The organism is Novipirellula rosea, from assembly GCF_039541335.1.
Taxonomy (GTDB): domain Bacteria; phylum Planctomycetota; class Planctomycetia; order Pirellulales; family Pirellulaceae; genus Novipirellula; species Novipirellula rosea.
In genome coordinates, this window is record NZ_BAABGA010000010.1 from 1 (window position 1) to 57671 (window position 57671).

The 57671-nt window shown below is 54.7% G+C and carries 43 protein-coding genes and 1 tRNA gene (1 of these 44 running past the window's edge); 26 read left to right on the forward strand and 18 right to left on the reverse strand.

Annotation, left to right across the window (positions count from 1 at the left end):
• Nucleotides 1–13: 13 nt before the first annotated feature.
• From ABD971_RS03420 to ABD971_RS03430, 3 genes are all read right to left on the reverse strand, one after another.
• Nucleotides 14–799: an alpha/beta hydrolase gene (locus ABD971_RS03420; protein ID WP_345319423.1), complete on the reverse strand. Its 786-nt coding sequence runs from the start codon at nt 797–799 to the stop codon at nt 14–16.
• A gap of 293 nt (nt 800–1092) precedes the next feature.
• Nucleotides 1093–1275, reverse strand: coding sequence for a hypothetical protein (locus ABD971_RS03425; RefSeq protein WP_345319425.1), 183 nt, complete (start codon nt 1273–1275; stop codon nt 1093–1095).
• A gap of 828 nt (nt 1276–2103) precedes the next feature.
• Nucleotides 2104–4551 carry a DUF4159 domain-containing protein gene (locus ABD971_RS03430; protein ID WP_339940427.1) on the reverse strand — a complete coding sequence of 816 codons (2448 nt, stop codon included), beginning with the start codon at nt 4549–4551 and terminating at the stop codon, nt 2104–2106.
• A gap of 64 nt (nt 4552–4615) precedes the next feature.
• Here ABD971_RS03430 and ABD971_RS03435 point away from each other — a divergent pair, with 64 nt between their 5' ends.
• Genes ABD971_RS03435 through ABD971_RS03450 form a run of 4 tightly spaced genes read left to right on the forward strand, consistent with a single transcriptional unit; the run spans nt 4616 to nt 11314 of the window.
• On the forward strand, nt 4616–5608 hold the full coding sequence (locus ABD971_RS03435) for an AAA family ATPase (protein WP_339940564.1): 993 nt from the start codon (nt 4616–4618) through the stop codon (nt 5606–5608).
• A gap of 2 nt (nt 5609–5610) precedes the next feature.
• Nucleotides 5611–6498 (forward strand): DUF58 domain-containing protein, encoded by an 888-nt coding sequence (locus ABD971_RS03440; protein WP_345319429.1) that lies wholly within the window; start codon nt 5611–5613, stop codon nt 6496–6498.
• 26 nt (nt 6499–6524) lie between these two features.
• Nucleotides 6525–9044 carry a BatA domain-containing protein gene (locus ABD971_RS03445; protein WP_345319431.1) on the forward strand — a complete coding sequence of 840 codons (2520 nt, stop codon included), beginning with the start codon at nt 6525–6527 and terminating at the stop codon, nt 9042–9044.
• Nucleotides 9041–11314, forward strand: coding sequence for a glutamine amidotransferase (locus tag ABD971_RS03450; protein ID WP_345319433.1), 2274 nt, complete (start codon nt 9041–9043; stop codon nt 11312–11314). Before ABD971_RS03445 ends, ABD971_RS03450 begins: the two co-directional genes overlap by 4 nt.
• Before the next feature lie 653 nt (nt 11315–11967).
• Here the strand turns inward: ABD971_RS03450 and ABD971_RS03455 are convergent.
• On the reverse strand, nt 11968–12705 hold the full coding sequence (locus ABD971_RS03455) for an LON peptidase substrate-binding domain-containing protein (RefSeq protein WP_339940436.1): 738 nt from the start codon (nt 12703–12705) through the stop codon (nt 11968–11970).
• Nucleotides 12706–13115: 410 nt separating this feature from the next.
• Here ABD971_RS03455 and ABD971_RS03460 point away from each other — a divergent pair, with 410 nt between their 5' ends.
• Nucleotides 13116–13694, forward strand: coding sequence for a dCTP deaminase (locus tag ABD971_RS03460; protein ID WP_339940438.1), 579 nt, complete (start codon nt 13116–13118; stop codon nt 13692–13694).
• Here the strand turns inward: ABD971_RS03460 and ABD971_RS03465 are convergent.
• From ABD971_RS03465 to ABD971_RS03495, 7 genes are all read right to left on the reverse strand, one after another.
• Complete coding sequence (locus tag ABD971_RS03465; protein ID WP_339940440.1) at nt 13691–14401, reverse strand: response regulator; 711 nt, start codon at nt 14399–14401, stop codon at nt 13691–13693. The two genes, ABD971_RS03460 and ABD971_RS03465, sit on opposite strands and share 4 nt — an antisense overlap.
• A gap of 12 nt (nt 14402–14413) precedes the next feature.
• On the reverse strand, nt 14414–15088 hold the full coding sequence (phoU, locus tag ABD971_RS03470) for a phosphate signaling complex protein PhoU (protein ID WP_339940442.1): 675 nt from the start codon (nt 15086–15088) through the stop codon (nt 14414–14416).
• Nucleotides 15089–15094: 6 nt separating this feature from the next.
• Nucleotides 15095–15967 (reverse strand): phosphate ABC transporter ATP-binding protein PstB, encoded by an 873-nt coding sequence (gene pstB / locus ABD971_RS03475; RefSeq protein WP_345319437.1) that lies wholly within the window; start codon nt 15965–15967, stop codon nt 15095–15097.
• Between the two features lie 80 nt (nt 15968–16047).
• On the reverse strand, nt 16048–17244 hold the full coding sequence (locus ABD971_RS03480; RefSeq protein ID WP_345319439.1) for a PstA family ABC transporter permease: 1197 nt from the start codon (nt 17242–17244) through the stop codon (nt 16048–16050).
• Nucleotides 17241–18194 (reverse strand): phosphate ABC transporter permease subunit PstC, encoded by a 954-nt coding sequence (gene pstC, locus ABD971_RS03485; RefSeq protein WP_345319441.1) that lies wholly within the window; start codon nt 18192–18194, stop codon nt 17241–17243. Before pstC ends, ABD971_RS03480 begins: the two co-directional genes overlap by 4 nt.
• A gap of 143 nt (nt 18195–18337) precedes the next feature.
• Complete coding sequence (locus ABD971_RS03490) at nt 18338–19450, reverse strand: PstS family phosphate ABC transporter substrate-binding protein (RefSeq protein ID WP_345319443.1); 1113 nt, start codon at nt 19448–19450, stop codon at nt 18338–18340.
• 564 nt (nt 19451–20014) lie between these two features.
• Nucleotides 20015–21766, reverse strand: coding sequence for a sensor histidine kinase (locus ABD971_RS03495; RefSeq protein ID WP_345319445.1), 1752 nt, complete (start codon nt 21764–21766; stop codon nt 20015–20017).
• A 561-nt stretch (nt 21767–22327) separates the two neighbouring features.
• Here ABD971_RS03495 and ABD971_RS03500 point away from each other — a divergent pair.
• The 3 genes from ABD971_RS03500 (at nt 22328) to ABD971_RS03510 (ending at nt 26146) form a co-directional block, all read left to right on the forward strand.
• Nucleotides 22328–23833, forward strand: a complete 1506-nt coding sequence (locus ABD971_RS03500; protein ID WP_345319447.1) for a DUF4332 domain-containing protein — start codon at nt 22328–22330, stop codon at nt 23831–23833.
• Nucleotides 23834–24429: 596 nt separating this feature from the next.
• On the forward strand, nt 24430–25206 hold the full coding sequence (locus ABD971_RS03505) for a DUF6655 family protein (protein WP_345319449.1): 777 nt from the start codon (nt 24430–24432) through the stop codon (nt 25204–25206).
• A gap of 202 nt (nt 25207–25408) precedes the next feature.
• Nucleotides 25409–26146, forward strand: a complete 738-nt coding sequence (locus ABD971_RS03510) for an SDR family oxidoreductase (protein ID WP_339940565.1) — start codon at nt 25409–25411, stop codon at nt 26144–26146.
• Here the strand turns inward: ABD971_RS03510 and ABD971_RS03515 are convergent.
• The gene (locus ABD971_RS03515) at nt 26143–27798 is read right to left on the reverse strand and encodes a BBP7 family outer membrane beta-barrel protein (protein ID WP_345319451.1); all 1656 of its coding nucleotides are present in this window, start codon (nt 27796–27798) and stop codon (nt 26143–26145) included. The two genes, ABD971_RS03510 and ABD971_RS03515, sit on opposite strands and share 4 nt — an antisense overlap.
• Before the next feature lie 327 nt (nt 27799–28125).
• Nucleotides 28126–29343: a cytochrome-c peroxidase gene (locus ABD971_RS03520; protein ID WP_425571245.1), complete on the reverse strand. Its 1218-nt coding sequence runs from the start codon at nt 29341–29343 to the stop codon at nt 28126–28128.
• Nucleotides 29344–29958: 615 nt separating this feature from the next.
• Here ABD971_RS03520 and ABD971_RS03525 point away from each other — a divergent pair.
• Both ABD971_RS03525 and ABD971_RS03530 read left to right on the forward strand, forming a co-directional pair.
• Complete coding sequence (locus ABD971_RS03525; RefSeq protein WP_345319453.1) at nt 29959–30927, forward strand: AAA family ATPase; 969 nt, start codon at nt 29959–29961, stop codon at nt 30925–30927.
• Between the two features lie 48 nt (nt 30928–30975).
• The gene (locus ABD971_RS03530; RefSeq protein ID WP_345319455.1) at nt 30976–32280 is read left to right on the forward strand and encodes a DUF58 domain-containing protein; all 1305 of its coding nucleotides are present in this window, start codon (nt 30976–30978) and stop codon (nt 32278–32280) included.
• 195 nt (nt 32281–32475) lie between these two features.
• Here ABD971_RS03530 and ABD971_RS03535 read toward each other — a convergent pair whose 3' ends face one another.
• On the reverse strand, nt 32476–34068 hold the full coding sequence (locus tag ABD971_RS03535; RefSeq protein WP_345319457.1) for a prenyltransferase/squalene oxidase repeat-containing protein: 1593 nt from the start codon (nt 34066–34068) through the stop codon (nt 32476–32478).
• Nucleotides 34069–34706: 638 nt separating this feature from the next.
• Between ABD971_RS03535 and ABD971_RS03540 the strand changes: the two genes are divergently transcribed.
• Nucleotides 34707–34780, forward strand: a tRNA-Met gene (locus ABD971_RS03540).
• A gap of 405 nt (nt 34781–35185) precedes the next feature.
• Here the strand turns inward: ABD971_RS03540 and ABD971_RS03545 are convergent.
• From ABD971_RS03545 to ABD971_RS03560, 4 genes are all read right to left on the reverse strand, one after another.
• Nucleotides 35186–35560, reverse strand: a complete 375-nt coding sequence (locus ABD971_RS03545; RefSeq protein ID WP_345319459.1) for a DoxX family protein — start codon at nt 35558–35560, stop codon at nt 35186–35188.
• The gene (locus tag ABD971_RS03550; protein WP_345319461.1) at nt 35557–35691 is read right to left on the reverse strand and encodes a hypothetical protein; all 135 of its coding nucleotides are present in this window, start codon (nt 35689–35691) and stop codon (nt 35557–35559) included. The genes ABD971_RS03545 and ABD971_RS03550 overlap by 4 nt, the downstream gene beginning before the upstream one ends.
• Nucleotides 35692–35693: 2 nt before the next feature.
• Nucleotides 35694–37415, reverse strand: a complete 1722-nt coding sequence (locus ABD971_RS03555) for a sigma factor-like helix-turn-helix DNA-binding protein (protein WP_345319463.1) — start codon at nt 37413–37415, stop codon at nt 35694–35696.
• Nucleotides 37416–37517: 102 nt separating this feature from the next.
• Nucleotides 37518–38342, reverse strand: a complete 825-nt coding sequence (locus ABD971_RS03560; protein ID WP_345319465.1) for a hypothetical protein — start codon at nt 38340–38342, stop codon at nt 37518–37520.
• 428 nt (nt 38343–38770) lie between these two features.
• Between ABD971_RS03560 and ABD971_RS03565 the strand changes: the two genes are divergently transcribed.
• The 15 genes from ABD971_RS03565 to ABD971_RS03635 form a co-directional block, all read left to right on the forward strand.
• A complete protein-coding gene (locus ABD971_RS03565; RefSeq protein ID WP_345319468.1) occupies nt 38771–40909 on the forward strand; it encodes a type I restriction-modification system subunit M in 2139 nt (712 codons plus the stop codon).
• Nucleotides 40906–42135, forward strand: a complete 1230-nt coding sequence (locus tag ABD971_RS03570; RefSeq protein WP_345319470.1) for a restriction endonuclease subunit S — start codon at nt 40906–40908, stop codon at nt 42133–42135. The genes ABD971_RS03565 and ABD971_RS03570 overlap by 4 nt, the downstream gene beginning before the upstream one ends.
• The gene (locus tag ABD971_RS03575; RefSeq protein WP_345319472.1) at nt 42132–42968 is read left to right on the forward strand and encodes a hypothetical protein; all 837 of its coding nucleotides are present in this window, start codon (nt 42132–42134) and stop codon (nt 42966–42968) included. Before ABD971_RS03570 ends, ABD971_RS03575 begins: the two co-directional genes overlap by 4 nt.
• The gene (locus ABD971_RS03580; protein WP_345319475.1) at nt 42965–43798 is read left to right on the forward strand and encodes a hypothetical protein; all 834 of its coding nucleotides are present in this window, start codon (nt 42965–42967) and stop codon (nt 43796–43798) included. The genes ABD971_RS03575 and ABD971_RS03580 overlap by 4 nt, the downstream gene beginning before the upstream one ends.
• Nucleotides 43799–43906: 108 nt before the next feature.
• Nucleotides 43907–47353: a type I restriction endonuclease subunit R gene (locus tag ABD971_RS03585; protein WP_345319477.1), complete on the forward strand. Its 3447-nt coding sequence runs from the start codon at nt 43907–43909 to the stop codon at nt 47351–47353.
• Nucleotides 47350–47706: a helix-turn-helix domain-containing protein gene (locus tag ABD971_RS03590; protein ID WP_345319479.1), complete on the forward strand. Its 357-nt coding sequence runs from the start codon at nt 47350–47352 to the stop codon at nt 47704–47706. Before ABD971_RS03585 ends, ABD971_RS03590 begins: the two co-directional genes overlap by 4 nt.
• 67 nt (nt 47707–47773) lie before the next feature.
• Nucleotides 47774–51565, forward strand: coding sequence for a tetratricopeptide repeat protein (locus ABD971_RS03595; protein WP_345319788.1), 3792 nt, complete (start codon nt 47774–47776; stop codon nt 51563–51565).
• A 275-nt stretch (nt 51566–51840) separates the two neighbouring features.
• Nucleotides 51841–52245 (forward strand): helix-turn-helix domain-containing protein, encoded by a 405-nt coding sequence (locus ABD971_RS03600; RefSeq protein ID WP_345319791.1) that lies wholly within the window; start codon nt 51841–51843, stop codon nt 52243–52245.
• A gap of 2 nt (nt 52246–52247) precedes the next feature.
• Nucleotides 52248–52979 (forward strand): ImmA/IrrE family metallo-endopeptidase, encoded by a 732-nt coding sequence (locus tag ABD971_RS03605; protein WP_345319481.1) that lies wholly within the window; start codon nt 52248–52250, stop codon nt 52977–52979.
• A 104-nt stretch (nt 52980–53083) separates the two neighbouring features.
• The gene (locus ABD971_RS03610) at nt 53084–54280 is read left to right on the forward strand and encodes a hypothetical protein (protein ID WP_345319483.1); all 1197 of its coding nucleotides are present in this window, start codon (nt 53084–53086) and stop codon (nt 54278–54280) included.
• A complete protein-coding gene (locus tag ABD971_RS03615) occupies nt 54258–55397 on the forward strand; it encodes a hypothetical protein (RefSeq protein WP_345319485.1) in 1140 nt (379 codons plus the stop codon). The genes ABD971_RS03610 and ABD971_RS03615 overlap by 23 nt, the downstream gene beginning before the upstream one ends.
• 54 nt (nt 55398–55451) lie before the next feature.
• Nucleotides 55452–56147: a GNAT family N-acetyltransferase gene (locus ABD971_RS03620; protein ID WP_345319487.1), complete on the forward strand. Its 696-nt coding sequence runs from the start codon at nt 55452–55454 to the stop codon at nt 56145–56147.
• 192 nt (nt 56148–56339) lie between these two features.
• Nucleotides 56340–56954, forward strand: a complete 615-nt coding sequence (locus tag ABD971_RS03625; RefSeq protein ID WP_345319489.1) for a sigma-70 family RNA polymerase sigma factor — start codon at nt 56340–56342, stop codon at nt 56952–56954.
• 95 nt (nt 56955–57049) lie between these two features.
• Nucleotides 57050–57283, forward strand: coding sequence for a hypothetical protein (locus tag ABD971_RS03630; RefSeq protein WP_345319491.1), 234 nt, complete (start codon nt 57050–57052; stop codon nt 57281–57283).
• 42 nt (nt 57284–57325) lie between these two features.
• Nucleotides 57326–57671 carry the beginning of an ATP-binding protein gene (locus ABD971_RS03635; RefSeq protein WP_345319493.1) on the forward strand. It continues 413 nt past the right edge of the window, so only the first 346 of its 759 coding nucleotides appear in the window; it begins with the start codon at nt 57326–57328; its stop codon lies off the right edge, out of view.

The window sequence follows — 57671 nt, forward strand, 5'->3', positions numbered from 1 at the left end:
TCGAATCAAAAATTTAGTTTTTTGATAAGCGGCTATTGCCGAATTCTAACACGGTCGCTCCTTGTTGTGGTTGATCCGACAGGCGATCCGTATCGGCTTCACCAATCACGACCGCTACCGGCAATTGCACCGCCGTAACCCAGGTTTCCAGTTTGTGATCGATCTCAAACTCCTTGCTCTTGTCTCCCCATTGCAAGGTTCGTTTACGCGGCTTCATTCCCGCGGGCCACCCGGTATCGGGATCGGGCATCGCATAGATAGCAGGAGCACTGAGGACCACCCCGTGCAATCGTTCGGGATGAACCACCAGGTAATGGTTTGCGAACTGCGCTCCCGCGGAATGCCCATACAAATAGAACTTCCCGTCGTACTTGCGATCCAGTGTTTTAAAGCGATCCACAATCATGTGAACGAACTGGTCGGACGTCGTGGTGCGTCCATCGAGCGCACGGTAGCCCCACGCACTACCGCCGGGTGCATCTTCGCCGCTGGCATAGTTTTCAACGTCAAATGCAGGTGCGACAAGGACCACTCCCGTCGATTCCGAAAACCTCAGCCAGCGATTGATAAAGGTATGAGCACTTTGAAGTGCGGTGTTGCCATCGGAGATCGAACCGTGACAGATGACCAAGACGTTGGTCACTCGCGATCGTTTGTTAGGAACGTATTGCAAAAATTCCCCAGCCTCGATTCGCTCTTCTGTGACAACGCCGCGTTGCACCCGTTGGGCCGCGACATCGGAACATGTTAACGCCATAAAAATAAAAATAAGCGTTCCGCTGCAACGTACTTGTTTCATCATTGGGAATCGGAATGGAAGAGAACGAATAAGGATTGGATCGGCTTGTTTTTGCAAACGGATCGATCGCGGATTCATAAGCCGAGAAGATTCTAACCGATCGAGAAGCCTCGGTGCGAACACTTGCATTTTTTTTTCGACACGGTACGGATTGGCGTTTCTTGCTGTCGCTTCGTCTTCATGCTTCCGTGATCCAAGCCGCAGCACTAAGACAACGCCGCGTCAGCCTATCGACCAGCAGCGAAAAAGAACTTGGTAGGAAAATGGAGGTAGGAAAATTTGCTTACACTCAATCAGCCGGTACTTTCAGGGCCATCTTTCTGGCCAGTGAGCCGATTGCCAAGCACGATCAACAAACTGCCGAATCCGAAATAGCATCCCAGTGCAGTCAGAATGCCTGGCAGATCCGCCAGTATGCTTTGAATGGTGATTTCGTGTATATCGATCACGACCACGACGATGGGGATCGCGATCACGATTGCGCCAAAGATCCTAAGCAGCGAACCGAGAGCACGCTTCCAGCGCGGTGCTTCGGCAAAAGCTTTTTGTGCCGAAACTGCAGAGGGTCGGTAAGGGTTTGGGGCAACAGTCACAGTGCGATACGGTTCAGCGAGCGAACGACAGTAAATCATCCACCTTAAGATACCCGGCATTGTCACGCGGATGCAGTAGCGTGTCAGTTATAAGAGAAGTTCGAATCGAACTTCCACACATCGCCATCTTGGTTGTATCGAAGTTCCGCCATTGTCCACCGATCCCCGTTCGAGGCCATCAATAAATACAGTTGCTCAGCAAGCTGGGCAAGACGCGGAGTGATCGAAGCGACTCCTTGCTCTTCTCGATGATTTTTGAGGGAGTAATCGATCCTTTGGCCATCGCACGTAATCGTCAAAACGGCATTAGTCCAGTTCTCGGGGCTACACCCAATCGCTTCCGCCCCAATTTCATCAAGGACGGGTCTTAGCTGTTTTAAGGCCTCCGGCACTCTGTCTGGATTGCGAACGACCTTTGACTCACCACCGAACAGTTTTCTAAAGAAGCTCAAGACTCTTCCTTTGCTAAAACGTGACCATGTACCTGGGCAAGCCGATAGGCAACCAATTGTAAACGCGATGCCGAGTCCCTGGCGTGCATCCGAGGCATCGCCGGTCGATGGAAACCGTGGCAAACGCCTGATGCGGCCGGCGAACGAGAAAAATCCGAAGACGGCTGAAGAGGAATGGCCGCGATTGAAAGAGTGAAATTGATGATTGTAAATTGAAAACTGGATGGGACTCGGACTGACAGGCTGGCAGCCTGTGCTACTATTGGTTGAGCGCGAAGAGGACCAGGTTGGCGACGATCTTGGCGGCGTCTTCGGTGGGGTAACCGGGGCACTGGACCGAGTTCTGACTCTCCAGTGCACAGCTGATGTCCAGTGGCGAAAAGAAGACGCTGGCCATGCCGTCGACCGTGGCAAACTCGATCAACGGTGCGCCGCTGCGACGATTAACAACTTGCCCTTCACCACGGCCACTCGGCGTGCGGATGGTTACCGAGGTGATGTCGAAACCGCCATACGCGCTGGTCATCGCCCGATGCGAACTAGGCATCGTCTCGAGTGACGAACCGGGTAACACCTGTCCCAGTTCGCGGCGAAACGACTTGGCGAACGCCTCGCTGCCGCAGATCGCGGTGCCAATCACAAAGCCGCCGTTTTTGATGTATTCCGCCAACGCCCGCCGTTGATCTGCAGTCAATTCGAACTCGGTGCGACCATGCATCCACAACACCGGAACGCCGCTTAAACCGGCCGATTCGATCTGGACCGGTTGGTCGGCTGCGAGGATGTCGATCGGCACCCGCTGGCGAATCAACTCGGCCGCGTTAGGGATCGCTCGGCGAGCTTCCTCACCGCCCGCTCCTAGTGATAACATGGCGACTTCGATCGATCCACGCATTGGCTGCGGTGCATCTGCAGCGTCGAGCACAACTCGTTTTTCCAACTTGTCTTTCAATTCGCGGCCGGTGGCGTACGCGATCACGTTCTCACCGATCCGCACGGCCACATCCAATTGTTTTCGCACAGGCTCGGACAACTCGCGACGTGAAAACAACATATCGCTCAATTCCCAGCGACATGACAAGGAATTCGGGACGTAAAACACGGCGGTTCGGCAACACGCTTGAACTCCATAGACCCAAAAATCTTTGTCGATCATTGGGATCGCTGCTGGCGACACTTCATGCTGGGCAAACCACACCGGATGACTCGGCGGCAACCGGTCCAGCGGTGCTCCATCGAACCATTTCGCACACAACTCGCGAACACTCGCTTCGAACGCCGACGCGTCTCCACAGCCATCGCCCGCTTCGGCTTCGAACAATATCGTGCCACCTTGCTCCAAATATTCGCCCAGATTTTTGACTAACTCAGGCGAGAAATTCAGTGAGGCCTTGCCACTGATGATCAGCACCGGAGTCTGCAGCAAATCTTCGACCGCTGCCGCCTTGCCCTTGTCATGTTGGCCAATAATGGTTTGCCAAGTCAGATCGCGGCCCCAGTCACGTTCGACGTGACGAACCAATTGCTTGAGCCCTTCGGGGTGCGATTGCCACTGGTTCGCCGGTTGGCTTTCGTATTGCAGTTGCCCGGCGACGACTTGGCGTTTGCCTTTACTGAGAAACAGTAGCGCGAACGACGTGGCAATATCGCGATTGTTTTCCATCATCCCTGTCCCCGACCAAAACCCTTGGAATTGATCGTGCGCGTTGAGCAATTGTTCGGCGCCTTCGCGATACCAATCATGGCCGCCAATGAACCGTCGCCCCGATAAGCGGCCGACACGTTCGAGCGCATACAGATAATAGAAAAACGTCATTGAATCGCCGCCCGGATTGACTTCGGTGGTAAACCGATCGCCCAGCCACTGCAGCCCCGCTTGGACGGGATCTTTTTCCGGGGATTCATTCCCGCAGCACTGAATCGTATCGCCGACGATTTTTGAACTGCCGGCGGAGGTGCCATCGCGGCCAATGATCATCGATGCGATCCCGGCACACGTCATACTGCCAGTCGGCGGTTGGCTGCGTCCGTATCCCCAGCCGCCATTACCACGCTGGATCTTTTCCCAATAGGCGATCGAACGCTCGAAGACGGCGGGTTCAATTTCGATGCCACGATCTTTCGCAGCGCCGAGTGCGAGAATGGCGAACTGGGAATTCGATGGGTCGCCGTTGCCAAGCCCGTTGCCGTAGCTCCAACTTCCTGGATTCCCAGCCCCCCCGGGGTTTCGCTGCGAATCGATCAACCAGCGAACGTTGCGGCGGATACGATCGAGGTCACCGGCGGCCCCGAGTTGACAATAGACTAGTGTTTGCAGAGCAACTGAATACGTTTCTTTGGGTTCATACAACCGCAGGTACCGCATCGCGCGAATCATGTCGGGATCGTCACGCGAGACGCCTGCGTTGAGCAGCGAGAGGGTGCACAGCGAGGTCAAACCGCACGATTGGCTGCCGAATTCGTTCCATCCGCCACGCTCATTTTGCGAACTGCGAAGATAGGCAACCCCGCGATCGATCGCTCGTTGGACGCTGGCCGCGTCAATCTCGGCAGCATACGTAGGACGGACCATCCCGGTAAGCAACAAAAGCGTCGCAAAAACGATCGTTCCGACTTGGCGTCCTCCCGCCATCTTCAATACATGTCTAAGATAACTCGACGAGAAAGTTTCCCGTACCTCGGCAAAGGAATGTACGTTTTTCATCATGACTAGTCCTCCTCCTGCACCTAATTCCCCCCCACCGAATCAACCGGCGCGGAATTTAGGTGACGTGTTACGCGAATTTTCTCAGCATCAGCAAACGATGCGGGCCGAGCTTGCCAAGGTCATTGTGGGCCAATCCGATACGATCGAGCAACTGCTTGCCGCAATCTTTACTCGCGGCCACTGTCTACTCGAGGGAGTTCCGGGACTCGCCAAGACGCTGATGGTCAGCACGCTGGCTGAAATCCTTGACGTTTCCTTCAAGCGTATTCAGTTTACACCGGATTTGATGCCCTCGGATATCACCGGCACCCAGGTGATGGAAGAAAACGAGTCGGGGCGGCGAAGTTTCCGCTTTGTCCAAGGCCCGATCTTTACCAACATCCTGCTGGCTGACGAAATCAACCGGACGCCCCCGAAGACTCAAGCGGCTCTATTAGAAGCGATGCAGGAGCGGCAAATCACTGTGGGAACGGAAACCTATCCGTTGACGCCACCCTTTTTTACGATCGCAACGCAAAATCCGATCGAGCAAGAAGGGACCTACCCACTTCCGGAAGCTCAGCTCGACCGGTTTATGTTCAATATCAAAGTCGGCTACCCGACAGCGGCCGAAGAAGAACAAATTTTGACGGCGACAACCCGCGGCGAAAGCCAAACCGTCAACAAGGTGCTGTCGTCACGCGCGATCTTGAATATTCAAAAGTTGGTTTCCAGTATCGCGGTCAATCCGCTGGTGATCCGTTATGCATCCCAGCTCGTCCGTGCGACTCGCCCCAAAGACGAAACGGCGCCGCAATACATTCGCGACCTTGTCGATTGGGGCGCGGGTCCTCGCGCGGGCCAGAATCTGATCAACGGCGGTAAAGCGATCGCGGCGATGAACGGCCGGTTCAGTGTCGACCCGAGCGACATCCAGCGGATTGCCATTCCAGTGCTGCGTCACCGAATCGCGACCAATTTCCAAGCTCAGGCCGAGGGCATGGACACCGACGCCGTGATCGAGCGACTGCTCAAAGACATCCCTGTTCCCGAACCGGAAAAGATGACGAAGTCCTAATTGTGGCCTCACTGCTTTCCCCCGAATCGATCCAACAAATCAAACGACTCGACCTGCGTGCGAGGATGGTCGTGCGTGGATTTTTGCAGGGGTTGCACTCCAGTCCGTTTCACGGGTTTTCGGTCCAGTTCAGCGAACACCGACGCTACAACCAAGGCGACGATCCAAAACTGATTGATTGGTTGGTCTATGCCAAAACGGACAAGTACTACGTCAAGCGTTTTGAAGCGGAAACAAATTTAACCGGCTACTTGGCGATCGATCTGTCACAGTCGATGGGGTTCACCCAGAGCCAAAGCATGACCAAGTTTGAATACGCCACTTGCTTGGCGGCGTCGCTGACCTATTTGATGACGATGCAGCAAGACCCGGTGGGCTTGTTGACGCTGGGCGAAAAGGTACGTGCGGAGTTGCCGGCCCGCAGCCGACGTGGGCATCTCGGTGACGTGATGGCGCGGTTGACCCAGATGAAACCTGAGGGCAATACCGATTTAGCGGCGTCGTTAACGCAAGTCGCTGCGATGCTGAAACATCATTCGCTGGTGATGCTGTTTTCTGACTTGTTGGACGATCCCGAAACGACGCTATCCGCGCTGGCTCGGCTGCGTCATGGCGGTCACGATGTGATCGTGTTTCATATTCTCGACGAAGCCGAGGTGAATTTCCCCTACGACGGACCGGTTCAATTCGAAGACAGCGAGACCAACGAGACGATCACGGTGGACGCGACGGGGTTTCGCGAAGATTATTTGGCGCAACTGAATGAGTTCCGCGACAACTATCGCGAGCGATGTGCCAATTTGCGAATCGACTATGTGCCGCTGGACACCAGCATGCCGTTTGACAAAGCGTTGACGGAATACTTGATGCAGCGTCAAAAGTCCAAGTAACTTGAAACCAGCGGTAAAATAATCTCGTGACATTCTTAAATGCAACTCTGATGCTTGGTCTCGCGGCAGCCGCCGTACCGATCGTGCTGCATTTTCTGTCGCGGCGCGAGCCTAAGAAGGTCGTATTCCCGTCGCTACGTTTTTTGACTCAGCATTACGAGACGAACCGCAGCCGATTGAAAATCCGTCGTTGGTGGCTGTTGGCACTGCGGATCGCGGCGATTGCGGCGGTGGCATTCGCACTGGCGAGGCCGGTGATTCATCAATCGCTCTCGCTGACGTGGGTGACGATCGGGTTGGTAGCCGCCGCAGGCTTAGGCATGTTGGTATTGGCTGGGATCGCGATCGCACGCGGTTTTTCGCCTCCGCTGCGTTACGCGTTGACCAGCATCGCGGTGTTGACATTATTGTCGGCAATCGTTTGGGGTGGCGTGACGTATGCAACCGGTCCTCGACCGACAACGGATTCCGCATCGCCGGTGGCGATGGCGATCGTGATCGACAATTCGGCAACCGCCAGCTGGCAAACCAATAGCGACGACCGGATGCAGCGAATCGAATCGTTGGCCGAATGGATTGTCGCTCGCGTGCCTCGCAGCAGCCGGATTGCGGTGATTGATCGATCGACGAGCCCCGCATCGTTTGCGCTGGATAGCGCGAGTGCGTTATCGCAAATTGAACAAATCGAACCGTTGTCGGTGACACAGCCGATCACCAGCCGGATCGCGGCGGCGATAGGATTGGTTCAATCGAGTGATCTCGCTGCTCGGGCCGTAATCGTGATCAGCGACCTCAGTGAATCGACTTGGCAGCAGGCGATCGATGACGCAAGCACGCGACAATTGCTGGAAACGGAACCCACCGTGAATCTAACGCTGGTGGATCTCGGGGATTTTGCGGGGACCAATCGCTTCGTCTCGTCGCTGCAAGTGTCCGATCTGACGCCGCCTGCTGCGACGCCCGTGTCGGTTTCGGCTCGCGTTGGGATCGCGGGTGACGTCAACGAAAATGGCCAATCGATTACAGCCGAATTGGAGATGTACGACACCAATCCTGCATTGCCTGTTATCCGTGATGGCAAGATCCAGCGACCGGAACTGCGTAGTGTCGATCGGACCAGTGTGCGACTCAGCGGCAGCGGGACCGCCGAGGTCTTATTGACGGTGCCGCCGATGCAGGTCGGAACGCATCATGGACAAATCCGCTTGATCGGGGACGATTCGATCGCATTGGACAACGTTCGTTATTTTTCGATCGAGGTGTTACCGTCGTCGCCCGTGTTGATCGTCAGCGACAGTGAAGAAGAAGCTCGCGTGCTAGGCCAATCGATCACCGCACCGTTGGCGATCGATGACCCGAATGCGGAATACCGTGTCGAATCGATTCGCTATCAAGATTTTGCCGTCGTCCGATTGGCTGATTTTGATGCGGTGATGTTATTGGACCCGCCCAATCGCGCGCTCCAGGATCCTCAACTTGCCCAATACATTGGCCGCGGAGGCGGCGTCTTTGTCTCGCTCGGGCCCGCTGCTGAAACGACATCCGAAGCATCCCCAACATGGCCGAAGCTCGTCCGCCGTTGGCGAGTGCCCGAGCCGGGCACGTTTTTACAACCGCTAAATCAGTCGCATCCGCTGCTCGCTCCGCTCAGTAACATTGCCGGCGGCGTGCCATGGAACCAATTTCGCATCGCTCAATATTGGCAAGTCGAAACGCGAACGCAAGACAAAGTGAAACTCCGCCGATTGGCACAGTTCGCTGGCACCGAACACGCATCGATTGTTGAGGTGGCGAACGAGGACGCTGAAACGTCCCGCCGCGTTGTGATGATGACGACACCGCTGCCGGCGCTGGCCAATGCGACTCGGCGCTGGAACGAACTGTTCAGTGGGACTGATGCTTGGCCAGCTTTCTTGTTGGTTCGCGAGCTCGCCGATTACTTGACCGAGCGTTCGGCGGGACTGCGTGATACGTTGGTCGGTCAACCTCACACGATCACCCTCACTTCGTCGGATGCATCCGCTGCGGCGTCTGGCATTCCAGTGGTAACGGCATCGTCATCGACTAAGGAAGCTGATTCGCAAACCGCCGCGGCAAAGCCAGCCGGCGAGCGATTGACACGTCGTTACCAACTGTATCCGCCGGGCGACACCAGCTCGATTCCGATTGACATCGATATCGACAGCCAGCGATTTACGATGACCAACATCAATTCGCCGGGAACCTATTGGGTACGCGGGCCAGGATTAAATACCGGTTTTTCAGCGAACATTGCCGATAACGCCACCCGGCTGGCTCGCATCGATCCCGAGTCGCTTGTCAACTCGCTAGGAAGTGAGCATGTCCAATTGGTAACCGACCGCGAAGAGATCGATTTGCGTGGCGACCAAGACAGCCAACGTGTTTCGCTGCATTCACCGGCGATGCTATTGGCGTTAGTCGTGTTCCTGCTGGAACAGATCTTGGGGAATCGATTCTATCGAAAACGCGATAGTGCGCGATCCTCGACCAAGCAGGCGTCGACCGCTGCGGGAGCCACCGCGTGAGTTCGTTTTTGATCGAACCGATCTATGACTCTGTTGCCGTTGCCGTTTTGGTTTCGCTGCTGGTCGTTGCTGTTTTGGTGTTAGTGACACCGCCAACCGACAATCCGAAGCAGCGTCGTTGGTTGATTGGGCTTCGCTTTGTTGCCGCGTTCATTTTGATGTTGGCTATTTTTCGGCCTGGATTTGTCCAGACCGATACGCGACCTGCCGAGGCGACGTTGGTGGTCGCGGTGGACACGTCGCGAAGCATGACGTTTCCTGATGACGATCGCGCCGATCGCTGGACGCATCAACAGCAAGCGTGGCGTGAACTCGCTGATGGCGTTGCATCGCTGGATGAATCGATGAGCGTCCGCTTGCTTGAATACGACAAAGCAGCGACCGAATTGGACAACGCACTTCCGACCGCTCTGGACGACCGCACGCCTGAGGGCGATTTGACGGACTTGGCGTCCGCCGCGACGGCGGCGATCGCGGCGGCTCAAGGGCAACCGCTGGCGGGAGTCGTGCTGATGGGCGATGGTGCCCAAACCGCGCCGATCGATGGTGCCGGAGCTGAACGGGTCGCTCAGACTTTGAAAACTTGGGGCGTCCCACTTTGGACCGTTCCGATCGGACCGGCGGGCGGTCAAGCCGCTAACCGCGATGCGGGAATCGACGCGTTACCCGAGAGTTACCAGCTGTTTGCCAAGAACGAATTCGACGTCAATTTCCAGGTGCAACTGCGAGGTCTGGCTGGCACCGAAGTGCCGGTGCGTGTCCGCTGGATCGATGAAAAAGGCAACTCGACGGTTGCAGCAGAGCGGCAACTTGTCGCTGAAAAAGCAAGCGAAGTCCAAGGAATGTCGCTGCAAGTCGTCGCTCCCGCCCCGGGCGTGTATCGATTGAATGTCGAAGTCGATCCGGTCGAAGGCGAGCTGGTGACGTCCAATAATTTGCAAACCGCGTTTGTGAATGTGCGTGAAGGGGGCGGACGGATTTTGTATCTCGAAGGAGCACCGCGGTTAGAACAAACGTTTCTCCGCGCAGCACTGAGACGGTTTCCTGATCTCGATCTGACTTATCAGTGGATCCCGAGCGACACCGCGGCACGATGGCCGATCGGGCTGCGTGATTGGTTTCAAAAAGGTAAATTTGACATCTATATCATCGGCGATTTGGATGCCGACGCGATTGGCCGCGAGCAACTAAAACAACTCGCTCAATCGGTTTCCGAAGGAGCCGGTTTGGTGATGCTAGGCGGTTACCATAACTACGACGCAGGCGGGTATGCGAATTCGCCCTTGGCCGACGTATTGCCAGTGCAAATGGACGCGTCGCGTCGCGTTTCGATCCAATCCGACGATGTTGGCGATCGGCGTTTGCAGATCCCAGGTCCGATCACGGTTAACCGATCACGCTCGCATCCGATCACCAACATTGGCGGCGGGGATCCCGACAAAACATGGTCGTCGCTGCCGAGTTTGCTAGGCGCGAACCGCTTCGTCGGCCCCAAAGTTTCACCCGGCGTGCAGGTGTTACTTGAAACGGCCGACAGAGATCCGTTGTTGGTCGTTGGTGAATACGGACGCGGGCGGACTGCGGCGGTCGCGTTTGATTCGACATGGCGTTGGTGGCGTGAAGGCCGCAGCGAAGCGTATCGTCGTTTTTGGCGTCAATTGGCGTTGTGGTTGCTGTCGCGTGAAGAGGACTCGGGAGATCGCATCTTTATCGAACTGGATTCGCGACGGTTTGCCAACGAATCTGAAACCGGTTTTCGTGCTCGATTGAGTTCAGTGGCGGACGAGCGAACGACGGTCAAATTAACGGCAGAGGTGATTGATGAGAACAACCGAGTCACGGCGATCACCGACACCGCAAGCTCAACGGTGGCGGGTGAGCAAACGGTCGCGGGCACTATACCCAATCTGCCACCAGGCTATTACCGGCTAAAAATCGGCCCCGCCGACAACGATTCGCAAATCAAACCGGAAACCTTGGCATTCCAAGTGATTGACCAGAGTCGTGAAATGTTGATGCCGATGGCCGACCCCGGTTACTTGCGTCAATTGGCCGAGATCACAAAGGATCACGGCGGAGCTGCGTTTTCGCACGAGGAAATCGACCAATTGGTCCAGCGGATAGCCGAGCGTCGCCATCAAGCCGAGGCTCCCGTGGTCGAGAAACGGACGCTGGGCGACGATCCCATCAGCGGTTGGCTGCTGTTTGTGCTGTTCGCCGGAGCGCTGTCGACCGAATGGTACTTGCGGCGGCGGTGGGGATTGGTGTGATCGTCGCTGATCGCTGCGTATTCCATTGTCGCTGATCGCTCCGCGATCTTGGCGAGAGGCGGAATGGATTCAGCTACTGCAACAAATTTAAGGTGGGTAGTATTGGTTGCTTTAGTACTAAGCGGAGCGTTCGGTATATACCGGTGAAACATCGATCCATTTGTGAGCCGACGGCGCTAGCCGCGGGCCGCTAAAACTTTGGTATTGACGTTGGATATTGGGAGTGAGTTTTTCTTCCGCGGCAGTTACCTCTCCACCGACGAAGGTGACTGCTGATTTAGTCGCATTGATTGCAGGCCGGAGGCCGATACACCCTCTGCCGGTAGCGTAAGCTACCGGTCAGGAGAGGCAGGAGAACATAGCCCGGAGGGCGACACATCAGCTGCCAGTGTGTCGGCCTCCGGCCTTGCGGCGACAAGTCGCCCCTAAACCGTTGGCTCACGCCAACGGCAGTTTATCTGTCGGCCTCCGGCCTGTGCGCTTGCTACTAAATCAGCAGTCACCGAAGTTGGTGGAGAGGTGGCAGAAAACCAGCGCACCCAAAAATCACGACAATACCAAAGTTTTAACGCCGTCGGCTCAGATCATAATATGGAATGACTCATATTCACCTGCTTCGCTTCACGTAATGATCGCGGGAGCGATCAACGACGTTAATTCATGCTGAATTTGGGCGGAAATGGCTCGTCGTCTTGCGAACGACCATCGCCGTCCTGTTCTTCGGACGAAACGGTGTGCAGATTCACCTTGCCGCTGCGAAGCAAACGAACTAATTCCGCGGCACGGTCATCGACATCCGCGATCGCCAACAAACGCAATTTGGCTTCGATCTCAAACGGCAACGTGTACGAGATGATGTCGGTAATCGGGCCGAGTCCCATTTGACCAGCCATTAATTCATGCAGACTCTTGGACGCCTGCTTACTGGCCGGGATGATCGTCGCAAACGCCTCGAGCAATTCTTTTTTCAGCTGCGTTCGATGCTCCGCTCCGATTGGCGGATAGAAGTCCGAACGAACGTCAACTTCGGCGATGCGAAACGGACGCCCCGCATCGACTTCGCGAGTAATGATCGCCCGCTTCACTCCGACCAATAAGATATTGTGCTGGTCGTTCTCTAATTCGGCATGCGAGACGATGCGGCCAATACAGATCGTGGTGGCGATCGGCGGCTGCTCATTTGGCATCACCGCGATGCCCCCCGTCAGAGTCGCCATCGCAATCAAGCGATCCGAGGCCAACGATTCGCGAAGCATCTCGCAATAACGGGGCTCAAACAGATGCAAAGGCTGCATCGCATGCGGAAACATCACCAGTTCGGGCAACGGAAACAGACGCACCCGACCATCAAAATCGTCAGGCAACTGAATCACATCGTCTAAATTATCCATCTGCTATTCGCACCTTTTCCTGTACGAGCCCCTATCCGACGAGCTGCCTAGCGTTTCGTGTCTGCGAGACATGCTACATCTGCCGTAGCGAAAGTCGCGAAGACTTTCGTAGATCCCTGTCCCAACCCAAACTCTTGGCGAGTTTCGCTACGCATATTTTATCACCAATAGCCGCTTTTTTGCTACGACTCTCGCTTGGTACACCATTCTAGGTCAAATTCAAGGGAGGATGTGAGGACCTTGGGGGGGGTGTTAAAAGCCACGTATCCGTCAGCATGCACTAAAATATTCGTAGGCGCGCGACATCGACGCGGTTGAAATCATTGACGCCAACTGGGTCGTCACGGACAATCAGCAGTTCCCCGTCGTTGTCAGCTCACACCCCACACTCCACTCCGCACGGATTGACCATGCTTCTTTCGGGTGAAGAAATCAAGCGAAAGCTAAACGATACGATCGTCATCGAACCGTTTGACGAAAACCGAATCAATCCCAACAGCTACAACTTGACGCTTCATCACGAGTTGTTGGTGTACGAGGAGGTGATTTTGGATGCGGCAACGCCCAATCGCTATCGGCGACTGGAAATTCCCGCCGAAGGGATCACGTTGCAACCCGGGCTGCTGTACCTCGGCCGCACGGTCGAGCACACCGAAACCAAAGACTCTGCGCCGATGATCCAAGGCCGCAGCTCGCTGGGCCGTTTGGGGTTGTTCATTAACCCCGGAGGCAGTCTCGGGGATGTCGGTTACTGCGGCACATGGACGCTCGAAATGCACTGCGTCCAACCGGTGCGAATCTATGCGAACATGCAGATCTGTCAAATTTATTACTTGCAGGTACAAGGCGAGTGTGGTGGTTACGGCCCCGGCAAGTATCAGAACAGTTCCGATATTCAACCGAGTTTGATGTACCGCGAATTAGGTGGCGATGACCACGACGGGCAAATGGAATTGAATTTCGACGAATTGCTTCACGAGTCGCGTTAGACCCGTTCGCCGACGCGTTGATCACTGGGGTCGCGGAACTTGTAACCGACACCCCGCACGGTTTGCACGACATCGGCGTGGGTATCGAGTTTCTTTCGTAACGAGCGGACGTGAACATCGATCGTTCGCTCCAAAACCAACGTGTCTTCACCGAGCGCGACGTCGATCAATTCGCTGCGTGAGAAAACCCGTCCGGGTTGCCGCAACAAACACTCGAGCAAGCGAAACTCGCTGCGTGTCAAATTCACCACATCGTCATTGACTGTCACCCGGTAGCGAACCGGATCAATCGCAACGCCTTGGCTGGCGATCAACTGCACGGCGGCGGATTCGTTATCCCGTCGGCAAAGTGACTTGACGCGTTCGAGTAAAACTTTGACGCTGAACGGTTTGGTGACATAGTCGTCCGCCCCCAGCGCGAAGCCAATCAATTGATCCGACTCTTCGGCTTTCGCCGTCAACATCAAGATGCGAGTGTTCTTGGTCGCGGAATCGGCACGCAGTCGTCGGCACGCTTCGAGTCCATCGAGCACGGGCAGCATCAGGTCCAAAATGATCACGTCGGGTAATTTCAGTCGTGCTTGCGTCAGCCCGTCCTCGCCGTCATGGGCCACGTAGACCTCGTAACCTTCGCGTTGAAGGTTATAGGTGACCACTTCGGCCAAGGAACGATCGTCTTCGATAATCAAAACAGTGGTTTTAGCCATAATTCTTTCAGCTTATTTAGCAATCTTTTTCATAACGGAGCGATGACGAACGATTTCGCCATCGACCAAATAAATTGCATCCTCAGCAATGTTAGTTGCTAGATCTGCGATACGCTCCAAGTGGCGAATTGCCGAAAAGCAATGAAGCGCGGCAGCCACAAATTGAGCATCCTGCTGCATCGTCAAACGTAAACGATTGATCAAATCGGCATTCAATGCATCCACTTCGTCGTCGCGAAGGATCACACTCTTCGCCGCGCTGGTGTCCATGTTGACGAAGGCATCGAGTGCCCCTCGGACCATCCCACTGACCTTGGACACCATCGGGCCCACGCCCTCAGGAATCACAAAACGGGGATAGTCTTTGACTCCGATTGCGCGTTGAGCCACGTTGACGGCCAAGTCCGCAATCCGTTCTAAATCATTGTTCACTTTGATGACGGTTGAGATCCGGCGAAGATCGATTGCCACGGGATGATGCAGTGCCAACATCTTCAGACACTCTTCCTCGATTGCAACCTCTTGTTGATCCACTTCTTGATCATCATGGATTACTTTCTCGGCGAGGTCGACGCGTCCGTCCTGTAACGCCCGGCCGGCGTTGCCAATCATTTCTTCGACGACCGCCGAAAGTGACAAGATGTCACGATGCAGCTGGTCCATGTCACGGTCTAAATGTTTCGTCATGATGGCTTAACCAAATTTTCCCGTAACATAGTCTTCCGTCTGCTTCTGGTCAGGCAGGGTAAAGATCTGGTCCGTCGTACCAAACTCGATCACCCGACCTTGATAGAAAAACGCCGTCCTGTCGGATACCCGCGAGGCCTGCTGCATGTTGTGCGTCACGATCACAATCGTGTACTGCTGGCGAAGCTCGTAAATCAAATCCTCAATACTGCTGGTCGAAATCGGGTCGAGAGCCGAGCAGGGTTCGTCCATTAGAAGCACTTCGGGGCCGGTCGCAATAGTCCTTGCGATACAAACCCGCTGCTGTTGGCCCCCGCTTAATCCGAGTGCCGGTTTGTGCAGCCGATCTTTGACCTCGTCCCAAACGGCCGCTTTTTGCAGTGCCCACTGGACCAAATCGTCCAATTCGGACCGCGAAATGCGAAGGTGCAGTCGCGGACCATAGGCCACATTATCGTAAATCGTTTTGGGAAACGGATTCGGTTTTTGAAAAACAATACCGACCTGACGCCGCAGATCGACCACATCGGTGCTGGATGCGAGTACGTCCAGATCCCCCAGCGAGATATTGCCCTCGGCACGGGCGGTCGGCACGATGTCGTTCATACGATTGATCCAACGCAGCAGCGTCGTTTTCCCACACCCGCTCGGACCAATCAACGCGGTCACACGATTTTTGGGGATGTCCAACGAGATGTCATGCAGCGCGTGATAGCCACCGTAAAACGCATTGAAGCCTTCGATCCGAATGGCGGTACTGGCGTCGTCGGTCTGCTCTTTTGTATCGATCGGCGCCGAGTGCTGTGGCGAAGCGACGACCGCACGATCCGCTGGGCGAGATTCAACCACGGGATTCAGTTTTTTTAAAGAGACGGTCATCGGTTTCTTGCACTTGTAAGCGAGGTATCCGTCACAAAAAAGGAATAACACGAGTGACGAAAAAATAGTTCTCTAGCGATTTACGAAAGCGGCCTTGATGTGCGGTTACGGATCAACACCGCGACCGCGTTAAAGGACAATAGCAGCGTCAACAAAACGATAATGCCTTTGGCGGCAACGGCATGGAACTCGACTTGAGGCCGCGCGGCCCAGTTGAAAATCTGTAACGGCATCACCGAAAAATCGTCCATCAAATTCCCGGGATTCGATCCGATGTAAACGATGCCGCAGATGATCAAAATCGGAGCGGCTTCACCAATCGCTCGGCTCATTGCCAAGATCGCTCCGGTCATGATCCCCGGGATCGCCGCAGGCAGCGTCACGTTTTGCACCGTTTGCCACTGAGTCGCTCCCATCCCTAGTGAACCTTCGCGTAGCGAGTTCGGCACGGCTCGCAGCGATTCTTGAGACGCGATAATTACGATCGGCAACACAACCAACATCAATGTCAATCCGCCCGACAGCACACCCCGACCAAGCGGGAAGCGAAAACAGTACCAAGTCTTTTTACTGATTCGGCCCGCCTCGGCGTCGGCTCGCAACGTCACCGCACGCAGGTTCACCTCGCGAGGTAGACGCTGTTTGACTCCAATCACGTTCACATCGACGTGTTCTCCTGAACTGGTGATCGCTGTCAATCCAGGCTTCAATTCCGGAGCGGGCGAATTCGACTCGGCCGCGGGAACCAACAAGATTCGATTGCCTTCGCTGACAAATTGGTCAAAGTAGGTCGCACCGACTTCGAACGCCGGTTCATTGCTGTGCCCCATGATGCCAAACATTCCGGCAAACGCGGTCAGCCCGATGATCCCATAGACCACCGACGGCACCCCTGCCAAGTTGCTGATATTCAACTGGATGAAGCTGTGGAACCAACGCATCGCGACCGAGCGTGGTTTGAACTCTTCCAAAAAGATCGCCGTCGCAACTCCGATCGGAAGCGTGAACAAGGCACACACACCACACACCCACATCGAACCCAACAACGCGGGACGAATGCCGGCGTCCGCGGGCGTCGCACTGGGCGGTGAACTGACAAAATCCCAGTCAAAACCTGGCAGCCCTTGGTAGAAAACCGCACTTAACATGACGGCCAAGATGATCACCGACAACAGTGCCGTGACTTGGCAAAAACGCACAAACCAACGATCGAGTCGGTGACGACTCTTTAGGTTGCGATGCTTCTTGGAACCCGGTTTGTCATTGACTTGACTCATTCGTACGCCTCACGAAATCGCTTGCGGACGACGTTGCCAAGCACCGTCAAGCTAAAGGTAATGATGAACAAGACGGCAGCGACCGCGTACATCGAATAGTATTCCATCCCCTCGTGGCTGGCGTCACCCAAGGCCATTTGGACCATCCATCCGGTCATCGTTTGAATTTCGTTTCGCGGATCCGCCGTCATGCGAGCGGTGGCCCCGGCCGCCAATGCGACGATCATCGTTTCGCCAATCGCGCGGGCGATGGCTAATAAGAACGCGGACACCAATCCCGAAAGTGCTGCTGGAACGACCACCTTGGTCGCCACGTCAAATCGAGTCCCGCCTAAACCGTACGCGGCATCACGCAGACTTCGTGGGACGGCATGCAGTGCATCTTCGGAGAGCGAACAAACCGTTGGCAGACAAAGAATGCCCACCGCCAAACCGGCACTGAACGCGTTGAAGACGTTGAAGCCTTCGTGGATGAATTTCAGTCCCGGCGTGATCACGGTCAGTGCAAAGTAACCGTAAACCACTGTGGGAATACCAGCCAAAATCTCAAGCGTGGGTTTTAGGGTCGATCGCAATTTGCGAGGCGCGTATTCACTCAGGTAGACGGCGGTAACCAACCCCAGCGGTAACGCCACGACCATTGCCACCGCGGTCACAAGCAAGGTGCCTGCGACAAGAGGCCAGATTCCAATCTCGCCTGAAAACAGAGGCGACCATTTGGCCGACCCCAGAAACTTGCCGACGCTGACACCGTCCATCGCGAAAAAGCGAAACGTTTCACGAAACAACACAAAGATGATCGTGAATGTGATCGCGATCGATAGCGATGCACTGAGAAACAACATCACGCGAACCATACGATCGCGAATCTGTGCGGCGATCGGCGACCGCCGCCGCGATGGGTGGTGGACGATCGATGTGATGTCGTCGGTAGCGTTAATCACGCTCATAAAAATCGTCTTCCCATTCGCATCATGCTCGTTTTCCGGTAGCGAAACTCGCACGTGAGTTTCGTTCAGGTAGTGGATCTTGCTAAAGATCCCTTATGCCGCAGGATCTTTAGCAAGATCCACTACAACCAACCCTAAAATCACTATTCGATGTCGACGACGTCTTCGATCGTGTACAGTTCGGCCAACGGACCGCTTCGTTTTTCTAAGTCAGCGGTCAAGTAGTGCGTCCCCGTGATCCGTTCTTCGTAGTGAGTTTGAACCACTTCATAAACCGAATCGGGCAGCGCGACATAGTCGACCATTTCTGCTAGTTTGCCCGCTTCCCGTAGATAAAACTCGAGGAATTGTTTGACTTCGGGACGTTTCATCGAGTCGGTTTTGACGTAGATGAACAAGGGGCGACTGAACGGTGCGTACTCGCCGCTTTCGATGGTTTGGGGAGTCGGCCCGACAGCTTTGCCTGTCTTCGGATCGACGATTTTGACCGCTTTGATTTTGTCAACGTTGGCAAAGTAATAGGAAGCTCCGAAGAACCCGATCGCCCCTTTCTCACCTGCGACGCCGGTGACCAATACGTTGTCATCTTCGCTAACCGACATGTCGTCGCGAGGATGTTCGTTCTCGTCATCCTTGGCAACGACATCGCCAAAGAAATAGTCAAACGTTCCCGAGTCCGTGCCCGGTGCGTAGATTTTGATTGCTAGTTCAGGCCACTTTGGATTGACATCTTTCCAAGTCTTTGCGCCGCCCTCTCGCAGAAAGATCTTCTTCAGTTCATCGACGGTCAACTGATCCACAAAGTCGTTCTCTTTGTTGATCACGATCGACAAGCCGTCGTAGGCGATCGGCAGTTCCACGAACGAAACGCCTTTTTCTTTACAGGCCTTGAATTCGGAATCTTTGATCGGACGCGAGGCGTCGGAGATATCGATCTCGCCGTTGGTGAATCGATCGAATCCGCCACCTGTTCCTGAAATGGCGACCGTCACTTTGACGTTCTTGAAGGTTTTTCCAAATGCCTCGGCCGCCGCTTCGCTGATCGGAGCCACGGTGCTGGAACCATCGATTTCAACGGCGCCTTCGATATCCGCCAACTCACTTGTTCCCAAGTCGTCGATCGCAATGTCAGAGGTCGATTTCGATGGGCTGGTCGACGCAGGCCCACAACCGACCATTGCCAAACAAACCACACCCGCCGCCAAAGTTTCGCCAAGCACCGCAGTGCCACTACGAAACGGTTTCAACCACATCATTCACCTTCTCCAGGAATCCTTGCGAGCAAACAAGTCGTGACCGACTCGAACAGCCGAGATCCTAGGGCCTGAATGTTAAGATTGCGTTAAGATCACTTAAAGGCCGCGCGATTATGAAGACAGTTTGGAAGCGGCGTTTCCCGTGTCCCAAAACGACAACGTGGAAACGGTGAACCGTGGGCCTTTCAGGAGAGCGTCCGGCTTAGAAATAGGATAACCCGAAACGTGAGCGAGGGACCACATCAAGATCGAATGCCCCTCGCTAATGCTTCGAGTTGTAAAAAAAACGCAGCTGCAAAACTCACGCGCCGGGTGAGGATGATGGTTGCTCCGTGAGCCGGCGGAATAATTTTATACAAAATGGTTAAGTCGGTGGCAAATGCCTGCGGCTAAAACGGTGACCGAAGTTCCACCAGCATCGACTGCTCGGGCGGCCTCGTGCCTCATTCAACCTAAGAATCGGGGTCGGGCCATAGCAAAAGTCGCCAAGACTTTCGGCAATTCACGGCAACGCCAAAACACTTGGCGAGTTTCGCTACCCCAAAATCAAAACGGGATGATGCACTAACTAAGCGGCAAGCGGACCTGGAACGTGCTGCCTTCGCCCGGTTTACTGCACAATTTTACCGATCCACCAAACGCTTGGCAGAGGTGTTTGACGATCGAAAGTCCCAATCCGGTGCCACCCAACTCGCGCGACCTTGCTTTGTCGGCTCGATAAAAACGTTCAAACACGCGCGTATGATGCTCCGGTGCAATCCCGATGCCGGTATCTTGGACCTCCAGCAGCATTTGATCGTTCTCTTCGCACCAGCGCACCGTAACGCGACCGTTTTCGGGCGTATACTTGATCGCGTTTCCAATCAAATTATCCAAGATCGTCGTCAAGCCATCTTCATCGGCATAGACTCGCATCGGTAATGCAGATGGCTCGACCACCAAGTGAATTTCCTTTCGCTGAGCCGCATCGGTGTAGTGGTTAAAACAAGTATCAACCACTTTGTTCACCGACACATCCGTGATCTCGAACGCTTCCTCGCCCGATTCGACGCGTGCGATCTGCAACATGTCAAGAATCAGCTGGTGCAACCGCTCGGCCTGTTCTTCGATTCGATCGACAAACTTCAAGTTGTTCTCGGGGTCGCTCATCGCACCCAAGCGAAGCGTTTCCGCATACGCCTTGATCGACGCCAACGGCGTTTTTAATTCATGAGAGACATTGGCAACAAATTCCTGGCGTAGATTCTCCAGCCGTCTCAGTTCGGTGATGTTGTGCAGCACCATCACGACGCCGTTGGCGGGATCGCCAGGCAAACAGGTCGCGCGAACCGCCAAATCACGCCGAACTTGACAGATCGATTCGAATTCAGTTTGCTCGGGTCCGCCGGTTTCCAAACACTTTTGCACTAACTCGTGAAGCGGTCGGCTGCGGACCGCTTCTAACAACGGTCGGCCTACCTCGTTCGCCGTGGCAAAGTTAAGTAACGTCTTGCTGGCGTCGTTGGCCAACACAATTCGCTGGTCCATATCGATCGCGATGATGCCCTCGTCCATGCTGCTGAGCACCGTGGTCATCTGCTCGTTTTTCTCACGCAGTTGCCGAAATCGTCGCCCCAATTCCGACTGCATCTGGTTGAACGCTTCGGCCAACAACCCCACCTCGTCCTGGCTGCGAACTTGCACCGGTGCTTGATCGATCCCACTGGCAATCGCCTGGGCTCGGTCGGTAAGTTGAGCAAGTGGGTTGATGATTCGGCCGACGATCGCATAGGTCAGCCCCGTCGCAATCGCACCGAATAAGAGGGCGAGCAACCACAACGAGCGACGCACCGTGGCCACGCGTTCGTTGATCGTATCAAGCTCAACCGCCACGCGTACAAACGCTGATCTCCCCTCGGGCGATTGAATTTGCAGAGCGAGATAATACATGTCGATCTGAAGCGTCGGACTCTCGCGGGTCGCCACCCCCTTGCCAACTTCGCTGGCCGCCAGCAGTTCAGGACGGTTCGCGTGGCTAAGCATCGATTTCGGATTTCGCTCGGAATCGGCTAACACTTCACCTTCCGCATCGATGATCGTCAGTCGCATCTGAGTCTCGGATGCCAATTGCGAAATCAATGCTTGCAATTCATTTTGGGCCTGATTTTCAGCCCCAACATTGGCCTCTTGGTCGAGCACGCCGGCAACTAAATCGGTCACATGGCTACGCAACACCACCGCCGTGTCAAACAAACGCTGTTCGACTTGTCGATTGATTTCAACCCGCTGCGACGAGGTCACGATGAACAGAAACCCAACGGCTAGCGTTAAGTTCAATCCGACCGAAATCAGAAACAGTTTCCAAAACAGACGAGATGACCGCACGGCACGCCCCGAAGAGTTTTTCCAAGAATTTTCAAGAGCGGCGCCGGACCCGAGTGGGAAATGGACCCGAGTGGGAAAAACGTCGCTCAACGCACAGCGATCATCCCCCAATCGCTTCGCAGATCACGACCTGCACTGACCGCTTTGTCGTAAAACAAAACGCCCCACGTTCCCATAACGGAATTTAGATAACAAGGGGGAGCGAGGGTGGCAGACATTCTGTCGCTACATTTTCATCCAATCATCACGTTTGCACACGATTTCTTCATCTTCGGTTGCATTCACGCCCGCACGAACCCCCCAGCGTCAGGCGTCCATCTGCTGAAACGATTCGCGGACATTCGACCTCGATCGACAAAGAATCCGCCGATTCTCGTTTGACGCGAGCAGGGTAAATCTGCGATTCATTGGGAGATTGATTCCTCGAATCGGCTCGCGTTGACGCTGTGAATTGCCATCCTTGACTCGCGTCTCGCCTGATCCGGCAGCGTCCTGTTTTTTTTGGAGAACGAAATGTCGCTCCTGTTAACGATCCTTCGCGCGGCGCATTGCCGCAGCACGCATCACTATTTCGCTCTTGATGCGATCTCGATGCTCGAAACCCCATCGGGCGTCCAGCTCGGGAACATTTTGCTGCAACATTACAGCGACTACCTCCGCGGTGCCAAGGATCCAGACACCAAGTTTCGCGACTTCAAAAACCACGTGCTGCATGTCGGCGACAACAATTGGGGTGGCGCTCCGCGTGCCTGCGAAAAATGGCTCGCCACCGCCACCGATCAGCTGGAACATCAACAATTCAAACAGGCCGCCTACAGTTTGGGGGTGCTCAGCCATTACTTTACCGATCCCATCATGCCACTGCATACCGGTTCGAGCGAACAGGAAGGGGTCGTTCATCGACCGATGGAATGGAGCGTTTGCAAGTCGTATGAGGAAATCTATAGCCAAATCCGCGATGGCAAGGTGCGTGTCCGTTTTCAACTCGCCCGCAGCGACGGCTGGATTTCCGAAGCGGTAATGACGGCAGCTCAGCAATCGCACCAGCACTATCACCGAATCATTGAGATCTATGATCTCAAACGCGGAGTGAAGCGTCCCGCGGACGGTCTGAACGCCGAGTCCCGCGAAATCTTGGTCGGCATGTTTGGGATCGCGATCACCGGCTGGGCTCGCATCCTTGAACGTGTCGCGCAGTCCTGCCAAAGCCCGCTGCCTCAGGTCTCGTTGAACTTGGCCACGGTCGTCTCGGCGATCCAGATTCCCTCGCAGTGGGTCGTGCGAAAGATTGCCTCGGCGCAGGAACAACAAGCGGTCCGTGCCCTGTTTGCCGAATTCGAACGCACCGGGACGGTTAAAGCAAACTTGCCCGAAGAAGTCCGTTCGGTCCGCGCCGAACGACCTCTGCCAAACGCGACGACGGTGTCGGGGGCGAGCGTGACGGAACCGGTCACCGACAATCCGGCCGCGGGAACTCCATCAACGTTGCCAAGCGTGGACGATTCGTCGAACGCGGCTTCGTCGCGACAACGAGCGTCCGTCTCGTCTTCGCCAAGCACGGTATCGCCGAGCACGTCATCGTACTCCCAAGACTCATCGTACTCCCAAGACCTCGTCGATGCGCCGTCGATTGGTCCCAAGACCGCGAAACGATTCGCCGCCATCGGCATCACGACCATCGGCCAATTTTTAGCGAGTGATGCCAAGCAGATGGCAGCCCAATTGGACACTCGCTGGATCACGGCGGAATTGATCGAAGATTGGCAGGCGCAAGCGACGTTGGTGACCCACATCGCATCGCTGTGCGGTTACAAGTCACAACTGCTGGTCGCGGTGGGCTGCCGTACGCCCGCCGAGTTGGCCGAACGTGTGGCGGATGAACTGAGCGATGAAATCGACCGCTACTGTGACACCAAAGCAGGCCAACGGATCCTCCGTAGCAGCACTCCTCCGGACCAAGCCAATGTAGCTCGCTGGATCGCCGAAGCTCGAGTGTACCGAAAAAATCGAGCGGCCTAAGTTCAATCGATCGGCAACAAAAACGCGATCGGCAACAAGAACGAAAAGGTTGCGATAGAGACGCGGAAGTTCTTAACGGCAAAAAGACAAAAGTCTTGACGACTTCCGCTACGACGTCCAACGGAGATTATGGTCCTGGGCTCGCTGCACCCCTAAACGCTGTAAACGGGGCAATGCCTACAACGTCTAAAAAGTGCAGCGAGCCCAAAATCAAATTCGCCGCAGAGCTCATTATACCGTTCCCTCATTTTTCGTATGACAGAAGCATACATCGGAAATTCGGATAACCGCAGGCTGATAAACTCGTCCTTTTACCTATTCCTCCAAACTTAACTTCGCTGGGTCGGCGAAGTACCCTAAAACTCATTTACAAAATCCGAAAACCACCCGATTTCAAACATTTTTGCTTCACAACTCCCAGGAACGCAAAATAGGCAATCTGCGAACCAAAGGCAAAATGCAATGATGATCTAGTGTTCAGTAACGACAATCCGCTATGAAATCCGAACAATCCTAACGACCCACCCTGTCGGGCAAGTGACTAGCAGTGAGCGGATGAATGCTAGCAAGATTTAATTCACATGGATGATTTACGCATGAGTACCAAACCCACTCGATTGACTTGGAAGAACGCGGTCCTAGCGGGACTCACCTGCAGCACCAGCGTTTTGGGGGTTGGATGTGCTTCGACGAAGACCTCCAATACGGCGCGAACCGGCACGGAACAGATTCTGATTTCGGCCGCGATTGACCGCGCGTTCTCCAACGTACAGTTCAACGAGCTGGCGGGTTACAAAGTCTTCATCGACGAAAAGTACCTTGATTCCGTCGACAAGGCTTACCTCATGGGCACGCTTCGTCACAAAATCTTTGAATCAGGCGGACATTTGGTGACCACACTCGATCAAGCGGACGTCGTGCTTGAACCACGCAGTGGCGGTGTGGGAACCGATACACAAGAGAGCTACGTGGGGATCCCAGCGCTCGGCATGCCAGGATTGCCGATCGAGCTTCCTGAAATCAAGCTTGCTTCGCGGAACACTCAAATGGGAACCGCCAAAATCGGGCTGGTTTGTTATGACGCGAAAACGGGTGTCGCGTTAGGTGCGGGCGGAGAATCGACCGCGTTGACCCACAACAATGACACTTATGTGCTTGGCGTTGGACCGTTTCGCAGCGGTTCGGTCATCGACCAGCGTCAAAAGGCGGTCGGTTACAACGGTGTCGGTGGCAGCATCATGAGTTCGGGCAAGGTTGCCAAAGCGGCCCCGATCAAAATCATGGACCGCAAAGATGCGGTGATGGGTTCGCCGTCGACGCCCGCTGAGCAAATTGCCGAAACGCCCTCCGTCCCCGATTACTTCAATCGCTAACGCGGTAATCGCGCTCCCCTGGCTCGCCATGCGAGACGCAGGCGATGTGAAATCCGCGTTCAAAGGGACACAATCGAAGCGGCAACGCGGCATGTAAAATCCCTATGGGTTTGTTAAGATGCTGGCTCACACCAGCGAACCATTTTCGGTTTGGTGGTGTGACGTTTTGCATCATCAAACAACCAACATCATTGGGATTGGCATCGTGTCAAATTTAGCAGGAAAAGTCGTTGCGATTACAGGCGGCGGAACGGGGATTGGCGCTGGTATCGCACGGGAATTGGCCATGGCTGGCTGTAAAGTCGTCGTGGGCGGACGTCGTACCGAACCACTTGAAACGCTGGCCCAAACGATTCAAAGCGAGCATCCCGTTCGGACTCACGCCATCGACGTCGCGGATCCCAACAGCATCACCGCGTTCTTTGCCTTTGTCCGTGACCAAGTGGGCGAGGTCGACATCCTGGTCAACAGTGCTGGGATCAATATCCAAAACCGCACTATGGCTGCCATGGTCCCCGAAGACTGGGATCGTGTCATGCAAATTAATGCCTCCGGAGCCTACCGCTGCATCCTCGAAGTGCTTCCGAAAATGCGTGAGCGTCGTGACGGCGTTGTGATCAACATCTCGTCGATCGCTGGCAAACGAGCGATCTCGCTCGGCGGTGTGGTTTACTGTGCCAGCAAGTTTGCAATGACCGCCCTTGGCACTGCCATTTCAAACGAAGTACGCAACGAAGGCGTGCGAGTGACGAACGTCTACCCTGGCGAAGTGAACACGCCGATTTTGGACAACCGGCCCGTCGCGGTCACGAGGGAGCACAAAGACGCCATCCTGCAACCCGAAGACATCGCGGCGCTGATCGGCACGATTTGCCAATTGCCACCGCGAGCCCATGTACCGGAAATCGTGATCAAGCCAACCATCCAAGAATGGGTTTAGTAGACGTATTGCATTCCAAAGTGGATGCCATGCACGTAAAACGTCTTGTAGTCCATCTTGGAACTCGGTCGTAGCGGGTCGGAAACCGGATCCGCTAGGTTGGACGCTAATTGGTCATCGATCAGCCCTGACACTTGCAACGCTTCGGTCATCGCGATGATGTGATACCCCACCGTCACGTCAAACCGTGGGAAGTAACGCCATCCCAGCGACAAATCGATCTCGGGAACCCACGCGAATGTATCGTCGACTCGATTCCCCGCATTGGTGCTGCGAACCAGCAGACCATTCGGATCAGTGAACGTCGGGCCATTGCTGGTTTGGGTTTGCCCTGACAAAGTCGCTTCGCGTCGCAGATTTCCCGCGGCAACTTTGAACAAACTGTTGAACGACCAACATCCTTCGCGGTAGCGTGTCGCAATTCCAATCTGTCCGCCGTGGAAATCGTTTTGTGCATCAAACGAATCACGGATGGCGAAGACCGAGCCAAGCGGAGCGGGATTGTCCTCACCGGCGGTCGAGGTGCTCGAGGTGACCAGATCTTCGCTCAGATGCATATACTGGTATCCGTACAAAAGATCGACGGTGCCGCCATAGCGTGAATAAGCGTGTTGCCGAATCGAAAGGTCGGCTCCGTACACGCTGCTCGAGGCATGTACGTTTGCGAATCCTGAATTGGTGAATCCGGGCGTCGCAACCACTTGCGTGTCTTGGCTCGGCGTTTGCCCCGTGGTGACATTGAAAAAGGGGCGTGTGATGACAGGGGTCGTCGATTGATCGGCACTGAAGTTATAGGTCTCCTCGCCCGTTCCCCAACCGCGAACCACCATGCTTCGCGAATGATGATCGTCAAGCCAGGTGCCCACCGTCAATCGACCTCCGGCAGTAAGCTCGTTCAGCACTTCGCCACCGCCCGCTATGACGCGAGTCGAGGCTTGCCCGAGTCGGCCGGGGTTGGTGGCCGTCGCGGGAGCGGTGGTGAACAGCGGCGGCAGATAATCGCCGCTGCGGAACATCAATAACAATTCAAAATTGGCAAACCAACGATCGCGACGAAACACCAAGCTGGCGTTGGCCCAGTTTCCAGGGCCGCAGTGGTTGCAACCAATCGAGTCGCATCCATAGCCGTCACAGCCGTACGAATCACAGCTCTCGACACCGCAGCCGACGTCGCCGTATCCGCCTTCGTAATACTGGCCCTCTTCGTAAAACTCTTCGCCCTCGGAGGACCAAGTTTCGATCGGCGCGGGCCATGCGTCGCTTTCCACAATAATCTCTTGTTCGCCGCTGCCGTGCGGAGTCGGGTCCATCAGCACGACATTATTGTGGCTGACTTGCTGCAGTTTCGCCCGGCGTGATAGCAATTGAGGTTCCGTCGCTGGCGAACCTTCCTGGACATCACTTTCCTGAGCATCACGGTCGCCCGATTCCATCACGTTGCCATGGATGTCTTCGACCGGCACTGGAATCAGTCGCGAATTCGACTGGGTCGCCGACTTCGTGACCGTCGGCGGCTGATAGACGCCGCGATCCGGCTTTTTCGTACGAATCTGAGCGTGCACCGCAGGAGTTCCAAAGAGCACGCTAGCAATTGTCACCACCCCAAAGACAACTTGGTAGGGGGAACGGCTGATCGTACGCGGCAATTTCATTGCTTATCTTCCGACACATTGAACGAATCATCATCAGTTCGCTGAGTGCACAGCGACCCTAGTGAATGTTTCGACAATTCCAATCATGTCGGTTGAGCAATTCTGGAAAGCTTTGACGGTTATTCCGATTGCAAGGCCGGAACCCCCGTAGCATAGGCTTCCAGCCTGTCATCGGTCACCACTCCCCCTCTCGTTCCCACTGGCCGGACCGAAAGTCTTGACGACTTTCGCTACGGGAGGGCCGGGCCGAAAGTCTTGACGACTTCCGCTACGGGAGGGCCGGGCCGAAAGTCTTCGCGATTTTCGCTACGGGTGGCGTAGGACGGATTACTCGGGAAAGCGAGTTTGCAGGATCGGTGGGAAATCGCCCGTCAAACCTTCGACCATGAATGCGACCAAGTCGGCCTTTTCCTGTTCGGTCAACTTCAGCGGTTTGACCTTGTCGCTTAGCCATGGGTTGGGATGTCCGCCGCGGTCGTACCACTCGACAACTTCCTCGAGCGTTTTTTGGCTGCCGTCGTGCATGTACGGTGGTGACGCGGCAACATTTCGCATTGTGGGTGTCTTGAACGCGCCCCGGTCCTTCTCGTCCTTGCTGACTTCGAAACGACCGAGGTCCGGCTTCTCGGCGGCCATCCCGACACCAAGATTGTGGTACTGTTCATCGGTAAAGTTGCCACCGGCGTGACATGCTGTGCAGTTGGCTTTCCCAAACGTCAACTTCATGCCCCGTTTGGCCGACTCACTCATCGGATGCTCGGCTACCGCTTTCTTCAGCGCGTCGTACTGTTTTTTCAGCTCAGGTTCTTCGTCGAGATACTCTAAATCATCGGCGAACGTTTCCTCGAAACGGACAAGCGGAGCATAGTAGTCGTAGGGAGCGGGTCCGGTCACGATGGCACGTTCAAACGACGCGATTGCTTTGCCGACGTTGTCGATGTTCAATCCATCCTCGAAAATTGCATCAAACTGCAACTTGTAACCGGCGATGCCTGACAAGCATTCGACGCATCCCGAGTGCGTATTGCCCATCTCGATCGGGTTCGCGATCGGTCCCACCGCTTGCTCTTCGAGCGTTGCGGCGCGTCCGTCCCAAAACTGAGCCTTGCTGACAATTCGGTTGTACGAGACGGGTGAGTTTCGCCCCCCCTCTTGTTGGCGAACGCCCACACCAAACTGTGTGTTCGCCGCGTAACCTTGGTCGGGATCATGACAGGATGCACACGACACGGTGCTGTCGGATGACAAGCGAGGATCGAAATACAATTGACGTCCCAGTTCGATCTTGGCCCGGGTCATCGGATTGTCTTCGGGAATGAACACATTCGCACTGGCAGCATCGAGTCCAAGCGGCAGCTTGATTTTCAATTCCGCATGATTCTCGGGTTTGGCAAGCCAAAGCTTCAGCTCCGCCTCGGTCAAATCGCCTTCGCCGGGGATTCCCGTCAACAACGTCCCCGTCCCCAATGTGACCTCGTTGGATGGGGTTGCCGCAGGGGCGGGTTGTTCCGCCCAGCTGGTCGCGCCGAGCAATCCGAGGCTCAAAAAACAAAGGCTCGACGACACCAGGCTAAGCCGGGACACCCGAGTCAGCGGGGAACGAAAATTTCTTTGGCAGATAGAATGTCGCATCAGCGGCGTCTCTCGATTTTTCGGAGGGGATCTAGGTAGGTTGTCCTAGTATAACTACCTTTTCCAGGCACTTCACCATGGTAGCCGCGACAATGCGGGCGAGCAATTTTGCGATCACCGGGAGTCCGCTGCGAAACTCGAACTCATTTTGTTGTCTTGCGACGCACCCACTGCGTGACCGGTCGGGTACAATTGCGTCGGAAGGCAAAACGGATCGTCATCACCCGGTCAAATTGTCCGGAGAATCAGATTTTTCGATCCCAACCACTCATCCATCCCCCCTCGTTTCGAAACCGAACTCTTCTTCTCGCAAAAAACATCGCCCCGCATCCCAACGCAACTTCGAACGAACAAGCACCCACAAAACAGGCTCCGGAAACGAGGGCCCGCCCCCTGTCAAAAACATTGCAGCAGAACGGTCTTGAGCCAAACGCTTGACGGGGGATCGCAATCGTAAAAACGTCAGTGTCGCTTCACTCTTTATCCCATCACTCCGACCCTAATCACTTGCACGAAACCGCTTCTGAAATGTCATCGCCACCGCTTTCCCAACCGACCATCAACGCTGCGGAACTGCTCACGAAAATCAACCATGTGCGGACATCGCTGCAAGAGGTGATTCGTGGCAAGGCGAATGTCATTGACGCTGTCTTGATCGCGATGTTGGCTGAGGGCTCGGTGTTGCTCGAAGACGTGCCCGGAGTCGGTAAAACCACGCTCGCCAAATCGTTGGCGAGATTGATTGACCTCGAGTTCCAACGCATCCAGTGCACGCCCGACCTGCTGCCCGCGGACATCATCGGCAGCAGTGTTTTCCGGCCGTCGTCGGGGACATTCGAATTTCGCGCCGGACCGGTTTTCAGCAACCTGTTGATCGCCGATGAAATCAACCGCGCCTCACCTCGCACGCAAAGTGCGCTGCTCGAAGCGATGGCGGAGTCCCAGGTCACGGTCGATGGCAAGCGGTATGTACTGAAGCGTCCCTTCATTGTCATCGCCACTCAAAACCCGTCCGGCTTCGAAGGCACATTCCCGCTGCCGGAATCGCAACTCGACCGCTTCCTGATGCGGTTGTCGATGGATTATCCCGATACCAACAGCGAAATTGAATTGCTGCTGGAACAAGCGGCATCGGACCCAGCGTCCGCATTGACACCTGTCATGACTGGCGACGAATTGACGGCACTGCAATCATTTGTCCGCAAAGTAAAAGTCGATCGCAAAGCAGTCGCGTATATCGTCGAGATTGCCGCCGCGACACGTACCGACACCCGACTGCGAGTCGGGGTCAGCCCGCGAGGATCGAAAATGTTGATGCGAGCGGCGCAAGCGAAAGCGGTTTTGTTGGGCCGTGACTACGTGCTGCCCGACGATGTGCAAAGCTTGGCACCGAGCATCCTTTCGCATCGCGTTTCGCCGCGTAATGCCATCGCAACCTCCGAAGAAACCACACTGATCATCGTTGATTTGCTAAAGTCCATCGAAGTACCAGTCTGAATCGCGTTCCCTTTCCGATCTTCTTCCCCCGAAAGCTAAATTTCTGCGATGCCGGATCTCTTGTTACCGACACATCCGGCGGGGACGCGACCGTGGTGGCGACGAATATTGCATGGTTTAGCCACCGTGTTGATGTTTCCGCTACGCACGGCGATTGCGATTCGGCGCTCCGCGACTCCCGCATCGATATCGATGCTGTTGATCGGCATCATCTCGCTGAACATCTTGTGGGGCTACCCCTGGGTCGGCATGTTCGCCGCCTGTGTTGCCACGCTTGGCGTCAGCTTGCTGGTGAACCAATTGATGCAGCCTCGTTTGCACGTCGATTTTTCGCTGCCACGCTGTGTCGAAGCGGGCCAGATTTTCAACCTGCGAATCCATTTAAAGAACCAACGTCATTTGCCTGCCTTGCAGTTGACGGCGGGATTGGATGCATCGCGTCGCAAAGATTTGTTCCGCCGCTTTCGCAAACGATCGGCGAACCAACAAAGCGATGCTGCCCGGGCTTACGAAGTACTGTCCGATGCCGTCTCGATCGGAATGATCTCGCCTCGCGAGACGGCATCCACCGACGTCGCGCTTCGCTTCCGTCATCGTGGCGTGCATCTGTTGCCGGACGTGTGCGTGAAATCAACGTTTCCGTTTTGCTTGTTCGAGTTCAGCAAACGGATCCCCAGCCAAACGACGATTCCGATCACACCTCGATTGGTGGGCCAGACCGACGAAGCAGCCTCCAGCGGTAAGTTGTCGGATATGTCGGGCTGGATTCGCAAGATCGCGGCCGCCGAGGCCTACGATTATTCGGGTAGCCGCGAATACGAAACCGGCATGTCGGTGCGACGCTGGGATTTTGCCTCATGGGCTCGGCTCGGTAAACCGATCGTCCAAGAATTCCAGACACCCGGCGTACGCATGGCATTTATCTTGGTCGACACCGCCGTCGCCCCGGATCCCCTCAGCCACGCTTCGCCAAGCAAAACATCGCCACCCCGCGACTCGAAGTCCGGCGGTGCGACCGTCGACCGCGAAGAGACGATCGAGCGTGTGCTGTCGCTAGCCGCCACCTGTCTGACCGAACTTTGGCAGCGTAACGTCGGCGTCCAGCTGATGATCACCAGCGAGTCACAAGATCCGCTGGACGACTCGCATCTCTCTCGCAAATCCGCGAGCGACCTCGAAACGATGCTGATCCGACTCGCGATGGCGCATCGCACCAGCACCCAGCAGGCCGACGAGGCTTTGGCGGCCTACATCGAATCGATGCCCCAGTCGCCGTCAATGCTGATCACTTCGCGAGACGATTTTCCCGCCAACGTCAGCAACGCCGCCTGTAAATTCATGCGTGTCCAATAATCGACAGCGTCTTCCATCGCGACGCGGCGTCATTTTGTAGCGGTGCGGCGCAAGCCGCCCGGTCTGTTTCGAACGCGTTACTCGCGGTAACCGGACGGCTCGCGTCGCGGGCGCTATCAAAAGAGTTGGCATTGGGGCCGTCGACGCGGCAAGATTCGCTACACGCCAAGATCGCGGAGCGGTCAGCGACATTGGTTACTCGACCGCATGGCCAGCGTACAGCGGCATGTGGCGGTAGTAAACTTCCAAACAAAACAGCGACAAACAAGTCGAATACAAGCGGCCGTGATCCCCCCAGCGGTCGCCTTGCGGATCCCAACTGCCACGTTCGCGTCCGCGAGTCTCTTGTTTGGCGGGCAATTGCACTCGCATTTTCTCGTTCCAACGTTGCCACGGCTCACCGCCGTAGTGATGCAATAACTGAGTCGCATAGTACCAGTAATAGCAGTCGCGATTGTTGTAGTCGAAGGGAGCGACTTCCCACAACGCGTCGATGCCCTGGACCATGGGCGCATGGTTTCGCGGCCAACCAAGGTATTGGCGGCACAACAAACCTTCTGCTGTCATCGGAGGGCTGGGGCGGCTGCGAGGTTGGTAGCCGTACTGGGCTCCGCCACTGGCTTGGGCTAGATCCAAGTAGCCTTCGACGTTGTACAACACGCTGCGGTTGACTTCCAAACCCGCCGATGAACCGCTTTCCAACGCCATCACAAACCATCCTGTGATCGACGTGTCCGAATCCGACTTGGGATAATAACGCCAACCGCCTTGTGCTCCTTGAGCGTCTTGAGCGTACTCGATGGCGGCTTGGGCCTTGTCGCGGAGCCATGAATCTTTGGTCATGCCGTACAATTCACACAGCACGATGGTCGCTTGGGCTTGCGCGTAGGCTTGTTCGTGACCACGAGCGTCTTTGGCCATGAAGCCGCTTCGCGATTGCTGTTTGACCAAATACTTGACCCCCTTGTCCACATGCTCGGCGTACTTGCCCTTGGTATGAGTGTTGCCGTCACCGAGGAACGCCAGCAGAGCCATCGCCGTGGCCGCGGTTCGATTTTCCACCACACCGCCATCGGCATACGGACCTCGTTTACTCCATCCACCATCAGTGCCCTGATTGCGGCTGAGCCATTCCAATCCCATTTCGACGGCATGCTGTGTCTCTTTGGTACCGCCATAGAGCGCCAACAGCGTCGACTTCATTGCTCCGGAACGTCCGTTGAACATCGGACGAGCGATCTCGATCTCGGGTCCGAACCCGATGTCCGCCATCGCCACTTCCGAGACCACCGAGTCGTTGGCGTCTTCAAAGATTGACGGGATATCGACCATCACTTCTTGATCGGTCTCGATGTCGGATGCATCCACCAGCACTTCACTGGGGTCGACGACAAATTCGGTAAAGTTGACTTCTTCTTTTGTTTCGCTCTGGCCGATTTCCAGCAGCACGCGACTGATCGCATCGCCCGCTGGGGTTGAGATCAGCGCCAGCGCTAACAACAACACCAAGTGGATGACGGTGCTGATCAACCAAGGCGGAGCCCCTTTGACGATTTTTTCTTCGGTGGACGGACCATCTTGCTCGTTGGCGTTAGCCTGCTCGGTCCCAGGCTGCTCGGTGCCGGCAGACGCCGCGTCGGGCTTCGCTTTTCTTTTGATGAACTTGGGCAGCTCGTCTCGCCAGCGAAGCGATTTTGCCGAACCAATCCCGCTGGCGACGACGGCGGCAGGCTGAGTTGCCGAGTGGGGGCGGAGCGTGTTTTCGTTTTGTGCCGATGCCGATCGCAATGGAGGCAGCGTCGCGCGGGGCGGCGGCGGAGGCGGAATCGGGGGGCTCGCAGGTGGGCCCGAACTAGGTGGGCCCGAACTAGGTGGAACTGGGCTGGGCGGAACTGCGGCAGGTGAAGGCGGAGCTGTTTTGGCCGGATCGCCATTCGTCTTTTCAGTAGCCCGGTTTATTTGGGGAGTTCGATTTTGGGGAGCGGGGTGAGTTGGATTCGCGGCTGGCTGCAATGGCGGAGGGGGCACGGAACCCGACTTGTGTGAGGTTCCCCCCAGAGGTGCGGGAGCCACATCGGGGTGGATCAAATCGGATTGGGAATCCACTTGCGACATCAAAAACCGAACAGCGAGAGAAAAGTTTGCATGACGAACAGGCTTCTACATAGAATAGGGTGTGAGTTAAAAAAATGCGAACGACGGAACCGGGAAACGGATACGAATTGCGTCGCTAGGGGGAAATCATCGTTACAAGTGACCTGACTGATAACGATTTTTCCGGTTGCGGCGGATCGAGAGAGGCATTGGCGGAGGGCAAGTCAAGAAATGTTAAAATTGGGATGTGCAGCCTGTTGACACTTTGCCGAGGATTCCCATATAGTCTGCACATCGATGGGAGACGCAAGTCGCTCACTCGAAAACTTCACCGCGGGATGGAGCAGCCCGGTAGCTCGCGAGGCTCATAACCTCGAGGTCGTCGGTTCGAATCCGGCTCCCGCAACTTCTCTGAAAGGTTGGAACACTTTCCGACCCAACGGTAAACGAAAAGCCGACGTGGCTCTCACGTCGGCTTTTTTCGTTTTATCCCGTTATCCCGCAACCACTTGCGTTAACGATCGTCGCGGCGGTTTCTCTATCGTCTCAGACATCCGAGAACACACTGGCCGGCGGCCGCGGCCGGATTTCGGTCTCTGGGCCAGAATTCTTACGTTCTCCGTTTCTTAGCCGGTTTGGGTTAGGAGCCGTCGCGACCTCCCTTTCGATCCAGTTGAGAACATCGTTTGACTCTGTAAATCGCGATGTTTCCTCTCACCAAGTTCGTAGCGACCCACCGAAACGGAGCCCAAACACCCTCAGCCGGGTCATGTGATTTAGAGACGCTGAGAATCGCTGGGAGAAGCGAACATCATCGCGATTTCACTGCCGCCCACCAAACCCAAGCGATTAGTACGCCCTGCAACGGCAGCCGTGCAACCAGTGCCAAAACCGGAATCGCCGGGAACTGGTCCGCGTTCATCAGCATGTCAACGTTCGCTGGGAATACGGCAACAAGCAGAGCGATCAATCCCCACCCCGCCGCTCGACGCAGTCGTGGCACCGCCAAGCCAACGCCACCAAGCACCTCAAAGAACCCGGAGACATAAACCAGAGCCAACGGCCAAGGCAGATACTCAGGCATGATCTTCAAGTACACGCCCGGCGACACGAAGTGATTGACGCCGGCCGCGATGAAAAGCAGGGAAAGTAGGCCAATTGAAAGTGCGTGACCCACGTTCGTCATTCTTGCTTCTCGATACACAGTTCGATGCCCCAGCCTTTAAAACGCAGGCCGAAGCCGCGGGAAACGCTGAACCCGGCCAATGCCAGGATAGCGAGGATAGCTAACACGGTTAGCAAAACTGTTGGGTCCATTGTTACGCACTCCTTTGGCGGTCGTTAGCTGATTCCACTTTCTGATCCTGAAACAATCCGTTTCGTATTCGATCCAAGCCCGATTTCAGCGTGCGACTGATCGCTTGCTGTGAAACGCCGAATTCAATCGCAAGTTCGTCCTGCGTTTTCCGATCGACGAAGCGTCCGACGATGATGGGTCGTTGTGTGGCCGTACAGTATTGCTCTGACAGAATTTGGACACTTTCAATCGAGGCGTCGACCAACTCCCTCGGTAAATGCATGTCGATCAATTCCCTAGGATCATCGCACCCGAGATCATCTTCGATTTCTGGCGTCATCGCTTCACTTTTGCGCCGGGACTTTCGTTCGGTATCCTGCGAACGGAGAAGCTCCAGCCAAAACGGATATAGCCCGATGAACGCCTTCCAACGTGTTTCAAGCTCGTTCGTCTGGTCTGCGTCGCCACGATAACCGGCGACACCGATCACCAACGATGCGTGTTCGTCATCAAGCCCGAATAGAAAGCCAGTTCCAATTTGATCTACCGCCGGGATGCGACCGTTGAACCAAGGCGACCTTCGATACATGAAGTGAAACAGCCGGCGTTCAGCTCGCGAAAGTTCAGGGCGAATCTCGACATATCGTTCGATGAGAGCGAGTTCGAGCAAGATATGAAGAATCCATTCAGCTTCTCTAGCGAGCAAGCGAATGCACTCATTTCGGTTGACCATGTTCTCGCAAAACCACTCCAACGCTTCCCACAGATCATCCGGGTCTTTGCTCTCAACCGCCTCAATCATCAGCTTTTGCGCTTGTTCGCCCATCGAATCGGGATTATCAGATTCGACGTCAATAATGCGTTGCACTACTTCCGCGGCGGAATCAACATCTAGAAATCGGTGAAGCTGATCATCGGAGATCTCGACCGGATCGTCACTTTGCGAGTTTTCTGATGCCGACAGTTCGGTGACATCGGCAAGGATTTGGCTTGCCGGGCGGAGTAGGTGTTCAAACGGCAGAGTGCGGTCGGTCTCGATCCGCAGCGCCGTCTTCATTAGCATCTGCTCAATCTCGTCCCACGCATCGTAAAGCTCCGGACAGACCTCAAAGACATCGTCCGCATCCAAAATCTCCTTCGCTTTCTTCTTCTTTTTCTTTGGAGCCTTTGGATCTCGCAGCCAGCTATGAGCTTCCGCCCTAACCGTGTCTGTGGCAGATTTTTCTAACTCAGCCCTTACCCCAACCATCTCGTCCAAGAGATTGTCGCGAAATGCCACATACCGAGTCTCATCAAACGGCATGACGATTTCTGGAGTTTGGTAGCGAGCTTCTTCAAAACTGTTCTGATCAAACCGATGGTCGTCGGTAACAAATCGCTTCAGTCGTTCTGACTGGGGAAGGTGACGCGAATTGGTCATTCGCATCATTTCTCGGAAGTCAGGAGAATGATTGAACGATTTCGCATCGAATCGTCTTTCATTCACCGGGTCGATCTTGTCGCACGCCCCAACGTACGAAAGCATTTGGATGCAGAAATCGAAGAACTTCTGATTTTCCGGTGTGCCATGATCGGCGTGCCAGCGAGCGATTTCGATCGCCTCTTGGATAAGGTTTTCCAGATCAGTGACGATCAGCAGCCGAAGAGATTCCCGGCGTGACTGACCATCGTCGTCCGTAATGGTGGGTTCGAGCTCAATGGCGTCGAACCCGAGTTCTCGAAAGCGTTCCGGTAGCCGGATCATGATCCATTCCTCAAGCGTGAAAAGTAGGTGCCTCTATAGGGAATGGAACTGGTGAACAACTTTCACAACGTCCAATCTGAAACTTTTTTTTGAAATCTTGCATTACTCATCTTTGCCAAATACGGCATCCCAGCCTTCGCGATATCGCTCTCGCGCAGACTTCGCAGTCTTACGAGGCCTGAAAAGATTGAGCAGCTCATCAATATCCGCGATCGTATCAACTTGTAGCCGTTCAAGCTGGATATCCATCTTCGGTATGTGGCTGACCTCGTCGAGCTTCACCTCGATCTGTTTTATAATGGCAGGGTGCTCGCCGAACTGCCTCGCCTCGTCAATTAGGTTCAGAAGACCGCTAACGCGATCACCTGCCGCCTCAATTTCCGATCGCGAAACAACCGCGTTGATCGCTCGTATTTCCTCTACTGTGGCCTCTATTAGTGGTTGTAGCGGAAATCGCGCGGGCTGGGACCGTAGGTCGGGCTCGACCACATTTCCCCATCCGTCAAAGTCACGGAGCAACTGATCTCTGTCAAGAAAGAAGTCAAGTTGCGCGATCTTTGTCGTCGCGTCAGTTTGCTGCTGTGACGCATTGGCAGCGATGTGACCAAGGGGCATCCCGCAATGCTGCGTGAAATTCCGAAGTCTGTACACGAATCGGTACGCAAAAGATGAATCGAACGATTTTGAAGCCGCTCCCTTAAACGCAGCAACTTGTTCGGAATCTTTTCCGAACTGTCTTTTCAACCGCGTCTCGGTGTGGTCGAGATACGTTCGCATAGCCCCCAGGAAGTTCAAAGTTGCAGCGTTGACATGGATCATCATGGCATGAACCATCGCCGCGTTAAGATTGGGATGCTCTGCATGGTCGGACGAAAGATCGTCGAGCGTCGTTCCGAACGCTTCAAAGTTGAATTCAACCACTTTCAATAACTGCAGGCTCGTGAAGTAATCGAAAACCGCTTTGTTACCGATGTCGTAGTCATTGAGTTCCGATGCCGAGAGAACGCGACCGACAGCTATCTGAGGATTGACGCCGCCGAGTTCAAAGTCGGCGGTAGCTGCCAGCCGCGTTTTGTCACATGACCATGGAAGTCCCAGAACGCGAACTCGATCTTGAATAAATTCGTTAATGTCTTGCATGGTGTAGCCGGTTAATCCTTCGATCTAGGTTCAGTTGTTGATTCGTTGTCAACTTGATTGCGTTGCAATGGAAAATTAAGAGGAACGACCCGGCTCATTTCTCACACAGACAGTCGATGCTCTATATCTTGCCGGAGTGCGCCCTGTTTGGTAAACATGTGCATTCGATTTGATCGCATGATTTTGGCAACTTGGACTGTTGGGGTGCTTGGCGGATGGATGGAAGCTCGTTTGCGGATATTGAGAAACTGGAGGCGGACCTTTGGTCGGCGGCGGATAATCTGCGGGCCAACTCGAAGCTGACTTCGAGCGACTACTTCATGCCTGTGCTGGGCATCATCTTTCTGCGTCATGCCGAAAATCGGTTCGATGTGGCGACTCGGCAAATCGAAGAGGACAAGGCCGCTGGTCGGATGCCGAAGCGGAAGGTCATCGACCAGGATTACGTTCGCCGAAGGGCGCTGCCGTTGCCGGACGAAGCACGTTTCGACTGGATCATGCGGATGGCGACCAGCGGTGAAAAGCCGTTGCCGGCGCTCGTGACCGATGCGATGCGGGCGATCGAGGAGAAATTTGATCCGCTCAAGGGCGTGCTGCCCAAGGATTACGGCATCTTTGAACCCCAGGTGCTCGAAGACCTGATGCGGCTGTTCAATAGCGAACAAATCCGCCAAGCCACCGGCGACGTGTTTGGTCGTATCTACGAATACTTCCTTGCTCGCTTTTCAATCCAGAAAGCCCACGATAACGGCGAGTTCTTTACGCCTTCTTCACTGGTGCAAATGCTGGTCAATGTCATCGAACCTGATCACGGCAAAGTCTTTGACCCGGCATGTGGTTCGGGTGGGATGTTCGTCCAGTCAAGCCACTTCATCGAACACGAAGGGGGCGACACAGCGAAGAAGGCGGTTTTCTACGGCCAAGAGAAGAACCCAGACACGATCCGAATCGCCAAGATGAATTTGGCTGTCCACGGGCTGACCGGCGAGATCGGCGAAGCGATCACGTATTACGAAGACCAACACAACTTGGTCGGCAGCGCGGACTTCGTGATGGCTAATCCTCCGTTCAACGTCGACTTGGTCGATGCCGAACGGATCAAGACCGATACCGATCGGTTGCCCTTCGGTCTACCAGGTGTTAACAAGCAGAAGAAGGTTTCCAACGGCAACTATCTTTGGATCTCCTATTTCTGGAGCTATCTGAACGAGAAAGGCCGTGCCGGATTTGTCATGTCGTCGCAGGCTTCCAGCGCCGGGCATGGCGAGAAAGATGTTCGTGAACGAATTGTCCGTACGGGCGATGTCGACGTGATGATGTCGATACGGTCGAACTTCTTTTACACCCGGTCGGTTCCCTGTGAGTTGTGGTTCTTTGATCGCGGCAAGCCAAAGGCTCAGCGTGATTCCGTCTTGATGGTTGACGCTCGCAACGTCTACCGCAAAGTAAATCGCAAGATCAATGATTTCGCACCCGAGCAAATGGCAAATCTGTCGTCGATTGTTTGGTTGTACCGAGGCCAGAAAAAACGGTTCGTCGCGTTGGTCCAGCGATACCTGCACTCGATCAATATCGAAACGCAAGGCTGCGAACCACTGCTGCAAGATTTGGAATCGACACTCGATAGCGTCAACGATAAGAAATCCACGTTCGTAAAAGAACTGAATAAGTCCAAGCTTGTCTCCGACGCAGAGAAGGATCCGATCCTCGCCGCCATCAAGGAGTTGCAAGAAGCCGATGCTGCCTACCGTAAGGATCGCCAATCGCTGTGGAAGGATATGGTCGCGTATGGCAAAGGCAAGAATGAAAAACCACCGGCGACGACCAAGCCCCAGCAGTCGGCGTTGGCGGCTTTCACTCCGCTCGCTGAGCGAACTCGCGGACTTGTTAAGCAAATTGATTTGTTGTGCAAGTTAGCAGGCCGGATCAACCCGTTGATCGCGTCGTTGTTGTCCGATGCCAGCGACGAAGTGAGAGAAGCACTGCCTTATGATCGCCGGGCGGTAAGCCGAGAGTTAAAACAACTGGACGAGGTTCGCAAATCAGCAATCGAGCAGTTGCGGCGTAGCGTCTACTTTCACCGGCAAGCGTCTTGGTTGCTAGAGCGATTTCCAGACGGAAAATTGGTCGACGTTGCTGGGTTAGTGAAGCTGGTCACCCTAGCCGAGATCGAAGCAGCGGATTGGAGTCTGACACCGGGTCGCTACGTCGGCGTCGCGCCAGCGGAAGTCGATGAGGATTTTGACTTTGAACAAACGATGCATGACATCCACGTCGAACTAGCTGATTTAAATTCGGAAGCAGTCGAACTGGCAGCCAAGATTCAAGCGAACTACGAGGAGATGGTCGTTTGAGCTGGACATTGAAAAAGCTCGACCAACTTGGTCATGTTTCTCGCGGACGGTCTCGCCATCGACCTCGTGACGCTGAACACCTCTATGGTGGGCCACATCCGTTCGTGCAGACGGGTGATATCAAGGCTGCCCAACTTTATCTTAGTACTTATTCGCAAAGCTACAGTGAAGCCGGTTTAGCGCAAAGCAAGAAGTGGCCTGTCGGGACGTTGTGCATTACGATCGCCGCGAACATTGCAGAGACAGCAATACTCGACATGGACGCATGTTTCCCAGACAGTGTCATTGGATTTGTCGCCGATGAGCGAGAATCGGATGTGCGGTTCGTTAAGTACAAGCTCGACTTAGTAAAACAAACTTTTAAACGTGTCTCCCAAGGGGCCGCCCAGGACAACTTGAGTCAACAAAAACTGGTTTCAATTCCGCTCTCAGTTCCCTCCGTAACGGAACAGCGTCGGATTGCAGACATTCTGTCCACTTACGACGACTTGATCGAAAACAATCGTCGTCGGATGGAGTTGCTGGAAGCATCGGGCCGGCAACTGTACGAGGAGTGGTTCGTCCGTCTCCGCTTCCCTGGGTACGAACACACAAAAATCTGTAATGGAGTCCCAAACGGTTGGGAACGACGAAATCTCTCGCAAGTCTGCGTTGCGGGAAACGGAATTCAAACGGGGCCGTTTGGTAGTCAGTTACACCAGGCGGACTACACGGAAGAAGGGTTTCCCGTTGTCATGCCCAAAGACATAAGCGGTACGCAAATAAGCACATCGACGATCGCGAGAGTCCCGGAAGAAATCACGGAGCGGCTTTCCAAGCATCGACTCCAGGACGGTGACATCGTTCTTGCACGTCGTGGCGACATCGGCCGAAAGTGCCTGATCACAGAACGAGAGAAAGGTTGGTTATGTGGAACCGGCTGTATGCGTCTTCGCACGGATCGGACAATTATCAGTCCGCGAATGCTCTTTAACATTCTTGGTCGAGACGATGTATCAGGTGAACTTAAGGCACGTGCAGGCGGCTCTATCATGCCAAACCTGAACCTCACAATTCTGTCAAATATTTCGGTTGTTGTCCCACCAGCCAATCTGCAAACGGTATTCGATGCATTGGTAGAACCAACACATAGGCAGATCAGCACCCTTGACGCTCAGAATCAGCAGCTTCGCTTGGCCCGAGACATCCTACTTCCCCGATTGATGAATGGGGATGTGCCGGTATGACTGGTAGCAACGCGTTTCCAGATCCTCCTGAATGGCTCGCAAAGTTGGATCCTGAACACTTTCCAGAGCTTTCGGCCCGCGATTGGCTTCATGGGTTGGGCATTGCGTTTGACATTGAATCGCAGCTTGATGCAATCCAATATCTGCTCCGCCGAAATGCTGAGACTGAGGCCGCCCACTCTGAACAAATCCGACTTGCCGAGGAGAAGGCAAAACGACTCTCCGGAATTTGGAACGATTACGCGACCGATGAGTATGTTTCACTGATGCATGAATCCGTGTATCAGGACGCCGCTCATAGCATGGCGGCAATCGGAATGCTTGCACCGTTCTTCGAGACTGTTTTCTTCCAGTGCTTCTTGGCGATTGGTACGAAGCTGGAATCGAGCGAAAAGGAAATGAGCAACCATTCACGCTGGCAAGATGCTGACAAGACGAAATGGGATTGCCATCTTGTCTTCAAGAACGGGCAGTCGCGTACAGATTTAGTACAGGGGATACTTCAGCTCGCTGATGCAGTTGGGGTTTGCGATCGCTTCCCCGGTGACTTAAAGCCGACGCTCGAAGCACTCTTTGGCTACCGGAACAAGATGTTTCATTGTGGCTTTGAGTGGCCGGTCGACGAACGCTCGAAATTTGCCAATCGGATCGCAAAGGAGAAATGGCCAGCGGAGTGGTTTTCTTCCGCGACCTTCGGCGGTGAACCTTGGGTGTTCTACATGACCAGCGAGTTCATCGAACATTGCCTGTCAACGATCGACTTGGTGTTGATTGCATTTGGAGAATTTGTGCGTGACGAATTGACGGATTCTCGCAGAAGGGATCTCCAATGACGTCATCCTCGAATACGTTTAGCCTTCCATGTTATCGCCAACTGCAGAAAGAGATGGGCGAACTGGATGCCATGGTCGAAATGACCGAACTTGCCGCGAGATACTTCGTCGCTGCCGCTGCCGATGACCGAAGCGTTAAAGACTTCGTCGCGGCGGCATCAAAAACCCACGGCGTGTGCGTCAATGTCTCCGAGCTTGCCTCGTTCCAAACACACCTGTACCGGCATCATATTGTCGTCGTCTACGAATCGGCCGACCGATTTCTCACGAACCTTCGTAGAGAACACCTTGATCTACTATCCCGCGAATATTCCGGGGACGCGAAGGGCATTGATAAATTATCGCTTGCGTTAAAGAACATGAAACGATCGACGCATGAGATGCAAAGGTTCGTCGGGAAAGACTTGATTTCTCGATTTCACTATTACCGAGCGGTTCGGAATTGGGTCCTTCACGAGGATCAATGCGTTGTCGAGAAAGTTGAGGCTGAGTTTGAAAACTTGACTCCATGGTCACCGGAGAACGAAAAGGAATACGAAAAGCTCACCGCACCAAACTCACCAGAAAAACTCTGCTTCGACGATTTCGTTTTGTTCAGTCGAATAGCGAAGACGATCGGAGAGCGTTTATCCCAAGCGTCAATTCCGCAAGGAGATGAGTGGTGTAGTGTTCTAGACGGGCACTCATCGATCTTCAAAAAGCTGGGAGGGAACACGACGCGAATACGAAAAAAGATTTCGGTCAACCTAAAGACCGTTTTTGGATTTGATACAACCACGGCGGACCAAATCGCGTTTGAGATAGAGCAGAAACATGATTCATTGATGTAATGGCAGCATGCCCCCCTCCAACTATGCACTCAGTGACGAGTGCCTGGCTGAAGGGGGACGATCGGGTTCGATTCCCGAGTGGATCACTTATTCAACGAGGGCTCACAGATGGCATTTACCGGAATCAACAGTGAAGACCGACTCGTCCAAGCGACGTTTGCGGACTACATGCGCGATCACCTCGGCTGGGAGAGCGTGTACGCGTTCAATACAGAAAAGTTTGGTCCTGGTGGTTCGCTGGGGCGGGCCGACGAGCGTGATGCGGTGTTGGCTCCTGATTTGAAAGCCGCAATCGCTCGGTTGAATCCGGACCTGCCCGAGGTTGCTCGCCAGCAGGCGTTCGACAAACTGACCCATGTCGATTTCTCTCGCACGATGGTCCAGCACAACCAGACGTTCTACGGTTATATCCGCGACGGCGTACCGGTGTCGTGGCGGGATGCGAAGGATGAAGAACAGCACGCCCACGCCCGCGTGATCGACTTTGCCGACGGAGAAACCGACGGTGCGCCGAACAATCGCTTCGTGGCGGTACGTGAATTGAAGGTGAAAGGACTCGGCGTGCCGCACTACAACCGCCGGGCCGATATTGTTTGCTACGTCAATGGTTTGCCGTTGGTCGTGATTGAGTTGAAAGCTGTCTATCGCAACATCCGGCAGGGTTTTGACGACAACTTGACCGACTACATGTCGAAGACGTCCATCAATCAATTGTTCCATCACAACGTGTTCGTCGTGGTCAGCAATGGCGACCGCGCCAAGTACGGTTCAATCACTAGCAAGTGGGAGCACTTTGCCGAATGGAAACGCAACGACGAGAAGCACAAAGGCGAACTTGACGCGAAGGTGCTACTCGATGGGATGTTGGAGCGAAAGCGTTTGCTGGACATCGTTGAGAATTTCATTCTGTTCGATGCCAGTCGGCCCGATGGCATCCGTAAAGTGGTGGCGCGGAACCATCAGGTTCTTGGCGTCAACAATGCAGTTGCGTCGGTGATCAAACAGGAGGAACTGAAAGAGTTGTTCCCGATCCAGCAGCGATTGCAATACCGCATGGCAACGGTAGAAATGCCCGAGCGGACGACCGATGGCAAGCTTGAATACTCGGAAACGGCTGATGCGACGATGCACGTCAGCGAATCATCGCCACGGACAATGGAGTTGCCGTTGGTGGAACGGGCGCACCCGGACTTGGGACGACTGGGGGTATTTTGGCACACACAGGGTAGCGGCAAGTCGTACTCGATGGCGTTCTTCGCCCAAAAGGTGCGACGGTGCGTGCCGGGCAATTTCACGTTTGTGGTGATGACGGATCGCGAAGACTTGGACGACCAGATCTTTCGGACGTTTGTGGGATGTGGCGTGGCAAACGACAAGACACCGCGGGCCGGCTCCGGCACAGAACTCAAAACGATTCTGAAACAGAACCATCGGTTCGTTTTCAGCTTGGTTCACAAGTTCAACCAAGACGTCAAACCAGATGAACCCTACAGCGACAGCGCGGACATTATCGTGATGTCGGACGAGGCTCACCGGACCCAGGCAGGCAAACTGGCCCGCAACATGCGTCTGGCGCTTCCGAATGCTTCGTTCATCGGATTCACCGGAACACCATTGTTCAAACGCGATCACATCACTCGGCGAATCTTTGGGACATACATCTCAAAGTACGACTTCAAGCGATCGCAGGAAGATCACTCGACGGTCCGTCTGGTTTACGAGAACCGTGGCGAGAAGTTGGGGCTCGCGAGATTGGACCTGAATGACAAGATCGCCGAAAAAGTCGAAGAAGCGGATTTAGACCAGGACCAAACTCGGTTGCTGGAAAAACTGCTCGGCCAGGATTACGAAGTCATCACATCGGATGATCGGCTGGACAAATTGGCCGACGATTTTGTCGAGCATTGCTCGATGCGTTGGCAGTCGGGCAAGGCGATGTTCGTTTGCATCGACAAAATCACCTGCGGCCGTATGTATGCCATGATTGAGCCTCGCTGGAATCGGCGAACGCAGGAGCTTCGCGACCAGATCCCGATCGCGGAGGCGCAGGTCGCGGCGACGAGCGATACGGATTTGAAGCAAAAGCGAGAGGAAGACTTGGCGGATCTTCGCGGGCGCATCGCATGGATGGAGAGCACACAAATTGCGATCAACATCAGCGAGGCTCAAAACGAAGTTCGAGATTTCGCGAAGTGGGGCTTTGACATCGTTCCGCATCGCGATTTGATCAAACGTGGTTTTACGGATGCCGGCGGCAAGAATCTGACGTTGGAAGATGCCTTCAAGAAGCCTGAACATCCCTTTCGCGTGGCGATCGTGTGCGCTATGTGGCTGACGGGATTCGACGTCGAGTGCCTGTCAACACTCTATATCGACAAGCCAATGAAGGCGCACACATTGATGCAGGCGATCGCTCGGGCAAACCGGGTTTATCCAGGCAAAGATTGTGGCGTGATCGTGGACTACAACGGAATGCTCAAAAGCCTCCGAAAGGCGTTGGCTCAGTATGCGGTGGGGGACGACGATGCTTTGCCGCCAGACGAGCTGGCTGAGCCGATTGAGAATCTGGTTGCGTCGTTGATAGATGCATTAGAGGTGATCGAGAAGTTCTTGGCCGATCTGGGTTTCGATGTCAATCGGTTCGCTGGTGCAAAAGGGTTTGTTCGGATCGCGGTGATCAGAGACGGAACGGACGCTGTTTGCGTGACGGATGAAACACGCAGTCGGTTTGAAATTATGGCTCGCGAGTTGTTCAGTCGGTTTCGAGCGTTGGTGACTGAGCCCAGCATTTATGCTTATGCCGAACGCCATGACAACATCGAGGCGATTTACAAGAAGCTGAGCGAGAAACGCGATACAGCGGATGTGACCGAGTTGCTAAAAGAGTTGCATCGAATCGTCAATGCAGCGATCCGAGCGGCCGGACCGGGCGACGACCACGCTGAGGGTCTGACCATCGACTTAAGCCAGATCGACTTTGAGAAGCTGAAGGAAGAGTTTGGGAAAGTTCCGAGAAAGAATGTCGCGCTTCAGGATATTCGCGATGTACTCGAAAAGAAGTTGGCTGCCATGCTGCGAACGAATCCGTTGATGATGGATTACTACCGCCGATATCAAGAAATCATTGCGGATTACAATCGCGAAAAGGATCGAACGACGGTCGAACAAACATTCGCGGCGCTGGTGGCGCTCGCTGGCAATCTCGACGACGAGCAGCGTCGTGCGGTTGAGGAAGGGCTTTCGCCGCAGGAGATGGCGATTTTTGATCTGTTAAAGCGTGACAAACTGACGAAGAAAGATCGTGAAAAGGTGAAGCAGGCCAGTCAGTCGTTGCTGTTGAGTATTCGCGTTCTTTTGGCCCCGATGGAGCATTGGACGCGGAACGCTCAAACACAGGCGGAGGTAGAGACGTCGATTCTCGATTGGTTGTTCGAGACACTACCACGACCGCCGTTCAGTGAAGACGAGACCAATGCGCTTGCCGGACGACTGTACGAGCATGTGTGGCAACAAAGCGAAGCAGGATTGTTGACGGTGGGGGCCGACCCGTCATGACCCGCCGCAAAAAGACTTTTGGTGAAGTGCTACGAAAAGCCCGAGATGGTCGCTACAGCGTGCGAAAGTTCGCCGATCTGTCCGGCGTCAGCCCAACGTACTTGTCGCAGGTTGAAAAAGGTAACGTGGCCCCACCCACGGCTGAGCGGGTCAAAGTCATGGCCGAGTTGCTTGATGCGAATCCGGATGAATGGACTGCGCTCGCTGGCCGCGTTCCCGACGATCTTCCGGCGATTATTCAAAGCCACCCGGTCGAAATGCCAGCCTTGATTCGGGAAGCAGATCAATTGACGGACCAACAACTGCAACAGGTCCGAATCCAAATCAGACGGCTAACTCAAACAACGGAGTGAGAGAATCAAGAACTTTTTGAAGACCGACTCATGGTTGATGAGCTCGCTATCCATCGGATTGCTGTTCGTGATTGCCGTAGGGGTCGCTTACCTGCTGCCAAGCCCGTACGGAATTTACGCATTTGTCGCGGGTGCGATTGTTCTCGCGCTGATGCTGTACTTCAACCCGAAGTACAGGTTCTTTCGTTTGGCGTCGAGTGTTGCGATATCATGGCTGGCCATCAGAAGTGTTCCCAATGTCGTCCTTGGCTCGTTCTCTGCTTGGTTTCCAGCCGTTGCTTCGATTGAGGGAGATGTGCCTTGGAGCTTTGATGTTGCCGCCGCCATCGTGACGTTGGGTTTGGCAGCGTTCGATAAGGATATTCGGTCCGGCGTATCACGCAACGGACCGGTGCTGATTCGATTGTTCACTTCGCAATCTTCGTCGGCAATTGGTCATCACAGTCAATCAGTAATAGTTGGCGACGTCACGGGTGACGGCAACAGTGTCACCATCGTCAATCGAGCCAGCGACGCGGGTTTCAACGCAAAGATCGACCAGTGCGCTGGATACCTGAAGGAGCGAAAACCCGACGTCGCTATCGTTTTATTAAACCAAATTCGACGCGACACATGGGACCAACTTACCGCAAGAGAGAAGTACCGGGTTGAAGCCAATCTGGGGCACGCACACAACCAGAAAGATGAGCTAGAAACGGCGGCCAAACATTTCCTAGAGGCAAGACGATATCAGCCAAACGAATCTGATGCAGCTGGTCTTGAAGCGATTGCTTATCACCTGCTCGGTGAGAGTAAGCGAGCATTAGAGCTTGCAAACGAAGTGCTGGCTGACAATCCGCGGTGCCTAGAAGCATTGGTCGTGAAGATTGCGTCGGCGAGCGAGCAGGTGCCAACAAAGAAGTTGGAAGAAGTTGTGCCCCCGGATTTGCTTCATGACCAGCAAGTTCTGTTTGCCCTTTGCTGTGCGGCGTCCATCCGACGCGAACTTGAGAATGCAGTCGAATATTCGCGTAAATTGCTTGCGAAAGCGCCAGATGACTTACAGTTCAAAATGAGCTTGGGTTCGGCTCTCGCAAATCTCGCGATTGATGGCCACGTCGGTCGGCGGGAAATCACGACGGTAGAGTGCGAAAGTCTTGCGAAAGAAACGATTGAATTGCTTTCCAACGTGCTAGCTTCCGAGGGCCAAACGCGATTGACCCGAGCTCATGCGTTTTACCATCGCGGACTTGCGCAAGAAGTTCTCAATAAGCCGGATCGCGCAGAAGCTGATCTTCGCGCAGGTGTTCAAGAACGTCCAGAGGACGGTGAATTAAACTACCAGCTTTGCGTCTTCCTGATCCGACATAACAAGTACGAGCAGGCAATTGAGCACTTCGATGAATCGAATTGCGACAGTTCGCGGATCGACCCAGGTCTATTGTTGTCGCGTCTACTTTTCTCCAGAAATACTCCTACAGATCGTGACCGTGCTGAGGAGCTTCTGATAGGCATACTGGACGCTGTTCCAGCACCTGACGAACGACTGACTTTTGAAGCGGTCGAGCTACTAGCACGTGAATTGGCGGAAGCCCAATACGAACCTCGAGCAAGAGACATCCTGCAACAGTATGCGTCGAGACTTGAGCAGGCGGCGCAGCAAAGCATCGCTGCCGAGATAGACCTTGTAACCGGGGAAGTAGAGTCGGCCAAGGCGAACGCAAAAGACGCATTCGACGCGTTGACATCAACGACTCCACCTGTAGTTAAGTATTTTTTGGGGAAGACCTTAGCGGATGTCGGATTGGATGACGAAGCAAGTCTTGTTTTAAGAGACGTTGTCGAAACTGCGAGCATTGACGCCGCAGCCGAACTTCTCTTGAAGACGGCTTGGAATTCTAGGGATTACGAATTTCTCCTCAGCTTCACGGCGAAGCTCCGCGACCTGGGAAGATCAACAGCCCAGTCAATGGAGCTAGAAATTCTCGCATTGGAGGCAGTTCGTGAATTTGACGACGCGATCGCTCGAATCAACGAATTCTTGGCTTCGCCGATTGATGACGGTTTTGCAAAGTACCTGCGTCTAAAACGAAGCTGGATTGGAAATTGGCTGGAAGACGAATCGTTGGTAACCTACGATCTGGCGATACTGCCTGGGCTCGAAGACTGCGGGGATAGTAAGAGCCTTTCCCTATCAGCCGTCTGTGGTGTCGCTCATCTGTTGGTCGAGGGGCCGAATCCGAATGACGGCTTTAGGCTGGCGTACCAATTAGTTCGACAACACTTCAACAACTCACTTGCGCATCAATGCTTGATTGGGGCATATCAGTTCGGGACAAAGACAAAGTTTCCCGTTCGATCCACGGTGGATGAAAACTGTGCGGTGGCAATCTCGAATGGCGCAACGAAGGAAATTCATTGGCGTGTCATCGAATCAGATGTTCCCATTGGCCCGTTGCAGGAAATCTCGAGAGAATCATTTCTAGCGCAGCAAATGATCGGCAAGTGCGTGGGCGATGTCATTCGATTGCGAGAAGATGATCTTCAAGAAGAAACCGGAACGATCGAAGCGATTCTTGATAAAGTTGAATACCGTGCTCGCGACTCAATAAATAACTGGACCTCGCGGTTCGGAAACGATGGTTTCCTGCGATCGTTTAGCTTCAAGAAGCCCAACGGCGAGCTTGACATTGACGCATTTTTTGAAGTTCAAAGGAAGCTTCACGAGCCAAACGAAAACTCGCTTCGGATCTATCAGAAAGACGTTCCGTCAGTTAGCTGGTTTGCGAGAGTAACGGGACGTTCACTCGTCGAGGCGATTGGTTTCTTGGCGGCCAGTTCTGATTGTCGAATCCAATGTTGCTCTGGTGATGTGGCCGAAAAACAAAAAGCCGATCAATTCATTGAATCCGATCGTGCGATTGTTTTGGCTCCATCGACTTTGGCGACGCTGTACCTGCTTTCTGCACATCGCAAGATTTCTCGTCTGCCCGCCGGTTGTATCGTCAGCGCAAGTGCATTGGATACTGTTCGTTCGCTTCGTAGGGATCCAAATTCTAGATTCCGCAGCAAACGCTTTGCCGGAATACGGTTTGGCAAACCTTGGGCAGAGGAGCGTACAGAAGAGCAAATTGCAAATGGCCTCGAGGAATTGTCCGCTTTCATCGCGTGGCTGCGCGAAAACGCAGTTGTCTGCGGTGGGAGGGGTATTCTATCGATTAACAGACAGGCTCGTGAACGATTGCGAGAGTTCTTCGGCACTGCCGCGGTCGAGTCTGTTGGTACGGCAATCGAGCAGGACGCGATTCTCTGTATTGACGATCCCTCAGTGACGCTTCTGGAAGTGGACCACACGCCAGTCGATCGCATCTGGACGTCAATGCTTCTGAAAAAGCTGAATCGTGCGAGCCTGTTAGATGATGATACCTATCGTGACTTTCTTCTCCAACTGATCGGGTGCGACTATCGGTTCATTCCGCTCGACCAAGCGATGGTGAACCGTGCAGGGGAGCGTGCCAAGTGGGACTCTTCAGACGCAATATTCAAGGCAGTTATCGAGTGGCTCAATCGATCCGGGGTTGTTCAAGCAGCACCGGCCGCCGCATTTATCATCCAGAGGACTTGGGAGGAAACCCAACTCGCAAACCTTCGAGCTGACGTGCTCTCGTCAGTTGTCCGTTCCTTAGCGAAGCGTCGTGACGGAATCGCGTCCCTCCGGCAACTGGATTCGCAAATTCGACGTGCGTTCCGCCTGCGACCAGATGCACTTCAACAGATTCGCAGTGCGATCCGCCGTGCAGAAGAGCTGGAGCTAGCTTCAAGTCCAATCATTTTGCCCGGTGACCCAGACTACTCGATTCCAAACTTCCGATTTAAGTAGCGGCTGCAGTCCTTTCAGAGTGCGCAGCGAATTTGCTCAAAACCAGAAAGTTCTTTTACTGGTGGACCAGACGTGTCACGAGCGTCGGCTTCAATGATCCGGACTGCCGAATTTGCTAGCAAAATTCTGGGTTGGGGGATTGTCTGGGTTTGGGGACACGGGATACTATGGTTGCAGTGTTTAGTGCACGCTACACACCGGAGGCCGGCGGATCGTGTTTTCGCGGGTTTCCAGGGGAGAAAGTGGTTGATGGAGATTGCCATGGTTTGGATGCAGTGGATTTTGGGCGACGGTTCGGCGGGGAGGCTTGCGCGATGACAAAGACTCGTGGTGCGAAGTCGTTTGGCGCGGTGCTGCGCGAGAAACGAATGGCGAAGAAGATCACGCTGCGCAAGTTCGCCGAGATGATCGGCGTGTCGGCAACTTATCTGTCGCAGGTCGAACAGGATCACTTCGCGCCGCCGACGGCGGATCGTGTCACGAAGATCGCCGAGCTGCTGGGCGAGGATCCCGACGAATGGATTCGGCGGGCCGATCGCGTGCCGGACGACGTGGATGTCATGGTCCGCCAACACCCCAAGGACATGCCCGAGCTGATGCGGTTGGCGACTGGGCTTTCACCCAAACAATTTGAAGTCATCAAAGAACAAATCCGGAAAATGAAAAAGCGGGGGAAGTGACGATGGTCGTTGATTTGTTGGCACAGGGAATCGAAGTGCCGCCGCTGTCGTCTCGCCAGATCGCTGCCGAGGCCGACGCGGTGCTGGCGGAGTACGCGAAGCGACTTGGGCCGATCACGAAACCGCCCATCGAAATCGAAGACGTCACGACATCGGTGCTGCCACTGACGTTCGGGTTCTCGGATCTCCAGAGCCAGCTTGGCGGTCGCGTTCACGGTGCGATCTGGTTCTCGCGGCAGCACATTCTGATCGACGACGCACTGAATCCAGATCGCTTTCCTGATCTTCTCGGTCGCTATCACTTCACGCTCGCCCATGAAATCGCTCACTGGCAGTTGCACCGGTTCTTGTTCTTGGACGAAGACGGGCATGCGGTGCTGTACGGTGACGATGAAATGCCGGACGTGATTTGTCGCAAGGATCACGCTCGACCATTGATCGAACGACAAGCCGATGAGTTCGCCGGTTGTTTGCTGATGCCGGAATGGTTGCTGAGGCCGGCGTGGCGTGGATTGACGGGCGGTGACGAGCCGATTTGCGACGGTCGTCTTCAAGAACTCGTCCCGGCCATCGAGCCAATGCGTTTCTTAATCGACACCGACGGAATCGAAGTCGAGCCGGATCCGATCCGTTTGATGCGTGAAGTGTTCTGCGAATCGCTGGCGCATCAATTTGCCGTATCGGACGAGGCGATGCGGATTCAGTTGGAGACATTGGGTTTGTTCACGGTGTAGGCGGCTTCACGGGTTTGTTCATGCTTCCGTTCCGGAGGCACTGATTTTGCCCCAAGTGTTTAGTGTGTAGTGTACGGTACGTTTTCGGAAAGGGGAAAGAGACGATGTCAACTGGGTTTAATCCGCGGAATGTTCTGCGGCAGACTTCCAACGGGTTGCTGGAGGAAATGTTCGGCGCGTTGAAGATTCCAATGGATGTCAATTGGTCCGAGGCAATCGAAACGGACGTGGAGCCAATTTTTCAGGCGTATCAGTCGTTGGAAGAGCCGACCAGGCAGAAGATCGAATTGCTGCTGCGTGACTTGCATTCGATGGTAACCGAGTCGGGACAACGTTCGATCTTTCAACAAGCGATCCAGGTTGGCGAGGAGGATTTCCTTGCGGAACTGGAACGATATGAGAGCCGATACGATGTCGCGATGCTGACCTATTTGGCGAAGCCGGATGTCTGGCAAGTGGCGACACGCTTCGCGGCAGCCGACCGTGTGATCGGTGGTCGTTCGTCCCAGCGGCGGATCAACCTTCCATCGGCAAAACCGCGAACTTCAACCCAGCACATGAAGTCGTTCTCGGGTGCCTTGTCAGCGTTCTATTCGGCTCATCAGGGACGCGGCCGGCAATGTGTGGCCGAATACTTGCTGCGCTGCGAGAACCTGCATTATGTCTTCGCGAGTCTGGACGACTATCGCAAAACGTTCATGAAGCTGATCGACGGCGGCAACGGGTTCAAGCGAGTTTGCGAAACTCATGTGTTTGAAAATGTGTTTGCCTACGACGAAGCGAATCATGTTCTCGACGTCTACGCGCTCGGCGGAAAACCGACAATTGGTCCGCTGCAAAAGATCTTCGCTCGCGAGTTCTTAGGGATCGAATTACCGCCGGAAGACCCCAATGCCGAGCCATTCACGTTGGGAGTGTTATTGAATCCAAAGTTCCGGTTTCCGACCGATCCCGAGGACGCCGTTCGCTCGGTCGTGATCGCAGCGGCTCGTGTATTGATTCTCGGCTCGAAAGAGAAGTTGCACTTCAATCCGAACGTCGACTTCGGACCAACCAGTTTTCAGCGAATGATCGAGCGATACATCCGGCAAGACAATTTGCCGCGGTCGATCATGCATATCGAACGCGTCGATCTGCGATTCCTGATGGAAAACGGTCACGAGTTCAGCCTGTCAATCACGCGGCCCAACCGTAGCACCATCAAATCGTTGGCGACACAAGATCGTCTGTTGGCTGAAAAGTACCTACGTCAGTGGGGGATCGACCTTGCGAGCGATTGTGACACTGTTTCGGTTGCTTGACCGAGGCGATGAACCGCTGGTGGATTGCGATACGCTTCGATTGCTGGGCGGTTGCGATCCAGACGCACTGGTTCGATCCGGCGTGTTGGTGCCGGCCGAGCCAACGATGAGGCTGCACGCAACTTGCGGACAGTGCAGTGTCCACGATGTGGTTCGTGTTCCGCGATCGACTGGCGATGAGTTTTACGAAGTGTGCCCCTTCGAGGGAGCCGACTTGGTTGAGAAGGAGCGATTGCGGCAATGGGCGGTCGACGGTCGGGCGATCGCGGAATTGCTGGCCTCGGCGATGCCCAATGGCGGTTCGGCCGAAACGTTGTTGCCGGGTGCGGCGTGGCGAATTGGCGAGGTGCAAGTTGGCGGTGAGTCGTTTCCCATTGTCTTGACGACGACTCGATCAGCGTCACGGCTGGCAGATCGAAGCGGCGCGTCGCGAATGATTTTGATTGGCGATGAGCTTCCTGGCGACGGTTTTGCAGGAAGGCTGAGTATTACTGAGGCTTTTGCTATTTCCTCGGAACGCATCAGGTCGCGACCGGATCGTTTCTCACAAGTCTTGCCATTATCGAGCGTGCCGCTGGGGAATGCGTTCTATCGCAAAGGTCAGATGTGGGTCGTGCGGTTTGCGGGGCAGGAGACGTATCTCGAAAACAATGTCGGACCACTCTACATCGCTCGGCTGTTGGCGACGCCCAATCGAGCGGTACCGGCGGTCACGTTGTTGGCCAGTCGCATCGGAATTGACGAGCGGAAGCTGATTGGGTCGTCCGGCGAATTGACGGATGAAGCGGCAGTGGACGAGTGTCGCGATCGGTACCACGAACTGATGCGCGAGATTGCCGAAGCGAAAGCGAACCATGATTTGGGTTGGCTGGAAAAGCTGCAATCCGAACAAGACCAATTGGCGCTGCACTTCGCATCAGTATTGGGCAAGGGTGGCAAGCCTCGCGAAGTTGGCGACATCAAGAAGGTGAGCCAATCGGTTTCGGTCGGCATCAAGCGAACACTTGAGGTTCTCGACACGGAATTGAAACCGCTGGCCGATCATCTGCGAGCGCACCTAAGTCGCGGTGTCTGTCCGATCTATTCACCGTCAACCGACATCGACTGGTTGGTTTGAATTTCTCCCCACGGCGAAGGCCACAATTCCCAATTCCCGTTTGCAGAGGCGAACATGAGCATCAAGGAACGAATCCAAAAAGCATTGAAACAAGAGTCTGGGCTTCGGTTGTCTGCCGCCGAAGTTCAGAGCCTCGCGTCCGTACTGCATGTGAAGTTTCCGGTGACTCGCCGATGGCGACGTAAACCCTCGCCTTCCAAAGAGCCATTGGCAGGCCAGGTGCGATTTATGTGCAGGGCCGATTTGGAAAGTGTGGTGGCCATTGACGACGCTGCCACGGATGACGCTTGGGGCAAAGACGACTACATCCAGCACATGAGTCAACGGATAGTTGTCGCGAAGGTGATCGAACGCCCCGGTCGGGGGCGTCGTGCCCGCACCATCGTTGGCTCCCTTGTTTACGAGCGGCATCAGACATGGATAGACCTCAAACGGATTGTGGTCGGCACCGAATATCAACTGCACTCCTTTGGAAGGCAATTGATCGCAACGTTGCAAAGCAATCTGAACAAGAGGTCGCTGACCCACATTTGGACCACGATTGATGAACGCAACCTTCCCTTGATGCTGTTCTTTCGATCGGTTGGGTTCACTGCGGTCGAGGCCCACGAAGGCAAGATCGTCATGGAGTACTACTGGGACGGTGAGCCACGACCGTATCGAAGCGAATTGGATTGCCGGTCAGCAACCCAGACATGGCAATCCGAGGTTCACGGCGACGACGAAGAAACCGGTGGACTAAAAGTCTGAGAATATTCTTGGGCGACTCCAAATGTCGCTCGGCGACTTGAGAAGTCGCGGCACGTCTTCGCTGTGAGGACGTGACGAACGAACCTCGCCGGCCGCCTGCGTTCTTTTCGTGACATGGCTTGTCGCGACGCAGCTTCTTTGCGGTCCGTGCGACTCGCTCGCATCACGGGATGCCTCCAGCCGGAGACAACCATGAGTGCGAATACTCAAGCAGACGGCAATCGGCTCGGCGAAGAGATTCTCAACGATTTCGCGATGAAGACGGCGCGGATCAAGGCCGAGCAACTCCATCGGCGACCCGAATTCAGGGACTGTGACGCGGAAGACATCGGCCAAGAGTTGCTGATGTATTTGATCCAAAAAGCCGACAGCTACGACCCGTCGCGATCGAAGTTGAACACGTTCATCAATCGAGTCATCAACTCGGGCGTGCGTGAATTGTTGCGATCAAAGAAACGCCACAAACGGCATCCCATCGGCGACGGCGTGCAAATGCAATCATTTGAAACGCCCGTCGACACCGTGGATGAAACCTTCGCGACGCTGGGCGGCGAGATTTGTGACGAGGACCAGGGCCGGCGATCGCAGTCGTCTTACAGCGATCCGTTCGACGCGATCGACGATGCGGATGCGTTGGAGGTTGCGATGCAGAAGATGCCCGCGGAATTGCGGCAGGTCTGCGAGCACCTGCGTTGTCATTCCATGAGCAGCACGATGGAAAAGTTTCGCCTGCCGCGTCGGCGATTCAACGCGATGCGCGTGGAGATTGCCGAGCACTTGAAAAAGCACGACGTGACCAATTTCTAAGTTTGGCGTGCAAGGCGACCAAATCACGGCATAGGTAACCAGGGGCGGCCAACGGGGCGTCGGAACATCAAACCTCCTACCCACCGGATTAGCGAATGAGTGATTTGGACATCGAACGCCGTGTGGCGCTTTCATTGGCGGTCGGCCGTTACCTGCGATCGGCCGACCGCTTCAACCAAGCGTCGCGAGATTTTACCGGAGCGTGCAAATCGCTCCGCAAGCAACTGGGTACCAACCAACGTTTCGTCGCCCAGATTGATTTCAAGCACTACCTCGTGACCAGTGATCGCGACGGCAACTTCGATGTCGAAGCGATCCCAACTCTGTAACTCCAACCATCTCAGCCATTCAACCAAGGAACTATCCAACCCATGACCAACTTACTCGAAACCATTCAATCCGGCCGACAATCGAAACCGCCTCGCGTTTTGCTGTACGGTGTCGAAGGCATCGGCAAATCGACCTTCGGCAGCGAAGCCCCCAAACCGATCTTCATTCAAACCGAAGACGGACTCGACGAAATCGAATGTGATCGCTTTCCGCTGGCGACGAAATTCGATGACGTCATCGCAGCTCTGAAGACGCTCGTCAACGAAAAGCACGACTACGAAAGCGTCGTGATCGACTCGCTTGATTGGCTGGAGCGTCTCGTCTGGGACAAGCTCTGTCTACAGTATGCCGTCGAGTCGATCGAAAAGGTCGACGGCGGGTACGCTC

Bases quoted from the DNA above. Each gene is read 5' to 3' on its own strand.
- ABD971_RS03465 (WP_339940440.1), bottom strand. From the start codon at position 14,401: ATGGCTAAAACCACTGTTTTGATTATCGAAGACGATCGTTCCTTGGCC.
- ABD971_RS03620 (WP_345319487.1), top strand. From the start codon at position 55,452: ATGAGCATCAAGGAACGAATCCAAAAAGCATTGAAACAAGAGTCTGGG.
- ABD971_RS03555 (WP_345319463.1), bottom strand. From the start codon at position 37,415: ATGATCCGGCTACCGGAACGCTTTCGAGAACTCGGGTTCGACGCCATT.
- ABD971_RS03420 (WP_345319423.1), bottom strand. From the start codon at position 799: ATGAAACAAGTACGTTGCAGCGGAACGCTTATTTTTATTTTTATGGCG.
- ABD971_RS03460 (WP_339940438.1), top strand. From the start codon at position 13,116: ATGCTTCTTTCGGGTGAAGAAATCAAGCGAAAGCTAAACGATACGATC.
- ABD971_RS03530 (WP_345319455.1), top strand. From the start codon at position 30,976: ATGCCGGATCTCTTGTTACCGACACATCCGGCGGGGACGCGACCGTGG.
- phoU (WP_339940442.1), bottom strand. From the start codon at position 15,088: ATGACGAAACATTTAGACCGTGACATGGACCAGCTGCATCGTGACATC.
- ABD971_RS03455 (WP_339940436.1), bottom strand. From the start codon at position 12,705: ATGGATAATTTAGACGATGTGATTCAGTTGCCTGACGATTTTGATGGT.
- pstC (WP_345319441.1), bottom strand. From the start codon at position 18,194: ATGAGCGTGATTAACGCTACCGACGACATCACATCGATCGTCCACCAC.
- ABD971_RS03545 (WP_345319459.1), bottom strand. From the start codon at position 35,560: ATGACGAACGTGGGTCACGCACTTTCAATTGGCCTACTTTCCCTGCTT.
- ABD971_RS03480 (WP_345319439.1), bottom strand. From the start codon at position 17,244: ATGAGTCAAGTCAATGACAAACCGGGTTCCAAGAAGCATCGCAACCTA.
- ABD971_RS03430 (WP_339940427.1), bottom strand. From the start codon at position 4,551: ATGATGAAAAACGTACATTCCTTTGCCGAGGTACGGGAAACTTTCTCG.
- ABD971_RS03500 (WP_345319447.1), top strand. From the start codon at position 22,328: ATGTCGCTCCTGTTAACGATCCTTCGCGCGGCGCATTGCCGCAGCACG.
- ABD971_RS03515 (WP_345319451.1), bottom strand. From the start codon at position 27,798: ATGAAATTGCCGCGTACGATCAGCCGTTCCCCCTACCAAGTTGTCTTT.
- ABD971_RS03625 (WP_345319489.1), top strand. From the start codon at position 56,340: ATGAGTGCGAATACTCAAGCAGACGGCAATCGGCTCGGCGAAGAGATT.
- ABD971_RS03580 (WP_345319475.1), top strand. From the start codon at position 42,965: ATGACGTCATCCTCGAATACGTTTAGCCTTCCATGTTATCGCCAACTG.
- ABD971_RS03565 (WP_345319468.1), top strand. From the start codon at position 38,771: ATGGATGGAAGCTCGTTTGCGGATATTGAGAAACTGGAGGCGGACCTT.
- ABD971_RS03605 (WP_345319481.1), top strand. From the start codon at position 52,248: ATGGTCGTTGATTTGTTGGCACAGGGAATCGAAGTGCCGCCGCTGTCG.
- ABD971_RS03630 (WP_345319491.1), top strand. From the start codon at position 57,050: ATGAGTGATTTGGACATCGAACGCCGTGTGGCGCTTTCATTGGCGGTC.
- ABD971_RS03585 (WP_345319477.1), top strand. From the start codon at position 43,907: ATGGCATTTACCGGAATCAACAGTGAAGACCGACTCGTCCAAGCGACG.
- ABD971_RS03490 (WP_345319443.1), bottom strand. From the start codon at position 19,450: ATGATGTGGTTGAAACCGTTTCGTAGTGGCACTGCGGTGCTTGGCGAA.
- ABD971_RS03525 (WP_345319453.1), top strand. From the start codon at position 29,959: ATGTCATCGCCACCGCTTTCCCAACCGACCATCAACGCTGCGGAACTG.
- ABD971_RS03610 (WP_345319483.1), top strand. From the start codon at position 53,084: ATGTCAACTGGGTTTAATCCGCGGAATGTTCTGCGGCAGACTTCCAAC.
- ABD971_RS03590 (WP_345319479.1), top strand. From the start codon at position 47,350: ATGACCCGCCGCAAAAAGACTTTTGGTGAAGTGCTACGAAAAGCCCGA.
- ABD971_RS03505 (WP_345319449.1), top strand. From the start codon at position 24,430: ATGAGTACCAAACCCACTCGATTGACTTGGAAGAACGCGGTCCTAGCG.
- ABD971_RS03575 (WP_345319472.1), top strand. From the start codon at position 42,132: ATGACTGGTAGCAACGCGTTTCCAGATCCTCCTGAATGGCTCGCAAAG.
- ABD971_RS03550 (WP_345319461.1), bottom strand. From the start codon at position 35,691: ATGGACCCAACAGTTTTGCTAACCGTGTTAGCTATCCTCGCTATCCTG.
- pstB (WP_345319437.1), bottom strand. From the start codon at position 15,967: ATGACCGTCTCTTTAAAAAAACTGAATCCCGTGGTTGAATCTCGCCCA.